The following is a 57,671-nucleotide window of genomic DNA, read 5'->3' as shown; positions in this document are numbered from 1 at the left end:
CATTTCTTTTCATCGTCCACTAATTCAGGTGAGACTGGCGATGTTCGAATATTTATTGGTTGTAGTAGGTGCTTTACCGATTGAAGTTGCCCTAATTCAGACGTTAGTAATACATCTACTTGACTATTGTCTGCATTGGCAATGAATTTATTGACCAGCGCTTTTGGTTTTCCATAAACCAGATTTACCCGCACGTTATGCTCTTGTTCAAACGCGGTTATTAAAGGAGAAATTATTTCAGCCTTTCGGAATGAGTATACGTTTACTACAGAATTGGCTAATACCTGTGCAGTTAATGCAAAAAACGAGATAAAAAGGAAAATAACACTTCTCATAGATGGTAATAGGAATTATTATCGTTACTGTATTTTTAACTAGTTCTAGCGATAAGTCTATAGATGAAACCTGATTTTTTGCTCATTAATAAATATAAACCTTATTTATTGGTATTTGTTATTTATGTGATTGCGTGCATAGCGCTGGCATATTGGTTTGCATCGCAATTACAGCAAAAACAGTCCGAGCAGTGGCAGTTTCAACTTTCAAGCTATAGTAAGGCAATTGTAAGTAAAAGTGATTATGTAGAAAATTTAATTTCGGGGATTGCTAGTCTGTATAGTGCGTCATCAAGTGTTACGCAAGAGCGCGTTAAACCGTTGATTGATGACCAAATTAGCGGTTTAGCGTTTGATTCAAGCATAGAGTTCTATTATCGCGTAACGCCAAACAATGTTGAATTTGTAGAAGATTATATGCAACAAGTTGGGGTGTTCGATTTTTCATTTAGCGATAGTATTCGTTTCTCTAATCACTATGAAAATTACGTGTTGCTGGCTAATTACCCAGAATCTGATTTTGGTCACTTAGTTGGTAGTACAATATCGATCAACAATGACAACGCTAAAGCCTATATTGTAAAAGAGTGGCCAAATTCAGAGTTTTGGAGCGTTATTCTCAATGCCGCTGATGTAAAAACGGTGTCACTGAGGTTTAACGTTAAGAGCTTTTTCGATTACATTCATGCATCGGGTGATACGCAAAATCAGCACATTACAATCAGCTTACGTAATCAACCCATTTATAATTCAGATTGGCAAAATACATTAGGTTTGTCTTCTGCTGAACCATTAGCGCGAAAACGCATCTCATTTTTTGATAAAACATTGGATATTGCCTACTTTAACCCAAGTTACGTGCGCCATAGTCATTACCTTATTAGTGCAGGATTTTGCACCTTAGCTATACTATTTGGCTTCGCGCTTATAATGTATTTAGTCACAATTCGTAACCAATATGCACATGTTAACCGCCTTGTTCGTATCAAAACGTATTCATTAAAGAAAACACAGCAAAATTTAGCAGCCACGTCACAACTCAAAGTAAAAGCACTAGAACAACAATTAGAAACCAAGAAAAAATACAAAACCTTGTTTGTAAATTGTTCCGAAGGACTATTTTGTTGTAACGACAAAGGCGAGATCTTAGAGAGGAATCCTGCGTTTATTGGTCTCTTATTACCAGATGACGCAAATAACAATATTTGTGGTTTGATGTCCGCGCAACAACAACATTCATTTTTAGCATGTAAAAGTAATGAATTTTCGCAAGAGTTATTTGTGCAAAACAAACTAGGCAATACCTATTGTTTGTTATTAAAAGGGCATTGGGTAAATGACGCAGAGCGTAGGCTATTTGAGGGGCGTTTACTTGATATAACCGCCACCAAACAACATGAAGAAAAACTAAGGTATCAGGCTGAGCACGACGCACTTACCGATTTATTAAACCGACAAGCGTTTTTAGATAGTGTTGGTAATGAACTTACAAGGCGAAAAGGCAGTTATCACCTTTTATACGTTGACCTTGATAGATTTAAATTGGTTAATGATGGTTATGGGCACAAGGTAGGTGACGCACTGTTAAAAGCGTTAGGCAGATTACTTCAAAGCGAATTTTCAAACTATGGTGAAGTAGCGCGCCTTGGCGGCGATGAGTTTGCATTGTTTATCGCACAAAATAGGTTAAACGTTTCGATTGAGAGCGTCGTTGAGCGACTGACTTACGCAATTCATCAATTGAGAAAACAGCAGGCTGCATACCAATGTATAACAGCGAGTATTGGCGTACGCACTATCGCGGCGCCTTGTAATTTATGTCCTGAACAATTATTACATGAAGCCGATCTTGCGATGTATCGTGCAAAAAAAATGGGAAGAGATCAGTACTCTTTTTATAATGATGAACTTGCCATCGCAAACCGTCGTAAACGTGAAATTGAAACTTTTTGCAGTAATGATAGTTATTTATCGGCAATTAGATTGGTGTATCAGCCAATATATTGTTTAGAATCAAATCGGCTTTTAGGCTTTGAGGCATTACTCAGAGTACATGATGAAAACCTTGGCACTATTTCGCCCCTTGAGTTTGTGCCTATTATTGAAGATATGGCCAAAATCTCAGAAGTTGGATTACATGTTGCGAAATTAGCCGCACACTTTTGTGCTAGTGTTAATTTGGATACATCAAATCAACTTTTTGTGAACGTGAATGTTTCCCCAAAACAACTTAAAAATAACGAGCTACTCAATTGGTTAGATTGCCAAAACGTCGTTTCAAGGTCGCTATTACAACTTGAGATTACCGAATCTGCAATGATGGAAAATCAAGCTGATATTATACCCATACTAGAATGTATATCAGATGCAGGGTATCACTTATTAATTGATGATTTTGGCACAGGATACAGTTCATTGGCTAGGTTAAAGGCACTGCCACTAAATGGCTTGAAGATTGACCGCTCGTTTGTTAATGATTTATCCAGTGAAGCTGGCTTACAAATTGTAAAAGCAATATGTGCTATTGCAAAAGCGTTAAACTTAACCATTGTTGCTGAAGGGGTTGAGAACACCGCTCAGCAAAATACGTTAATCGATTTACATGTAGATAAAGTACAAGGGTATTTGTTCAGTAAACCACTTGAGTGTAAAGACGCAACTGAACTGGTTAACACACAACAATACCGCCAAATAGCATAAGGAAATCGGATGTCACATTCACATCATCACCATCATCATAGCGGCGATAACAAATTATCACTTGCCGTTGTGATTAATGTATTGCTGACTGTAGCGCAGATTATTGGTGGTATTTTGTCTGGTAGTATGGCGCTTGTTGCGGATGCACTCCACAATTTAAGTGACGCAGGAGCCATTGTAATTGCAATTATTGCGCGGCGAATCGCAAGAAAACCCGCCACTAGCGTAATGTCATTTGGCTATAAACGCGCTGAGATCCTTGGCGCTTTGGTCAATAGCACAATTTTAATTTTAGTTGGCTGTTACCTAATTTTTGAAGCGTTTAGTCAATTTTTAAATCCGTCGCCAGTTGATGGCTGGATTGTTGTTTACATCGCGGCAATTGCGTTGGTGATTGATGTCGCAACTGCGTGGCTTACATACAAAGCAGGCGCAAAGGATAATTTAAATTTAAAAGCGGCGTTTATTCATAATTTATCAGATGCTTTAGCGTCACTTGTTGTAATCATTTCAGGCACATTAATTATTTTATATCAATGGTATGTAATCGATTTAATCGCCACCATATTAATTTCTGTGTATGTGCTTTACCATGGCGCTGATTATGCGAAGCAAAGCGTTATTATCTTAATGCAAGGTACGTATGCTGATGTCGATGTTGATAGTGTGTATTCAGCAATCCTAAAACAAGATAATGTGACTGCAGTCGAACATTTGCACGTGTGGCAGTTGGACGATACGACCCTTCATCTTGAGGCCAGCATTACGCTGAGTAATGATGATTTGCAGTCAATCAAAGACATGTTAGCTCAACAGTTTTCTATCACACATTCGACAATAGAAACTTTGTCTTGTACGCAATCCTTTAAAGGCTGCTATTTAACACAGTAGCGGCACGTTTTCGCTATACCTTTACATGTTAAACTTTCTTATTCTAGAAAGTTTAACAGCCTAAAATTTCATAACTGCCTAATATCGCGTTAAAAATATTGAAAACCCACCCTATATGAGTGATAATGCAAATCACTCTCATTACATGGATTTAATAATGTTTCGTTTTGGTGTTTGTTTATATTTTCTATTGTCAGCTGGGGCGTGTTTCGCCAGCACCGTTGGTAAGTCTCACGAATTTTTTCATTCAATTAAACTTAAAAAAGACCAATATATAACCGGAGAGTTTTCGTTTTCAAAGCCTTTTATTAAAGCAGAGTTAATTGACGAAAATGAACGTTTAGTGCGGGTGTTAGCTAAGCAGCAGAACACCTTTAAACTGTATTTATTAGCACAAGCGGACCAGCACTTTAAAGTACGCGTAACCAGCGCTAATAAAAATTTAGCGACGATTAATCTCTCTGAGCCAATTTCACAACCTGCTGTGTCAGATAACGAAACGTTACTTAGTCCCACTATGCAATCGTTAATAACAAGGCTAAAAAGTAATAACAAGGTCAAGATAGTAGATGAATTTTGGCAAAACGTTGCCAAAGAGGGTACACCTTTAATTGAATATGAACAAACTGATGCGCTTGTAACATTTTTGTGGCGCGGCGCGCGTCATAATGTACGACTATTTGGCGCGCCTTTTGGCAGTCATCAAGATTTAGAAAAAATAAAAGGCACTGATATTTGGTTTAAAACGTATCGTTTACCAACAGACAGTTTGATTTCATATCAATTAGCACCAGATGTGCCGCATGTACCTAATCAACCTCGCGCATCGCGAATTGCCATAATGGCCACGAAACAACAAGACCCGCTCAACCCGAAAACATGGCAATTTGATGGTACCGATAAATACACAACACATTCAATTTTAACATTAAAAGATACAAAACATTCGCCGTATTTACGCGATGTTTCAGAAAGTTTTTACAGCTTGACGCAGCACACTATCGAGAGTGTTCGTCTAAACAACACTCGCGATATCGTCGTATATAAACATAAAGATGCAACACCAATATCACCAACAATTTTGTTTTTCGACGGAAAAAATTATCAGTCAAAACTAAAAGTACCCAATACGCTAACCAACTTAGTAAACGACAAAAAAATCCCACCTGTTAATGCGGTATTTGTAAGCAATGTATCCAGAAAAACCAGAGGCCAGGAGCTGCCACCAAATAGAGATTTTGCATGGTTTATGGCGAATGAACTTATGCCTTGGCTAGCAAAAAATGGATTATCACCAAGTGCACACAACACGGTTTTATCGGGCTCTAGTTTCGGTGGACTTGCGTCAATGTATGTTGCAATGCAATTCCCAGACGTATTTGGCAATGTGTTAAGTCAATCAGGCTCATTTTGGTGGTCGCCACGAGAAGGGAGTAAAGAGCAAACAGAACCGCAGTGGCTAACGCGTAAAATCGCTCGCGATAACTACAAAAAACTGTCGATTTACATGAATGCAGGAGTATTTGAAACAGGCTATTTCACAATCGATATTCTGGAAAGTAATCGCCATTTGCGTGATGTACTCAACGCAAAAGGCTATACGGTAAAGTACCACGAGTTCTCAGGGGGGCACGATTCTTATGTTTGGCGTAATGAATTGGCTGATGGACTGACTTATTTATTAACAAACAGGAAGATAATAAACGATGAGGTTAAGTAAGCTTGCAGCATTTGTCAGTACATTACTTGTAAGTAATTACGTATATGCAGACGACGCTCAAATTAATGATGTAATTGTGGAGACAGCAACGCAAGGTGAACAAACATTACTTAATGCACCAGCCTCGGTGAGTGTTATTGATTTTGAAGAGATCATCAAGATCCCAGCAACAGATATTACAACCAGCTTACAAGACGTAGTCGTGGCTAATGTACACCGTTCTGGAAATGATGACGTAAATTTATGCTAAGCTCAGACGCATTCGATTATGGATATGCCGAGGTGGGTAGAAGCATTTTCGCAGGTATAGATTTTAGCTTTTAAACTAAAAGTGGTGCGTTAAAGCGCACCACATTCGTTATTGTTCAGGATGTTAACTTGTTGCCGAGTTTCCCAAGCACCAATAGTAATAAAACAGTAGCAAAGTAGCTCTAAACCTTCTTGAATAATGGTTTTTACAACAAAGGCGTCTTGGCTTACAACATCGCGCCAAAAGCTACCAGTACCAAAAATACGGCTAAAAATAATCAATACAATAACGCCTACGATTACCTTGTTCATGGCCGGTACTCGCAGCAAGTTAACAAACTCGGTAAAGCCGCTTTTTCCTCGCTTTGAAAACAAAACTAACGTAACAAGCGTTGTAAACATGGCAGGGTAAAACCAAAAACCATGGGTAATTTTATCAAACCAAAAGTCACATTCTCGTATTAACAGGGCGGTAAAAAAGCCAAATACAAGTAAGCTACCGGCACCAACGTTTGGCGCCTTTATCATTTTGTAAAAGCACAGATTGATACAAACAAGTGCTAAGCCCTGCAAGGTTTCGGTAAACGAAAGTTCAGGAATACCTTGTAAGAAATAATAATCTAAGCGAATGCTGACATTAACAATAAGACAGACAGCGATGATTGCGATTATGTAGTATAAATTCCATTTTATTACTGCATTATTTGTTTTTTGTGATGTCACAGAGACTAAAGTATTCACAATTAGCGTTCCTGCTATTAGTACGTAGCAGGAGTGTAGGCCTAGAATTTAACGTGGTAAATATTACTTATGTAAGTCTTCGTCTAAAAGTGTAAGGGTCTGTAAGAAAAGGTTAAAGTAAGGTTAATAATGTAGCAATGTAAACCTGATTACTACATTAATCTAACCTTGTTAATAATTACACTAATTTACGCTGAAATAGTGCAGCGGCTTGTTGATACATTTGTATTGCAAGTGCAGCGTCGTAACGTTCGCCTTCGTCGCGCATAAACGCGTGTTGCGCGTTAACTTCTTGCCACTGAAAATTAATACCAGTTTGTTGGCAGGCTTGATAAATTTTTATACGTCCATCCACTGGAACATGTGGGTCTTGCTTGCCAAAGATAAAGTGAATTTCACCTTTAATATCTGACATCCGTTCTAGCGAATTATTACCTTCTGTTGCTGGCAACGTATCACTATGAATATCTGTCGCATACAAACAAAATGCCGCTTTAATATTAGGATTTAACGCTGCGCGATAGGCAAGGTGGCCGCCAATACATACGCCCATTGCGCCAACATTACCAGTGCAATTGGGTAATGCTTTAGCAAATTCAATTAAAGCAACTGTATCACTATCATGCGATTCAAGCGGTTTATTCCATTTATCTTGATTACCTTTATCTTTACCCGCGTCATCGTAGGCAAGTACGGTACCGATTGGGTTTAACTCGTGAAATACCTCAGGCACTAAAACATGAAACCCATGGCTCGCTAAAATGGCTGCAGAACGCGCTATTGGCGCAGTTTGTTGAAAAATCTCGGAATAAAAAATGATGCAAGGGTAGCTACCAGATTCAACAGGAGAATAACGATAAGTGCGCATAACACCTGTTGCAGTTTTAATATCGTGCTGGTGGTTTGAAATGATCATAGTAAGTTTAACAATTGAATTTGAATAGAATTGTAATTTTTTCTCGCAACAATTGCATATGAATTTAATTAACGAATAGGCTTTTCAAGTTCGCTAAAACCGTCATTTAGGGTATCAATTTTACTTTGCAATAACGCTTGTGCATCGTAAATACCTTGGTTGTAAAAGGCGGCTCCTAGTTCCTTTGCAATAAAGTCCAATAGAAAATCTGCATCAAATTGACCTAGTTCAACATCAAGTTCTTTATCAAAGTAATCTTGTAGTTTACTGATGCACTGTTGTTTATCGTGTTGGTTTAGTTTTATGGTCATAGTTGGCACTGTTTGTAACTGTATGGCTTTTAATACTAAAGCGTGTTGCTCGCTACTGTCTATTGTTGCATAAGATTTTTGCCATTTAGCCAAAGGTAAGTGGTTGTAGTGTTTGTATTCTTTTCAAATACTCAATTAAAACGTATAAATTCTGAACAAACATAATACATTCACACGTAAAATTGTGTATTTAGTCGCAAACGGGTGTGTTTTTATGCGTAGATGTTTAGAATAAATAGAAATAATTATCATTAATATAAAGTGAGATAGCTATGTGTGTCGTGCGCGTAAGGTTAGCCTTAGCCTTTATTGTTTTATCTTTTAACACTTCGTTGCTAACAGCAAAGGAAATTGCCGTTGATTTAATTTACCCCCAAGTAAATCAATTCGCAGAGCAACTGTCGCTGTCGGGCACGATTAAATCAAAGCAAGATGCCAAAGTAACTGTATTGCAACAAGGTGTTGTAGCAAAGCTATTTGTAGAGGCGGGCGACCACGTAAGCGCTGGTGATACATTACTTGAATTAAACAGCAGTATTGCAAAAGCCCAGTATCAGCAAGCGTTAGCAAGCTTAGAGGCAAGCGAAATAGCCTATCAAGAAGCGGAGCGTTTGTACCAAGAAGTAATTAAACTGTCAAAGCAACAGGTGGTTGCAAAAACATTAATTGCTGAGCGTAAAGCAACACGTGCAAAAGCGTTAGCTTCTCTGTCTCAAGCTAAGGCGTTGCTTGCTGAGCGAAAAGAAATTGTAAATCGACATACGCTTCATGCGCCATTTTCAGGTGTTATTGTTAATCGCTTTGCGGAGGTGGGTGAATGGGTAACGCCACAAGCCACTGTTTTTTCGTTAGTTGCAAACGACAAATTACGACTTGAACTTGAAATTCCACAAGAATATTACGCCAATTTTAAGCAAACGAATTTAGTTGCGAACATCACACCAGATTTACAACACGCAAGCCAATTTAAAGCCAGTATCTCTAATGTCGTTGGTGCAACAAGTGAATTATCACGTACCTTTAAAGTATTTATTGATATTGATAAATCAATCGCACTGATTCCGGGTATTTCAGCAACGGCAACAATAGCACTCCAGCAATCAGCACAAGAAAAACTCTGGCTGCCAAAAACGGCATTAAAGCACCATCCAGATGGTGGATTCAGTGTGTTTTCTGTGACCAACAATGTAGCTAAACGTCATATCGTTAATGTGATCGCAGAGCAAGCAGAACGCATTGCCGTCACAAATGCACCGAGTAATCATGCGTTTGTAATGAGTGGTGTTGAAGCGCTTAGCGATGGTTTAAAAGTAACGGTAAGCTCAGTTAAGGGAAGTGCGCAATGATCACAGCGGCAGTAAAACGCGGCACGTTAGTTGCGGTTTGTGTACTGATCACCAGCATATTGGGATTAGTAACCGCGCTTAACATTCCGGTGCAAATGATCCCCGATCTTGAAGTCAGAACTATTACTGTGCAAACCGGTTGGCCTGGTGCGACACCACAGGATGTAGAAAAAGAAATCATTATTGAACAAGAACGCTATTTACGCGGCCTTGCGAACCTGTCACGTATGGTGTCTTACAGCGAAATGGGCTCTGCTAGCATTGAATTAGAGTTTCCATTTGGTGTAGATGCCAACGATGCACTTATTCGAGTTAACAACGCGCTAAGTCAAGTTCCAGCATATCCTGAAAACGTTGACCAACCGCGACTGTTTTCGAGCTCGTTTTCTGGCAATGCGTTTATGTATTTTACGCTTAAACCTCTGGCGGGTAACCCACTTGAGTTAGATGTCGATTTGCTACGCGACTTTGCTGAAGACTATGTGCGACCGCGCATGGAAAGTGTCTCGGGTGTTTCAGAAGTGCGAGTGGGCGGCGGTGCGCAAAGGCAAATTCAAATTAAAGTGAACGCACACCGATTAGCACAACGCGGGATTAGTTTACCAGAATTAAGAACCGCAATTCGTAGCCGTAACAAAGATGCCTCAGCGGGTGATATTGAATCAGGCACAAGCCGTTATTTGCTGCGTGTAGTATCGCGCTTTGAAAGCTTAAACGAGTTAGAAAACCTGATTATTGCACGTAAAAATGGTGCAAATATTCTTCTTAAAGAAGTGGCTAGCGTAACGCTTGACCATTTTGAAACACGTGGTACGTCTTTTTCCGATGGCGAACGTACATTAAGTTTATCGGTACGCCGTGAAAGTGGCTCTAACGTACTAGCAATTAAAGATGCGATGTTACCGATTGTCGCTGAGCTCAATCAACAACTGTTGAGTCAAAATGGCCTAGAGTTAAAATTGATGAGCGACGATGTGAAATACGTGCGTAGCTCATTAAAAAATGTTTGGGTAAACTTGGCGTTAGGTGGCTTACTTGCAACCTTAGTCATGTATTTTTTCTTGCGTTCAGGTCGCGCCACTTTGGTGGGTATTATTGGTATTCCACTTTGCACCATCGCTGCGTTTTTAGCGCTGAGTTTATTTGGCCGCACCATTAATGTTATTTCTCTTGCTGGTGTGGCATTCGCAATTGGTATGACGGTGGATAACACCATTGTAGTGCTAGAGGCGATTGTGCAAGCAAAGGTTAATGGCACCAGTAAACGCGACGCCGCAATTAACGGGGTAAAAGAAGTATGGCCAGCAGTACTTGCATCAACAGCAACTACTGTCATGGTCTTTGCGCCAATTTTATTTGTGCAACAAGAAGCCGGTCAGCTTTATTCTGATATCGCTATCGCGATTTCAGGTGCCATTATTGCGTCTATGTTGGTTGCGATATTTATTGTCCCTACGGCTATTGCCAATATAGGTAAAAAACAAGAACTCAGTGAAGGTAAGCAGCTGCAACTGTCAAACAAGTGGCTAAAACCAGCAGCGTGGTTGAGTAAATCAACAAAACGCGCGCGTATTGCTGTTGCCGTTTTCGCCGTAGGTATTTTGGGTAGTGCACTTTGGTTTATGCCAGCGGCAGAATATTTGCCTGAAGGAGAAGAACCAAAAGCGTTTTCTATGATGATTGCGCCGCCAAGTTACAACTTATCTGAAATGCAAAAAATCGGTAAAGAATTACGGGAATATTTTGATGGATATATTCACGCCGATAGCGCCGATTTTATTGCCGGTAAAGAGACGATGCCACCGCTTGATTATTACTCGATGTCGGTATCGGTGGGGCGTATTTGGTTTTTAAGCGCACCGGTAAATCCAGACCATATCAATCAAATGATGGAAGCGGTAACCGATAAGTTCCGCTCTTATCCAAATATGCGTGCATTTAGTTCGCGCGGTTCAATTATATCAAGTAATGATGGCGGTACGCGTGCAGTTGCTGTGGATATTGCTGGCAGTAATATTATTGATTTATACGGCGCGGCAGAAGCAGTTTATGAGCAAGCCAATGTGGTGTTTGATAAGCCACAAATAAACTCAGATCCCGGCTCGTTAACGCTTGAGCAGCCGCTAGTTGAAATTAAACCGCGTTGGCAGCGCTTAGCCGAACTAGGTATTAATAACAGTGACTTTGGCTATGCAATTGCAGCAATGAGCGATGGTGCCTATGTAGACGAGTTTATTCTAAACGATGACAAAATTGACATGTTTTTGTTTAGCGGTGCTGGCAATCGCCAAAATATGGCGGAGCTTGCCAGCTCTCCAATAGTAACGCCTTCGGGTAATATTTTACCGCTTCACGCTTTGGCTGATTTAACTAATTCAAATAACAGTAACTCAATTCGTCGTGTTGATGGTAATCGTACTGTGACTGTGTACATTATTCCGCCGCGAGATGTTGCGTTAGAAACAGCGGAACAATTTGTTCGCAATGAATTGTTACCAGCCCTTTGGCAGCAAGGTAAAATAGCACAAGGCATAAAAGTGAATATTAGTGGCGCAGCTGACCAATTAGAAGCAACGAAAGAGGCGCTTTCAAGTAACTTTATTATTGCCTTGGCACTGAGCTACTTGTTATTGGTAGCTATATTTACACATTGGCGCTATCCGTTATTTATTTTGGCAACAGTACCATTAGGCATGGCGGGCGGCTTATTAGGTCTTGTGCTTGTGAATGGATTAAATAGCGTGTTAGGCAGTATTGGTTTAAGTAGTTATCACCAACCGTTTGATATGATCACCATGTTAGGCTTTTTAATTTTGCTTGGCACCGTGGTTAACAATCCAATTCTTATTGTTGATCAAACCCGCCGTTTTGTTATTGAACAGGGGTTAAGTGTAAAGCAAGCGGTTGAACAAGCACTCGAAAAACGCTTAATGCCAATTCTTATGTCTACTGCTACTACCTTGTTTGGTCTAGCGCCGCTTGTGTTAATCCCTGGGGATGGCACAGAGCTTTACCGCGGAGTAGGTGTAATTGTAATGAGTGGTATTTTGGTTTCTACAATACTTACGTTGACATTCTTACCCGCATTACTTGTTGCTGTGGTAAAAGAAAAACAATAAAGCATTTGCGTAATAGTGCTGTGTTTATAAAAGGCCCGAGTTTTAAGGGCCTTTTTTTTGTGCTTTGGCAATTGGTTTACTGCGCGTTAACGGGTAAAGTCTAAACCATACCAATCTAGCTATCTAAAACCATGTCATTAGAGCGTTATATACCGTTTCGTAAGTCTGATGTTGTGAGCATGTGTCAAACACTGCTACCAACTGAAAAACGCACATCATTTAACGAGTTTGCAGAACTCTTTTCTAGCATTATTCATTTTGCATACCATAAACGTTTGGAATTATTGAAAGATAATTATGCGCCGTTTGACCCGAACGCAGATACGCGTTCTTTAGCGCCTTTATCTGAAAACGACAAGCACACGTGCCAAAAACGTTTCGCGCAGGCCTTTAGCGATATTCTAAACGCGGCGAATTTTGAGCGGATCACCGACCAAGATTTAAAAGACGCGTTAAGCGAAGAGTCACTGTTTAAAGTAAGGCTTGAGGTGGCGTTTGACGATTTTGCTGAAGTGGTTTTTTACCGCCGCGGCGCCTCGCAAAAAGACGAAACATTACGCACTTGGTTAGGGCTAAAAAAACAAGCTATTCGTTTTACCAATTATGAGCGAGTTGCGGTGTTTATCCGTTTTAAAGATGAAGCATACTTTCAACACGCAAAAAAAACGCCGTTAGGATTTGAGCCTGGTTCAACCATTATTAAGCTGTTTCAAAACGTACCAAAGGCTGATTTAGAAATGTTGTTTCCTAATAGCGAAGTACGCATGAGGCCCATAGATAAAGTGATCATCAGTGCATCAGCCGCTGTTGGCGGCGCCGTTGTCTTGGTAACCAAATTGGGCGCATCGATTATTTTACTGGTTGCGCTGTTATCGTATTGGTTAGGATTACGAAGTGAAGGCGTGGAGTTTAGTCAGCAACATTTAATCAGTCTTGGACTTGGTTTAGGAGTATTTGGCAGCTTTATTTTTAAAGAATGGACTAAATTTAAAAATCGAAAAATTAAGTTTATGAAAGCGTTATCAGATAACCTTTATTTTAAAAACTTAGACAACAATGCAGGTGTATTTCATACACTAGTCGACGCGGCAGAAGAAGAGGACTGCAAAGAAGCGATTATCGCATATAGCTTTTTACTAAACGCTGGCAAACCGCAGACGAATTAGACAGCGCAATTGAAAGCTGGTTTGAATATAATTACCAATGTACCTTAGATTTTGAAATTAGCGATGCATTAGCTAAATTAGAACGTTTTAAACTCGTTTCAAAACAAAAAGACGGGTATACCGCGTTGCCTCTTAAAGATGCCAAAACGCAATTAGATAATTTATGGGATAACTTTTTTCAATATTAAGTGTCAAAACACATAATGTGTTTTAGTGTTTGTAATTTCGCTTTATAAAACTGGTTTAGGAGTATGTACAGTGATAGCTCATTTAAAATCTTTACTATCTAAATTTAACGACACCTCGGTAGAGCGCGCTGCAATCGACTTTGAAACGGGCTTGGCGGCTTTACTTGTAGAGGTGATGCGTGCAGATGGCAAAGTGCTCACTGAAGAATTAGAAAATATTCAAAATACATTGATTCATTATTGTGGTTTAGAGCTGGACGCTGCAAGCCGCTTATTAACAAAAGCAAAGCAATTGGTCGAACAAGCCATTGATCTATATTCGTTTGTTAACGTAGTGAACGAACATACTAGCGATATTGAACGCATTGAGATTATAGAGCTGCTATGGCAAGTGGCATTTGCTGATGGTCAAATTGATGGGCAAGAAGATCATGTTATTCGTAAAATCGCCGGTCTAATGTATGTTACCCATGCCGACTTTATTCAGGCCAAAATTAATGTTGATGAGAGCAGAAAACTGTAAATTTACGCGAACCATAACCTTATACAAAGCGGTTTTATGCATTTTTGCCTTTAGTGCACACAGCGCAGAAACTGTCACGCTCCATAACTCAGATATAGAGGTGACGTATAAAAATTTGTCATCACTTTCAGTGTCTCACCAAACAAAGGTAAAAACGTGGTTAAAGTTTGGCATTAATGCCAATAAGCGTGTGTTGGGTTTACCGAGGCAATCGCATTACTACTTTGATTTAAATCCCCGTTACGTTTCCACCGAACCCGTCCCCTGGGCGCGTATTCATAGAAGCGTTTTTGATACGGTTGAGCTTCACTTTTATCGTTTTGCTTCGCTTACAAGCTTAAAACGTGATTGGACCTTGTATCATGAACTCTCTCATCTTTATCATCCGCTATTTGATTACAAAGATTTTTGGCTTGCCGAGGGATTGGCGACTTACTTACAAAATCGCGTTATGTTGCACAATCAACTGATCAGTCGTGATGAATTTATCCACCGCATCAGTGCGGGATTACAGCGCGGTAAACTTAATACTAAACAAAATAAAGGCCAATTAAATAACGTAAGTGAAAATATGTGGCAACGTAATGCGTATCAGCGGGTTTATTGGACCGGTGTTGCGTTTTTTATTGAAGCTGAATCTCAGTTGAAAGCGCAAGACAAACCCGATTTAGCGTCACTAATCAAGCAGTATCAAATGTGCTGTCGTGAAAACGAGCAATATGCGAGTGAACAGCAAGCTAAACAGTTTTTGCAATCGCTCGATAGATTATCTCGCTCAGGTATTTTTACGTCGCTTTACCGCCGCTATCAAACACGAGAAGATTTTCCGGTAATTTCAAAATCGCAAATAGCCTCGCTAATTTCGCCTTTTACACCTAAATCGCAATTGCAATAAGCAAGTTCATTTAAGGTTAACTTTTAACCTGCTAATTTTTCTTTTGAAAGTGTGTAAATACAAAGCGTTTTAGGAAAACTAAGATGAATATGCAATTAAGCCGTGAAGAATTAACCATGTTATTAGGTGATAACAATCATGTTGATACTATGAATGTTGAGCAAAATGACGAACTGTCATCCCTTATCACGCGTTTTGAGGGGTTACAGTTGGAGTTACACAACCTATTGTGTTGCAACGTTGAAAAAGGCGATAAAGCTGCATTGTTACAACAACTTAATCGCCTAACAACGTTAAATGATGAATTTATAAATGAACTTAATCACTAACTATTTAGCGAGCACTTCAGTCATTTGTGAACTCATTTGATAGTCACTTTGATGTACGCTTGATAGTAAATGCCATTCGCTATGCGCTTTTTCAGCGGTAAATGTTACTGTCATAAAACCACGCTGATGAATATTGGCATATTCAAGGTCGTCAACTAACAATTTAAGCGCTTCCGCAAATTGTAATGCCATTTGCTCCGGTAATTGTAGGTAGTATTCAAGTCCTGGCGAGGTTACAGAGCTTGTTGCAAACTCATAGCCACACACATTACCTTTCCCGTCTTTTAGCTGTCCACCCCACGCATTGTGAGTATCACCCGCAAGCGCAATTAAATTCTTATTAAATTCATTGGCCGTTTGTAAAATTAACTCGCGTTCAACTGGGTAGCCATCCCATGCATCTAGATTGTATGGTGCCAAAGTGGTAACGCGGGCTTTTTCCATTTCTGTTAGGGTTGGATCGCCTGCCAGCAATCGACCTTTAATTTGCGCAAGCTCTGTTAGTGTTTGTGCTGTTTGTGCACTTGGGTTAGCCAGTTCAGCAAGTAACTCAGCTGGAATATGCATACGGTTCATTAATACTTGCTGGCCAAGCACTTGCCATGTTGCGTTTGAGTTAATCATGCCATCTTGCAGCCAAATTAATTGGTCAGTACCAATTAGCTTTTGTGTTGGTTCGATTAAATCTAAGATAAAGCGGTTACTATCAATTTGACCGGTTACTGGATCAATGTAGTTTGCATAATCTAACGGTTTTGCGCGACTTTCATGGCGGGTATCTAGCATATAAAGCGATACCAGATCACCATATTCAAATTGGCGATACAAACTTTCAGTTTGCCCCTTTACGTAAGGACGAATTGGCATCCATTCAAAATAGGCTTGTAATGCGGCAAGCTTACGTGCTGTAAAATCACCTTCACCATCGTTGTGGTTTTCTGCACCGTTTTTAAATGAATCGTTGGCAACTTCATGGTCATCCCATACCGCAATAAATGGGCTATTGGCATGAAGCTGTTGTAATGATGTATCACTGCGATAAAGTGCGTAACGTTTACGATAGTCTTCTAGGGTGATAATTTCGCCCGCATTATCGTCAGCTAGTTCACGGCCAAGCGCTTGTGCATTTTCTGTGGCATAGCCGCCCATACCGTATTCGTAAATGTAGTCGCCAAGGTGTAACACGGCGTCAATATCCGTTAACTTGGCCGCTTCTGCGTAAGCGTGGAAATAACCTGCAGGGTAGTTTGCACATGACATTACAGCAAATTTAACTGAATCAACCGAACCTTGTGGTAGGGTTTTGAATTGACCTGTTGGTGATACTTCATTTTCGGTGACAAAACGATAATAGTACTTGCTACCTGCGTTAAGGCCTGCAAAGTCAATTTTTACTGTGTAGTCGTTTGATGCTAATGCAACAACGCTTTGTTGCACTCGGTTAATGTCAAAATTTTCGTCATCAGCGATTTGCAGTGTTAAATTAACCCCTTGCGGCGCGCCACTTGGGGTAACGCGTGTCCAAAGGATTATTGCATCACTAAGTGGGTCGCCGCTGGCAACACCATGATTAAAATTAATCGCAAAATCGTTTTCAGCAAGCTTGTTATCGTCGTCGCTATTACAACCAGTAAGTGACATCGCAATTGTCGCGGCGCCAAGACCATACATAGAGGCTTTTAAAAAATTTCGGCGTGAGAAGTTGTGACTCATAAGGTGACCTTTTGTTTTTTTTATTATCATAGCTACCATATATGACAAAATTAGGTCTGGTCAAACCTCCAACCACCTCATTGTTAATGGATGTAACAATTTTATTATAAAATTCCTATGCTTATTGAGATAACAATTCTTAAACATACAGTTAGAGCGATAACTTTTTGATTTGTTATCAACTATTAAGTTGTTTTAAGTCGCACGTTATTTAGCGTTGCTCTGGTAAAACAGTGTATATAACTTCGTTTACTTCATCGCTGTGAATACTAACTAAATACGCACAACCCAATACGCAGCTCACATTATACCTTTGACTTTATTTATACGGTTTGGGGTTAACAACAGGCAACGTTACCTAACCAATGAATTGACAATAGTTGAAAGAATAAAAAACTAGTGGCCAATAGCGCATACCTGTTTTAATTGCTTTGTTATAATTGGATTCAGCGCCAGACAATTCTTGTACGCCATATGGGGCATATTAAGATGAACGTCATAATAGACGCTTAAGTGTTTTTACTCTTAATTATAAATACGAATTTTGTTCAGTTTTTCGATATGATTAATTAAGTTAAGTGATTTTAATAGTCGATAAGTACGCATTTAGATACAGAAGTTCGTACTGTAATTTCAAAGTTCCCACTTATACCGTTAGCTATTTAAGAAAGTAATACTAGGGCAGACGTACCCTTAAAGCTGCTCAAAGCAAAAGGAAGTGAATATGTTTTACAAATCAAGCAAGGTTGGTATTTCCCTACAGGTTTTAAAAAGTCTTGCAGTCACAGCAATGCTCGGGTTTTTGACTGCGTGTGGAGCAAGTTCAGATGATAATGACGAACCATTACATACAGAATCTATTAATAAATTGCCTTCTGTTAATGCAGGTCCAGACCAAACTGTAAAAGAGCTATCAATTATCACACTTAGTGGGAGTGGTTCTGACCGTGATGGCTCGATCGCGAGTTACCAATGGACACAAACATCAGGCAAAGCGGTTGTTATTGAAAACCCAAGTAGTCCAGAAGTCTCATTTCGTGCACCAAAAGCAACGAATGAACATCAAATCACCTTGCAACTTACCGTAACGGATAATGAAGGAGCAACTAACTCGGATTCATTAGATATTACCGTTGTCCCCATGACACCACAAGAACTTGAAATAGCGCTTAAAAAGGTAATTAAGAATATTGGCAATTTAGCGAAAGTAGTCGAGCTACCGCCTAAACCCGACAGAGAGTTGGCGATAGCCACAGTTGAAGGAATAGACACTAATAACAATGGCACCAGGGACGATTTAGAACGTATCGCATACCAGGCCATGAATTTGCTCGATGGCGTTACGTTAGACACATATAACCAAATGATATCCATTATAAATATGATTCAGCCACGGGCTGACGCAGTGGAAAATAACATTAGTAAAGTGGCCATTTATTGTTCTTACCAAGCTTTGCCTGAAAATGTAAAAAAGGAGATGCCTTTAAGGTTTGTATATATGCTTGTACTTAATACGCCGGCACGAGAAAATGCGCATTATGACTCGGTGATTTCAGCGCCGCGGAATTTAGGCCCTGAATTATGTGAACCAGCGGAATAAAGCGCTTTTACGTTTTTATTTTTGCATCATGGCTCACGTTTAACACCGAACCAATTGAAGATCTGTTTAAGTGTGAAAACGCTAGCATAAAAGGATTTCGCACAATTGTGGTGTATTTAGATGTATCATCAATTAACTGGAGTATACGTAACGGACCATAACATGGTCTACCGCTAGAACTTTCAGTTAAAAAGCGCACTTTTATTAACGTGCGCTTTTATTGATAACGTTACGAAGATTATTCGATTACAAAATTGTAATTACTTGGTCTTTTGCTAAACGTGATTTTGGTAACGTGGCGTTGTAATCTTCGCTTTCTTCGTGGTAACCAATCGCAAGCGCAACTTCACATACGTAACCGTTTAATTCATCGGCAAATAATTCGCTGATCATGTCTTTATCAACGCCTTCCATTGGTGTTGAATCAATACCTAAACGCGCTACTGTGTGCATTGTATTACCCAGTGCAATGTAAGTTTGCGCCTTAGTCCAATGTGCGTTGTTACCATGTTCGTCCGTATTTAAATCAACAAATGCAAACGCACCGAATGCTTGTTCTTTATTTTCAGCTAATGTACGGCCATTCTTTATATCAGTATCAATCACCTTTTCATAATCGCTGCGGGCATATTTAGGGTTATAAGCGAATAGCAACGTATGAGATGCTGCCTTAATGTGCGGCTGATTAAACTGGAACTTGTTAACAAATGTTTGATGCATACGCTGTTTCGCTTCATCAGAACTAATCACAATAATTTTCCAAGGCTGTGAGTTAATTGACGATGGTGATAAGCGAATAGCTTCTAAAATGATATCTAAATCTGATTGTGAAATCTTTTTACTCGCATCGTAACGTTTACTTGTATAACGACGATTTAGGTCAGTAATAATTGGGTGTGTCATTGATTGCTCCTAACAAACAAGGTGCTGTTAAACTTGAGCCTATTGTAAAACTTGATTATTTAAATAAAAACACGGTAATATTTGAATCATTATCAAAAAATATTAGTTAATATGTTAATAGCCGATTTAAAACTCATTTTAAAAATTGCTGAACTTAACAGTATTTCTGCTGCGGCAGTATCCCTTGATATGCAGGCGGCAACAGCCAGTGCAGCGTTAAAACGTGTTGAGGCCGAGCTTGGTGTGGAACTGTTTGTTCGTACTACCCGTCACTTGAGGCTGTCAAACGCCGGTGAGCGCTTTTTACCGCAATGCCAAGAATCGATAAATTTACTCTCTATCGCCAAACAAAATATTAAAGCTGATAATAAAGACATTGAGGGCGAATTACGCGTTGCTTTATCGTCCGATTTAGGGCGAAACATTGTAATACCCTGGCTAGATGAACTACTTGATAGTTACCCAAATTTAAGTTTGCGCAGTCATATTAGTGACAGCAATATCGATTTTTATCGTGACGCAGTTGATTTGGCGCTTCGTTATGGCAAGCCAAACGATACAAACTTATATGGTTTTAAAATTTGTAATATTCCAAAGCTACTGTGCGCAACGCCCGAATATTTAAGCCAAAATGGCGAACCAACTAAACCGTCAGATTTACAAGCGCATCAAGGGCTTTTTTATCAGCTACAAGATCGCATCAACGACACTTGGGAGTTTTTAGATAACGACAAGGTAATAAAAGTAAAAATGAAAGGTCGACGTGCGGCTAACGACGGAGATTTGGTGAGACGATGGTGTATAAAAGGCAAAGGCCTTGCCGTTAAATCAGCGATAGATATTGCCGATGACCTGATTGAGGGCAGAGCAGTGACATTAATGCCTAAATTCCCCCATAAAAGTACCGAGTTGTGGCTTATTTGCCCAAGTAGACAATCAATCACCCCGGCCGTGCGATTAGTGCGAGATGAGTGCAGAAAACGCACGAAAGCGCTGCTGCAAAAACTGATAGATAAAGGAATATTGACGAAAAGCGTACTTGATTAGTTATTTGTGTAAAAAAGAAAATTACGTTTAAACCTTTTTGATGGTGTGCTGCGACAAATAAAGTCAAAAGGGAGAATTACAATGAACAAATTAGTACACGCAATTTTTTTAACCTTATCTTTGTCGGCATGTGCAGAACAAGCCGTAGACTGTTCGGTATTTGACGAACAAGCAAAATCGAAATACATCTTGCCATTTCAAAAAGGTGAATCCTATAAAGTGGAAGTTTCAACAGGCCATTACCGAGCAAGTAATGGAGGAGTAGGGTTGTATGCAGTTGATTTTAACATGCCTATCGGTACAACAATTGTTGCAGCCAGAGCGGGTGAGGTTGTAGCCGTTCGCGAGCAATTTGAAGATTGGAACGGGAAAGATTTAGCTGAGAATTTTGTCTTTATTAAGCATGCTGATGGCACTGTTGCGCGTTATTTTCACCTAACTCATTTAGGAGCTATGGTAGAACAAGGTGAGCAGGTAAAACAAGGTCAAATCATTGCTAAAAGTGGTAACACTGGGCAATCGGGTGGGCCACATTTACATTTTGATGTGCAAACATGCGGGCCAAATTTACCACCACACTATAACCAAAAACCATGTGGACAAACGTTACCCGTCGTTTTTAAAAATACCAAGCCCCATCGATGCGGTATTGAAGCTGGAAAAGTTTACAAAGCGATATAGTACGTAATAAAAATGAATAACCACAACCTTGTGGCTGTGGTTATTAATAAGTGGAATTTAGTTTAATTAGTCTTTTTGTGCCGCGATAACAGATACTTCCACTAATAACTCAGGGCGCGCCATTGCAGCTTCAACACAAGCTCTCGCAGGTGCATGACCTTCTGGTACCCATGCATCCCATACTTCGTTCATTTCTTTGAAATACTGCATGTCTTTAATGTATACAGTTGCGCTTAACATATGTTCGCGACTGCTACCTGACTCAATAAGTAATTCATCCACTTTATCGAGCATGGTTTGCGTTTGTTCTTTAATGCCTTTAGTGGCATCTGCGCATACCTGACCACATAAATAGACTGTTTTATTGTGAATTACGATGCGGCTCATGCGCTGTTTTGTTTGCATGCGTTGAATGGTCATATTTGTTCCTAAACCTTGGTGATAAAAATTGGCAAAACTGTAGCAAAACAAACGGGTAATTAGTATTGAAAACGCAATGAAAGTTATAGGGTCTGTTGACCTTTCAAGTTCGTTTTTGCAGCAGTTTGATTGGGTTTTATACAAGGCAGAGGCTGCGTGGCATAGTTATTCTATGTGAGCCAGCCGATAACACAGTAGAAAAGGCAATCAAGCGCTGCCGAACGGTTCTTTTGAGCGCACTTTTTTCATTGTTGCTCGATATTCGCTTAGATTACTAGGCCACACATCGAGCGCCGCGATAAAAGCACGCTCAAACAGAACAAAAATAGAACAGAAAAGATCAACAGACCCTAAAACATGGGTGTAGCTTATAACTGAATTGTTGTATATTAGTGGCTCAAATTAATAAGGCTAACTTAATGAAATTAAAATTTATCTTACTGTTTATTTTTACAACTTTGTGCTTTGGGGCTTTTGCAAATGAATCAAAACCAATGACAGAGCAACAGCAAGAAAAGGCAATAAAAGAACTCAACGAACCGCTGTATCGTCCGCTTTTGGAGCGTTACGTATTAGACGAGCTTAAATCGTTACGACAAGACCAGCAAAAGCTGCGTGAAGACACAACAAAACAAATTACCCATACGGAATTAAGCGCAGCAGACAGAGCGCTTGATTATACCAATGACACCATAAACAATGTGATGTTTATTATCACTGCAACCGCGACAATTTTGATTTTGGTAGGTTGGAACTCGCTGCGCGATGTGAAAAACAAAGTAGAAAGCATTGTTAACGAACGGGTTAAAAGCATTACCGAAGAGTATGAAAGCCGTTTAGGTGTACTTGAAAGTGAATTAAAAGAACGCTCAGAAGAGATCATTAATAACCATCGGAAAATTACCATTACCAATGAAGTACATTCGCTATGGATGCGTGCAACATTAGAAAGTGATGTTAATTCGAAAATTGAAATTTACGATGAAATTTTAAAGCGCAAACCTGATGATGTAGAAGCAATTACCTATAAAGCTGATGCATTGTTGGAGCAAGGTAAAACAGTTAAAGCAATTGCGCTTTGTAATCAAGCGATTGAAGAAGAAGAAGATTATGGTTATGCCTATTGGCAGCGTGCATGTGCCTATGCACAAGAAAATCGTTTAAGTGATTCAATGGATGATTTGCATATGGCGCTTAAGCTATCACCAAATTTAAAGAACGAGCTAGTAAACGAAGTTGCGTTTGAAAACTTACAAGTATTACCTGCATTCTTGAAATTATTGGACGACGCCGGTGTAAAACTGGGTGAATAATCGCAATTAGCATTCGCTTATTTACGCGATATCAGTTTGGGAAATTGTTAATCTGATATCGCGTTCGCCGATAAAACTACTCAAAAATCTGAGCTTACTTTATCTCACTTTGTTAGCTAGGTTGAATACTCACAACCATCATTGCAATTGGACAAACTAGGCCTATAAGCCATACGCTTGAGCGCAATACATGCCAATTTACGTAGTAACACACACAGTATAAAACCCGTGCAATCAAATAAATAATTGCCAGCGTTTCAGTTGTAGCCGTGATGGTGTTAGAGGCAAAAACAACTACCAATGCAATAGTAAAAATCAGTAATGACTCAAAGCTATTCTGATGTGCGGCCAATGCGCGTGCACCAAATCCGGTAAGCTTACTTTGTTGTGCGCGTGGATGGCGATTGTCATAGCCATCGAGCTTGTTCATTGCAATTGCGACAGGTGCTTTTGCTAAATAGGGAAGTAAGGCGGCAATAATGGCGCAAACGATGAGTGTATTCATAATTACTCTTTAATAAATGTGATGTTAGTGACACCCAGCTTTCGAAAGTATTCATCTCTAAAGTTACGAATTGCCGCTTTGTCTTTTGCGTACAACGTTACTTGATGCTCCATTTTGGAATACTCCGCAATATCAAATCCTTCTGCTGCGGCGATTGCCTCAAACATTGAATTATATTTGTCTTGTGAGAAGTTAATTAACTTTTGCTGCTGGTTATATGTGTATTGAATTTTCTTAGCCATGTTAAACCTAAGGAATAAATTTACCCGCATTGTACTTAACAGGTAAACGGGTTTATATACGTACGCGCTAATTTAATCGATTAATTGCATTTAAGTTTATTTGCTAACGCTTGATACGCATGTAACGCGACAAGTGCTTCTTTATTGTTTCGGCTTACGTTTTGATAGTGCTTTATTAAGCGCATGAGGTACTGCGCTTTTTGGCATTGTTCAGCGCTATGCCATAGCTTGTCGCCAATAGGAGATATTGCTACACCTTGGCGCTTATTGCGTGTTACGTGAATAATTTCGTAAAACCGTTTGTTTTCAGAAATAAGCGATTCATCTATTAATGAGTAGTTTAATGCAATTAATTGCTGGCGAAGTATAAACGTATGATGCACTGGGCAAATGATAAATTCGAGCGCTACATCACCAAAGCGCGCCGTTAATTGTTGAATAAATTCCGTTGCTAAATCACCGCCCACGCCCGCAATAATTATTAGGTGACAACCTTGGTATTGATCAAGTGGGATCTCGTTAACACTTATTGTATGGCACTGCCAATTTTTATAAGGCAACTGCTGAGAGTCAGGCTGCGTACTTAGCCCATTTTCAACGCCTTTCATAATGTGCGCAGAAATATCAACAAAGTGTATGGTGCTAGATGGGTAAGTCGAAAGTAAAGACATGCCTAAGTAACCGTGATCACAACATGTATCCCAAATATGGTGATACGGATTTTTGATTGTATTGGCGATGGATTGCAGGCGGTAAGATAATGGCATAACTAAATTAGGCGAAAATAATAAACTAAAACATCTGCATTTTAACAAGTTCTCATTTATAAATCCTAACTCTCTATGTATATTGTATCCACTTTGCGTGTTGGAGTTAGTATGAAAGTAGTGATTGTCAGTGGAAGCGGTCGACCAAATTCAAATAGTGTGCGGTTAGCAAACAAGATAAGCGAACACCTTGTACGATTAGACATTGAATGTGATTTAGTCGATTTAAGTGAAATGACGCGACTACTGCATCATTACGAAGGGCATGATGATGAAGTACTTAGCAAGCAAAAAGCGCTACTTCTTGAAAAATTATATTCAAGTGATGGCATTGTGATTGTGGCACCGGAGTGGGGCGGTATGTTACCGCCAGTGCTACATAATTTTCTATTGCTCAGTGCTTATGGCTCTGCTTCTGGCTTTCCGCTCGGCCATAAGCCTGCGTTAGCCATTGGAATATCAACGTCAGGCGGTGGGCACAATCCAGTTAGTTTATTAAAAGGCTATAGTGCTAAAAATTCACACTTAGTTTGGTTGCCATTCCATGTGATCATTAACAATGTCGATGAGTTTATAGCGAATTTTGCTGAAAAAGATAAAGCGCTTTGCAGCAGGCAAAAAAGCATATTTTCGCGTTTAGAAGTTGGCTTATATGCGCTAGTAATCTATGCAAAACAGCTCGCCCCAATTCGACATGAGCTCACTCAGCTTTCGATTAAACACCCATTTGGTCAGTGAGTTAATAAGGGTTGTACACACGCAATAAATGCTTGTTCAAATGGTCGGCTGTGACAGATCTTGAGTTGTTTTAGTCGACTATCTTGCAGTGCACAGTTATGTGGCCTGCTTGCAACTTGACTTGGCTCGTTTATTGGCGAAAGTGTCGTTTCATCAATTTCAAGTTGCTTTGCTGCAATACATGCTATCTGATACTTGGTGTATGCTTGATTATCTGAAACGTGGAATATGCCGCCAATGTTTGTGTTGGTTACTTGACATAAATCAACAAGCGTTAAGGCAATGTCGTCAACATGGGTGGGGTAACGAATCGCCCAATTGTCATGTGCATTATTTGATTGTTGTTTAACTTGGTGTGCGATAACCGTAATTGCCGACTCGCTCAAGGTTTCAACTTGCCCATAAAGCACGGGTACACGAATAACGGTATGTGTTTTACACGTGTTTAAAACTATTTGTTCCCCTTGTGCTTTAGTTTCACCATAAAAATTAAGTGGGTTTAGCGTATCACTTTCACTGTATGGCGGCGTTTTTCCGTCAAATACGTAGTCAGTACTGATAAAAAAGAATTGTGCGTTTAAACGAGCAGCTTCTCGCGATAGATGTTCGGTTACTGAAAGGTTGAGGGCTTTGGTATGGGCATGGTTATTTTCACATACATCCGGTTTTCGCTCAGCTGCTGCGTGAATAATAATATCGGGTTTAGTTTCATCAAGAAATTGCGTTACCGTTATATGCTGCGTTAAATCTAACTTAACAATTGGGCTTTGTGCGCGACTAAACCCTGTGCCGATTACGTCAAAGCCGTTTTCATTAAATATACGCACCAGTGCTCTACCAAGTAAGCCAGTTGCACCTGTTATCAATACTTTTTTCATGAATTTCCTAACACTCTTTTGGGGCAGTTAGTGTAAAACAAAGCGCAGTTTAACCCCATTTTTTAAGCAAAATTTAATGTATTATTTTGTTAAAAGGCGGCTAAAATTCGTAACCTAGGCTTACAACAAACCGATAATCGTTTTTATCTGGGGTTGATGTGTCGGTCGGTTTCGGATTTTCGATACGATCTAAATAGAATGTGAGGTCTAAATCAAAGTCGCCAATCAGATCTACTTCAAAGCCAGCTTTAAGGCGATGAATATATTCACCAGCTTCTTCACTTACAATTTTAACTTGGTAATCTGCGTCAAACTCAATGTCTTTGGTTATATCCCACTGAACGGCGGTACCTAAGTTTAATACACCGGATGTTTCTTTGTCGTCTTCGCTAGCTTCAACGGTAATGTAACGAGTAGATTGATAGCTAGGGCCTGCACTTATTTCCCAAACAAAATTACCGGTATCAAGCACCTCATAACCAACACCAAAACCCAATGTATGACGGTTATCTATGTTGCCAAGTTCATCAGCGAAATATTCATAATCGGCTACGCGAATAAAGGTTTTGGGAGAGAAAAACCAATCGAAACTAGTTGAGAGCCGTTGGTCGTTAGTGGTTTGTTCTTTTTTACCGGTATCTTGACTTACTCTTTCGCTGAAATTACTCACAAACTCGCCAGATAAACGCGTTGTAGCGGTACGCCTTTGCGCTTCTCCGCTTAATGTGTAGTCAGATTGCTCAGAATTACCTCGGCGAAAGTTAGTGCCAAAGTTAATTTCGCCGTCCCAATAATCACGTTCGTTACCATTTGCAGAAGCGATTGATAAAAGATTATTTACTGCAATTTGTTGCTTTTCCTGACCATTGGTTAGCGTTAGAAGTTTGTTTTGAATTACTAGCTTGCCAGTTAACACCGTGCCGTCGTTTAAACGAATACTTTGCTTGCCTTTAGTATAAAGCTCAGCAACATCATCGATATCGATTGTTTGTATACCGAATTCATCAGAATCAAATTCGATGTCTTCATCATATAGGGTAATTAAGTCACCTTTTATCCACTCGCCTGAGGCGGTTTTAAGCCAATCATACTTTTGATTAAAGTCGCTGTCAGCAGGTCTCCAAAGAGGGCTTGTGCTTGCGCCAGAAGCAAATGAGCACAACAGCGATGTAGTTAATAAAAAAAGCAAAATAGATTTCATAAAAAACACCCTGTTAAATTTCATCCATATCTTGAATACAGTTACATGTTGCTGTGAATAATCATAGACATGTATTTAGCTTTCTGTCGATAACGGTAATTCCATAAAAACACTGAGCGGGTTATCACGATAACGCCCAAAGCATTCGCAACGCTCAAAACCAAGGCTTTCATATAGGTTGATTGATTCTGTTTGCTTACTACCTGTTTCCAAACGTAGTAATGGGATCTGCGCTTGGCCGGCCCAGTACATTAAGTTTTGCATAATGCGTCGAGATAAGCCTTTACCACGGTGTGTTGGTTTAACATAAACACGCTTAATTTCGCCATACAGGCTTGACTCAAACTTCTTTACAATCGCACCGCAGGCGATGATACCTTCGTCTGTTAACAAGCCAATCGCGTGTACATTGGGTTGGTTTAATTCAGATAAATGTAAAGATTGGTCACTTGCAATTGGGTAGAGTGAATTCATAAGGCGGTCTATTTCAGCAAATAGACTAATTACATGTGAATCGTTGGCATCTAACGAAACTAACTGCATAGTGTCCTCTAACAACTTTATTATTGTGCTTTAGATACGTTGGGGCAAATAATTAAAAATCAAGTTAACAAATAATACAAGTTTGATTTTCATCATTATGTATTTACTAACAGGCCATATTTTTGTAGGGTCTGCATAAATTGACACAATGAGAATTAGAAATGCCTAAAGCAAGTGAAATTAAAAAGCATGCAGCCATTGATTATAACGGTCGAGTGATGATTGTACGAGATATCGAACGTTCAGTTCCTCAAGGGCGTGCAGGCGGTAGTTTATACCGTATGCGTATGTACGATGTCGTAAATGGCGGTAAAGTCGATGAAACATTTAAAGCCGATGAAATGTTAAACTTCGCTGATTTAAATCGTCGCCCAGCGGTATTTTCGTACGTTGATGGTGACGAATACGTGTTTATGGATGAAGAAGATTACACGCCATATAACTTAAACAAAGAGTCAATTGCAGAACAACTTTTGTTCATCGATGAAAATACCAAAGGTTTATTAGTTGTAGTGGTTGAAGGTAGCCCAGTATCAATTGACCTACCGTCAAGTGTAGAGCTGGTAATTGAAGACACATCACCTTCAATTAAAGGTGCATCAGCAAGTGCACGTACAAAACCTGCAACAATGACAACAGGTTTAATCATTCAAGTGCCAGAGCATATTTCAGCGGGTGATAAAGTAAAAATTAACACCTCTGAGCAAAAATTTATGGGCCGCGCTGAATAATTCGGTTTGGTTTTGTAAAAAGGCTTAGCAAGGTTGCTAAGCCTTTTTTGTTTTCAGTAACAAACTACATTTATATTCTAAACTTAGGGAATATATTTGCGTAGATACGTAACGGCATTTAAAATGTACCAATCTCTTATATAATCCGCACGCTCACCAATACAACATCTTTCAAAAGAGCTTTGACTAACAAGGATAACAATGAATATTACTATTGCAGGTACTGGCTACGTTGGACTATCAAACGCGGTTTTATTAGCGCAACATAACTCAGTAATCGCTTATGATATTATCGATACAAAAGTTGACCTGATTAATCAAAAACAATCCCCCATTGCAGATCCTGAAATAGAACATTTCCTCGCAAATGAAAAACTAGATTTAGTTGCGACAAGCGACAGCAACAAAGCGTTTGAAAATGCAGATTACGTTATTATCGCAACACCTACGGATTATGATGAGGTTACAAACAAATTTAATACATCGTCTGTAGAGGCGGTTATTCATGAAGTTAACAAAGTTAATCCTTCAGCAATAATGGTAATAAAGTCAACGGTGCCGGTTGGTTTTACTAAACGCATTAAACAAAAGTTATGTACTAGCAATATTATATTTTCGCCTGAATTTTTACGTGAAGGTAAAGCGTTATTTGATAATTTACACCCGTCGCGCATTATTGTTGGTGAGAAATCAGAACGGGCACAAAAATTCGCTGAGTTATTGGCACAGGGCGCGTTGAAAGAGGACATTGATATTCTTTTAACAGGTTCTACAGAAGCCGAAGCGGTTAAGCTGTTCTCAAACACTTACTTAGCAATGCGTGTTTCTTATTTTAATGAACTTGATACTTACGCTGAAAGTCACGGATTAGATACAAAAGAAATTATTGAAGGCGTCAGTTTAGACCCTCGAATAGGCAACCACTATAACAACCCATCGTTTGGTTATGGCGGTTATTGTTTACCAAAGGACACCAAACAGCTTCGCGCAAATTTTGAAGATGTACCAAACACACTGATTAACTCAATCGTTGAATCTAACACTGTCCGAAAGGATCATATCGCATTTTCAATTATTAATAAGCAACCAAAAGTAGTGGGTATTCACCGTCTAATAATGAAAAGCGGTTCCGATAATTTCAGAGCGTCTTCGGTACAAGGCATTATGAAACGCATTAAAGCAAAAGGAATTGAAGTTGTGGTGTATGAACCTGTGATGCAAGAAGACTCCTTTTTTAACTCACGCGTAATAAAAGACCTTGAAGAGTTTAAACAAATATCGGACGTAATCGTATCAAATCGAATGGAGCGATGCCTTAAGGATGTTGCTGACAAAGTCTATACACGGGACCTCTTCGGTAGCGATTAAGCTTTATCTCGTAACGCTTTTAAACTTGTCTTTTATGATTTTGAACTAGCGAAATAACGCTAGTTCATATAGCATTAGCGTTTTTGCTCTCTCGGATAATTCATGGCTCAGCTGTACTTTTATTACTCTGCAATGAACGCAGGTAAATCAACCACGTTATTACAATCTGCTTTTAACTACAAAGAACGTGGAATGGAGCCATTAATTTATACCGCAGCAATTGATACACGCTATGGTGAAGGCAAAGTAAGTTCGCGTATAGGCTTAGCAGCAGACGCATCTTTGTTCTCGCCTGAATCTAATTTGTCTGACGAAATTGCCACGCAGCATGCGGTTAAAAAAGTTGATTGTGTACTTATTGACGAGGCCCAGTTTTTAACTAAAAAACAAGTAGAAGAATTGTGTATCGTTGTTGATAGGCTAAATATTCCAGTATTGTGTTATGGATTACGTACCGACTTTCTCGGCGAATTATTTGTTGGTGCCCAGTATTTACTGGCGTGGGCAGATAAGTTAATTGAATTAAAAACCGTGTGTCATTGCGGGCGAAAAGCCAATATGGTGCTTCGTACCAATGAACAGGGCGTACCAATCACCCAAGGTGAGCAGGTTGAAATTGGTGGTAACGACCGATATGTGTCAGTGTGCAGAAAACACTATTTTGAAGGGCTTGAAAATCAGGTCGCAATCCCGAATTAGCATTAACTATCTTAAGTTAGTTAACCAAAAGGCTTGTGAATGTATCGCAAGCCTTTTTTGTTTTACACCAATACGCTTAGTTAGATGAGTTGTTAAAACGCCAGCACAACACGTGCATTACTTTTTGGCCGTGGGCTAATGGCATTACTTTAACCTCAGAATTAGCAAAGCGTGTTAATTGTGATTTAAGCTTTGGCAAGTTCTCTTTTTTTGATACTAACGATGTAAACCAACCTACCTGCTCTTGATAGTCAACGCTTTCGCTAATCATTGTCGTAAGAAACGCTATTTCACCGCCTTCGCACCACAATTCGGCTTTTTGACCTGAGAAATTAAACCCTTTGTTTTCGTGTGAGAGATTTTTCCATTTTCGTTGGTTAGCTTTTTCAGCGTGATCTAACGAACTATGGAATGGTGGGTTGCAGCAGGTGATATCAAAAAAGTCGTTTGCGTTAATCACACCGTGAAATATGTTGTCAGTTGATTTTTGCTGGCGCAATTTTACGGGCAGCTTATTAAACTGCGCTAAGTTCTTAGCTTGTTTAATGGAGTTTTCATCAATATCGGTCGCTACCGCTTTCCACCCATAAATCTTGTTGGCTAAAATCGGGTAGATGAGTGATGCGCCCGTACCAATATCAAGTAACTGTGTGTTTTTTCCGGTCGGTACATCACCGTTATTTTGTTCGGCGAGTAAATCTGCGAGCGTGTGAATTAAATCAGCGCGGCCTGGTACGGCAGGGCATAAATTTGTTTCTGGTATATCCCATACAAGTAACTGATAATCTACAACCAAAAGCGCTTGGTTAAGTGCCTTTACTGCTTTTGAATCGCTAAAATCAATCGTCGTGTTACCAAATTCATTTTTGATTAAGTAAGGCGTAAGTGTCGGGCTAAATTTCGCTAGCTTCGCTAAATCATAACCATTGAGGTGGATATTTCGCGGATGATGTTTTTTTTCCATCGTTATGGGGCAATTCAAAAGTGTTACATAACGCTGATTTTAACATGCTAGCTTTTGAACGCTTGTATTTATTCATATTTGTTTTTAGTATCGTTCTGGTACGACCAGATTAAAGGCAATACTTATGATTACACAAGCCTCACATTTCGTTCCTTTGAAAAATGGTGACAAAGTTCATTTGCGTCAAATCTACAAAGACCAAAACGGTCCTATTGTCTTTTTTATGCATGGTGCTGTTGAAAATGGCCGCATTTTTTATACCCAATCAAACAAAGGATTAGCGCCGTTTTTAGCAGATGCGGGTTTTAATTGTTTTGTTGCTGACTTGCGTGGCCGGGGGTTAAGTGAACCAAAAATCTCCAAACATAGCAGTACAGGGCAAAGGGATTCTATTGTTGAAGAGATCCCAGCGATGTTGGACTATATTAAATTCTATTCTAAACAGCCTATTGCTTATTTTTGTGCACATTCATGGGGTGGAGTATTACTTAACTCTGTATTGGCACGCTTCCCAACTTACCTAGATGATTTAAAAGCGTGTGTTTATTTTGCTTCTAAACGAACCATATATAACCGTCACCCATCAAAATATATTCAAGCGAATTTAGTGTGGTACTTAATTTCCCCATTGCTAATTAAAAGGTATGGCTATTTACCTGCAAAACGCTTTAAGTTTGGTTCGGATGATGAAACTCGTTTGTCACATAAAGAAGGGGTAGAGTGGGTTAAGAAAAATCCTTGGGTATGTCCATTTGATCAGTTTGATTATGGTAAAGCACTTGAAGACATAGCGCTTCCGCCTGTTTTACATATTGGCGCAGTAAATGACAAAGCGCTAGCACAACAAGTTGATATAGAAGCGTTTATCAAAGAGAGTGGAAGCGGTGAACAAGTACTTAAGATGTATGGTAAACGCTACAACCATAAAATTGATTATGACCACATAAATATTCTCACGTCGCCGTTTGCTAAAAAAGAAACTTACTTAGATACATTAAATTGGTTTAATCGATTTAAATAAGCGAAACATAGGCGTTGTAGCAGGTGATAGCGCAGAGGTAATTAAAAGCCGTGTACTCGCCGTATTCAAGGTGAGTTCCGCTTATTCATGATTTTTCAATACAAACAACTTTTTACAGATTTCGCTTATACCTTTTCTGATTGTTGTGCGAAAATGTAATTATGCGTACGATGAAATATTTCCATAAAGCCCCTGTTCGGGTGCTTAAAATCAAACAGCAACGAAGTCGCTTAAAAGTGCGCCGTCAGATGTTGCAAGTTAAGCATGCGCTTGCACAAGAAAAGCAAGAAACCATCGATATGCTGATCACCTACCGTAACTACACGCAAGGCAAAGCAAATAAAGCAGAACTAAAGAAAGCAAATCAACAGTTTCTTGATGTACTTAAAGGCGTTGGTTTAGGCATTTTTGCAATTCTACCCTTTGCGCCAATTACTATTCCATTAATTGTAAAACTCGGAAAACTTGTTGGTGTTGAAGTATTGCCCAGTGCTTTTAACAAAACTGATAATAAATAATCTTTAACATCGCCTATTATATTGCGCTGAAATAACAGGCGCTATCCTATTAAATTCTATCGCGAATGTAAGACAACCCGAACCATAGTTTGTTATGCTATAGCCAAAGTGTGTAAATTATAAAGGCCAAAATATGACGCAAGCCCTTGTTAAAAAATCTGAAGGGATCCCGCTTAGCATTAAATCAAGTGCAGAATTTGACGCGTGGCAAGAAAAACAATCTGAGGTAACTAAAAACTGGCTTAAATCACTAAGCTTTGAAGGCCGTGGTTTGTTGTTAGTACCAAATTTTGAAAGTGGCACGTTAAGCGAAGCCGTGTTCTTTTGTAACGATACTAACGAACTTTGGTCATGTGGCGACCTCGCTTCGCAGTTACCAGCGGGTACTTATTTACTCAATAATGATGCAAACACAAACAAGTTGGTAGCAACCAGCTTTGCGTTAGGTGCGTATGACTTCACACCGTACAAAGAATCTAAACCAGTAAGCGTAAAACTCGCTATTGCTGATAAAGCCTTGTTTGATGAAGTTACAACGTACGTAAAGGGTGTTTCAATTGTTCGCGACCTTGTGAACATGCCTGCAGGTGACATGATGCCACAACACCTTGCAGAAATAATGTCTGATATGGCTGATGAGTTTTCAGGCGAGTTTTCTCAAATAGTTGGCGATGAACTTTTAGAGCAAAATTACCCAACAATTCACGCAGTAGGCCGAGCAAGTGCAAACAAACCACGTTTACTTGATTTACGTTGGGGTGATAAAAATGCGCCGAAAGTAACCTTAGTGGGTAAAGGCGTGTGTTTCGATTCAGGCGGGTTAGATCTAAAACCGGCATCTGGCATGCGTTTAATGAAAAAAGACATGGGTGGCGCTGCACACGTTCTTGGTTTAGCGCATATGATTATGGCGTTTAACTTACCAATTAATTTACGTGTGATGATCCCTGCGGTTGAAAATGCAGTGTCGGATAATGCATTACGTCCGGGCGATGTTATTAAAACACGTAAAGGCATTACCGTTGAAATTGACAATACCGATGCAGAAGGGCGCTTAGTTTTATGTGATGCACTTGCTGAAGCGGTAACAGAAAAGCCAGATACGCTTATTGACTTTGCAACGCTTACCGGTGCGTGCCGTATTGCCCTTGGCACAGAGTTACCTGGCTTTTTCAGTGATGATAAATCACTTGTTGAGGGGCTAGAATTAGCTGCAAATGACGTACAAGATCCAGTATGGCATTTACCATTACATAAAGCCTACAAAGATTTGTTAAACAGCACGGTTGCAGATATGACAAACTGCGCGTCAGGCCCATTTGGTGGTGCAATCACCGCTGCACTTTACTTACAAGAATTTGTTGAACAAGACATTTCATGGGTGCATTTTGATGTAATGGCGTGGAATATCCGTAAGTTACCTGGCCGACCTGTTGGTGGTGAGGCATTTGGTGTACGTGCGGTTCTGAAATATTTACAAAATAAATATAGCTAAAGCGAGATCACTTGGCGTTGATATGATCTAACAGTAAGTCAATCGTTAGATCATCACCTTCGGCAAGCTCTGCGATTAATAAGCGCAAAATATAAGATTTAGATAACCCTGATTGCTTTGACAGCGTATCGAGCTGTTTAATGTGATCAGGAGAAAGGGTGAAAGTAGCATTTTTGTACTTTCGCCCTTTTTTTATGTGTCGTGATTTATTAAGGGTTGTATCTTTACCTTGTGCATACAGGTTTGCTTGCTCAATAAACTCATCAACCGAAATTTTTTTCTTTCGGTTGTTACCATTTCCTTTTTTTAAATCAATTAAACTCATGGCCGTGAACCACTTCCATCGTTAATAACTCATCAACAATGGCTTTAATCTCAAGCGCAGCTTTACCATCAGGTTCAATTTCAATCACAGATTTACCGTTTTCTTCGCTATCATCGTAGATGTTTCTACTGTGGGTAATTGAATTAAGTACCGGTATACCATATGACGAGCACACCTCTTTCGCTTCTAAAATACGTGAGGCTTGATTAGGCAACGAAGGGCACTGCGTAATAACAAACGCTGCGTTAAGTTTTGGGTTAACCATTTTGCACGTTGTAAGTATATCTTCCATATGGGGAACTGTTTTTAAATCCCTGCGTTTTGGCCTGAGTGGAATAAGTGTGTGATCGGCTACCGACATCGCAGCGCGAAGTGCTAAGTTATCTTGCCCACCACAATCGACGATAACATAATCATAATGGTTTTCAAGACTAAGAAGATCATTGCGGATTTTACCGTACAATTGCACACAATTAATCAGTGGCAACTGTGGGTTGGTATTACGCGCTTGGATCCAATCTGATGAAGTTCGTTGAGGGTCACAATCTACAATCAAAACGGTGTAATTTTGCAGGGTAAGGTAAACGGCAACATTTTGAGCAAGACAGCTTTTACCGCTACCGCCTTTTTCACCGCCAACAAGAATAATCATTTATCCTCTCCTTGTTCGACAAATATCATGGCAACATCATACCAATCGTGAACTTCTGTCTCTCGCAATACCCTTGCATAAAATTGGTTTGAGGCACCTAACTTGTCGCGAAATGTTACCTTAACGGGATGATTTGTAATGATAGGTCGGTCGATATTCACTTTTAATCCACCGTTCGAAACATCAATGCACATTGCTTGGCGTTTTATTATTTTGCCATCTTCGCATTGCCACTCTAATCCAATGAGTTCTTTTTCCATATCGAGCCGTAATGAGCGTCTTTTTTCAATGTTGGAAGTTTGCTCATGCATAGTAATACCCTTTAAACAATCGCTAAATTGCACTCCATTACCCTTGGTATGGCGCATATATCACTATTTAAAGCGTAGTGTTAAAAGGGAATTTTGCAAATAAGAAAGCCCGTATAAACACGGGCTTAAAGAAAGGCTATTGGCAGTGTTTTACTGCATCGGCGATTAGTTCTAGGCCGCTTTTATCGCAAGGGGTTAACGTATGACTTGCTGGAATAATCGGGGTTACGCGCTCACCCCATTGAATAAAACTTGCAGCCCATGTTAGGCCCGCACCAAACGCAGCAGAAATTACACGACTGTTTTCTTTAATCAGGCCATTTTCAACTGCCTCACAAATCGCAATAGGAATGGTCGCAGCAGAGGTATTGCCGTATTTATCAATATTCACCATTACTGCATCATCGGTTAAATTCACTTTAGATTGAATTGCTTGAATGATGCGTAGGTTTGCTTGGTGTGGAATAAGTACATCAATGTCGGTAATTTCGCTGCCGACTTGCGTTAATACATCATCAACTGCAGTCGTCATACCTTTTACCGCACGCTTAAATATCTCGCGACCTTCGAATAAAAGGTCAGACGGGCCAACTGGCTGATATTTATCGGTGTTGGTACCTGAATTTGTGATGTGTAGAATTTCCCTATCTTCGCTGTCACAACCTGTCTTAGTGCCTAGAAGGCCTGTTTTGTCATCGCTTGCCTCAAGCACTACAGCACCGGCACCATCACCAAAAAGTACACCGCTATCGCGACGTTGCCAATTTACATACCAAGTCATACGTTCAGCGCCAATGACAACTGCTTTTTTAATCATGCCTGATTGAATTTGTGCGGTAGCGTTTTGTAATGCGTACAAAAAGCCAGAACATGCCGCATTTACATCACATGCAGCTGCACCCGTTGCATTTAGGTTTTTTTGAACTTCTGATGCCGTGTTTGCAACCATGGTAGACGGAGAGCAGGTTGCTAAAAGTACTAAATCTATTTCGTCTGCGTTTTTGATGCCAGCACAATCAAGTGCATTTTTTGCTGCGATAGTTGCAAGTTCTGCGGTACTTTGATGAGAGATGCGCCTTTCTTTTATTCCTGTACGTGTGGTGATCCATTCATCGTTGGTGTCCATAATTTGGCTTAGATCATCATTTGTCAGTTTTACTGGCGGAATGCATTTTCCCCAACCAGTAATTTTGGCATACTTCATTAGCAACCCTTATTGTGATTTCTTTGTGTGTTGAACTGGTTATACCAGATACAGTGCGTTTTGTCTTTGTTTAAACGAGTTAGTTATGACTTTGCTTGCTAAATTTCTTAGAGCTGAACCGGCGTTAGCTTATCGAAAACCGATCAGCCGATTGTTATTTTTACGAACCGTGTCTATTGCTATTCAGCTTATTAGCGTCATTGTGCTGCATTTTTCTGTTAGCAAAAATGATTACGTTGGTGTACTACTGCTTGTTATTGCGTTTGAAACCTTGTTCCATTTAGCAAGTATTGTTTATTTTTCGCGTCTTAATGCGACTAATTTTGCGTTGGCATTGCAAATATTGGCTGATATTTCGTTCTTGAGTTTGCTCTTACTTTATAGTGGTGGGGCAACTAACGCGTTTGTTTCGTTGTTATTACTTCCGCTTATCATAGCTGCAGTGTGTTTACCGCTTCGCTGGCTTGCTGTGTGTTCGCTTACCGCTGTCAGCTTTTATACATTATTAGTGTTTAACATGCCAAAACACGCGATGCATCATATGGATATGCAGGAGCATTTTTTAGGAATGTGGATTAATTTTGTATTGTCCGCGTTGGTTGTTACCACCACAATCAGTGCCTTGGTTAAAGCCAATGCCAATAAAGAGCGCCAGATGGCAATTCAACGGGAAGAAACGTTACGCAGTGAACAATTAATGGCTCTGGGTACGGCTGCTGCACAAGTCACACACCATTTGGCAACACCGATTGCCAACCTTCAAATGATCTATGAAGATTTACTCGATGAAATTGGTGAAAACAATTCACTTATAAACGAAATGGCGCAGCCACTGACTCAATGCACTGAACAATTGGCATATTTTCGTGATTACGCAAGCCAAATTAAAGAAAACAAAATTAACGAAAAATGTGTTAATACGGTGATTAACGAGTTTTATGATGCGTGTTTATTGCACTTTCCTGAGCAGCGAATTGTGTTAACGAATTTAGCCTCAGCATCAAGTAAAATCAGTTCAGACAGTTTGTTACTTTCAGCACTGATCAACTTAGTGCAAAACGCTGTCGATGCGAATAGACAAAATCAAAGTAATCAAATCGAAATCAATGTCGGTGAAAGTGACGGTCAATTGAATATAGACATTGAAGACACTGGCGCTGGCTTTGATATAGAACTACTTGATTCATTAGGACACGAAACAGTTCAAAGTCAAAAAGGCATGGGCATAGCACTCTTTTTATCCAATACCACAGTAAATAAATTGGGCGGAAAATTGATTATTGCAAATAATCAGGATGTTGGCGCAAAAGTAAGTGTAAGGTTACCATTACTATGAAATTATTAATTGTTGAAGATGATAATGCATACGGTCAAACACTAGCCAGGCGTATGACTAAACACGGATTTAGTGTTGAGCATGTTACTCATGCTGACGAAGTGTTGATAAAGGCAAGACAGTACTTGCCAGAATACATCCTGCTTGATATGAAACTAGGCGCTCAAATTAGTCTGCCATTAATTAAACCGTTAAGGGCGTTGTTGCCGAATTGCAAAATCGTATTGCTAACTGGCTTTGCCAGCATTGCAACTGCGGTAGAAGCGATACGATTAGGCGCAAATGATTATTTAGCAAAACCTGCTGATACTAAATCCGTTGTTGCTGCCTTAACGGGCGAAAAAACCGATATAGCCTTTGATGAAACACCCATTTCGAGCGAGCAATTAGAATGGGAACACATTAATCAGGTATTAAAAATAAATAATGGAAACGTCTCAGAAACCGCACGACAACTCGGTATGCACCGCAGAACATTACAACGTAAACTGCAAAAAAAACCGCAACTGACTAAAACCGAACATTATGGCTAAACCGAACAAAAAGTTACCTGAACGCGTGGTTAAAATAGTGTGTGTAGGTTGTGGCGCTAAGCTATTTAAATATCACAAAAATGGTAAAGGCGCGTTAGTTAAGTGTTTTAAAGAACGGATAGCCGTAAATTACTGTGAAAATGCATGCCACTGCCCAAGTTGTAATCAAATGTTTGCCCGTGAGCAGATTATCCGTGGCGCTGCCGCGTATAAAATCATTGGTGGTAAGGCCAAAATAGATTAAAGCAAATAAACGTTAATAGGGGACATATGTCATGGTAAGGTCCTACCGGTAAGATAGAATTATCCGGTTTGAGGATTAACCTCAACTACAAGCTGTTTCATGGATGGAAATCGCCCTCCCCACGGAAAGGGCCAGCAAATTTGGGCGCTAAAGCTTGGAGTTTTCAATTGATCTCAATAATTTTTGATATTATCGGTATGACCGGTACGTTTCTTGTCGTCGGTGCGTTCTTTTTATTACAATTAGAAAAAGTAAAACCAACGGGTATTGGTTACAACGTGATGAACTTATCTGGGGCAATTTTATTACTTATAAGCCTCTGTTATAATTTTAATTTAGCAAGTTTTGTAATTGAATTGTTTTGGATAGCTGCGTCACTAATTGGCCTTTATAAGTACTTTAAGGCACCAAAAGAGGCGATAAGCTAACGTCCCAATAAGGAGAGGGAGTGTTATTAAATTCTTGTCGTCGATTATCTATTCTGACGTTATTAGTAGTCCCTTTCCTGTCTCAAGCGAGTAACTCAGCCTCCAGAGAAAAGTCCGCAAAACCACCATTGACACTGGAAGTAAAAAAAACGGTTACGGATAGCGCATCTTTTTTACAAAGCCAGCTTAATACCCATATGCAAAATTCGGCGCAGTGGCTTGATCAATTATTGGTAAGTGAAGGTAGCGAAAAAACACGTGCCACAGCTAAGGGCTATGTTTCACTCGGTTTTGCGCCAAGAGCAAGAGATTTATCGGATTTTGATAATCAATTTAAAGTATCACTCGATTTACCTAATTTAGAAAACAAGCTAAGCGTTATTATCGATAATGACGAAGCAGAAGAAGATCGACTTCCTTTTCAAAGTATATCGGGTCAAGATCAAGATAATCATGTTAACGCTGCATTAAACTGGTATATGTTACAAAAACAGCGGTTAAACATTGAGCATAGAATCGGTGTTAGCCGCTCAAATCTGTATGCACAAAGCCGCCTCAAATATCAGCAAAAACTTGATAAATGGCGCTTTACCGTTTCGCCAAGCATTGAATACTACCTTGAAGATGGGTGGGGAGCGCGAGTTAATACACGACTTGATAGAAAAATAGAAAGCGACCAGACTCTAAACTTCGCATTTAACACCCGCTATGTTGAAAGTGAACCGACTAACCGTGTGTCGCTTGGTATTTTCCACAGTCATACTTATAACAATGATCAAGCTGGTGTAACGGGTGTGTGGCTAAAAGATAGTTTCAGCGGAGAGCGAAGCTATTATGCATCTTATCGCTGGCGAACGCGCTTTTTTGAGCATTGGTTATTTTTTGAAGCTGAACCATTTGTTGAATTTAGAGAGCGCTACGATTTTGACGATGAACCTGGGATTGCTCTTCGATTAATCGCTTATTACGGCGTGTAGCGCTTAAACCCTAAGTTTAAACGCGCCTATTAGTCTATCGCGATAAGTTCAATTTCAAATACTAATAATGACGCTGGCGGAATTTTTCCAACAGCGCGTTTACCATACGCTAAGTTATAAGGAATAAAGGCCTTTACTTTTTCGCCACATTTCATTTGTTGTAACACTTCAGTCCAGCCAGGAATAACTTGGTTTAGTTTAAATGAGAGAGGCGTGTTACGTTCAACCGATGAGTCGAATACCGTACCATCAAGTAATGTACCGTGATAATGGCAAGTAACCTTTGATTGCAGTGTGGGCTGTTCACCTGAATCACACGGTGTGATCACTTCATATTGCAGGCCTGACGCGGTTTCAATGATTTCTTCACGTTTTTTGTTTTCGGATAAAAACGCTTGCTGTGACTCAATGTTTATCTTAGCGCGTTTAGCATTTTGAACAGAAGATTTAATAATAAGTGCAATTAACGCACAAATAATGAGAAAAAGTATTAAGTTAAGCACAGGCGGTCCTTAAATTAAGAACCATGCCTGTAATTGTGATAAATTGCAATTAGATACGACGGTCGTCGCCGTAGTACTTACCTGCAAGGATTTTTTGATAGAGCTCATTCGCTTTTTCAGATGCTTCTTTTACTTGCGATGGCGACATTTTTCGCTCATCAAGCTTACGACTATGGCTGGCATCTTTATGGCCATTAAATTCAGCGACTGTGTTCCAAATAAACGACATTTCAACGCTTTTATCCACACCTTGACCTTCAAAATAAAGTAGCGCGAGATTAAATTGAGCCGCCGCGTAGTTTTGCGCGGCTGCTTTTGTGTACCAGTCTTTTGCTGCATAAAAGTCTTGGATAACACCGGTGCCGTTGGCATACATGACACCTAAATTAAATTGCGCTGCAGCCAGCCCTTTTTTTGCTGAACTTTCGTAAAGCGAAACGGCTTTCTGCAGGTCTTTTTTAACGCCTTTGCCGTCTTGGTATAAGGTTGCAAGTGCAAACATCGCATCGGCTTCACCTAGTTTAACGCCCTTAGCATACAATTCTGCTGCTCTTTTTGGATTACGTGGTAAACCATAACCAAATTCGTGCATTTGCCCTAAGTGGTACATAGCAGGACCATAATTATTTTCGACTAAGTAATTAAAATGAAATAGCGCCGTTTCAAAATCTCCCTCATTCGCAGCATCAATGGCCTGTTGTAAATCGGCTTTAACTAAACAGCTTGTAAATGCGAGGCAGATCGTGATTATTTTTAATATGTGTTTCATTTTTTTGATTTCCCTACTTTACGGAATGAAGTTTATGTCGCGGCATTGGTTCGTTTTCAGGTAGCCATATATTGGTACCTGTCGCAGCGATATGATTTAAATTAGTACGCAATACTTTGGTGCCAACGTTATTTGAAGTCTCTGGTTTTGATACTAAATAGCCTTGCACACATTGGATACCCATTTTTCTTACGAGTTCAAATTGTTCGGCACATTCAACGCCCTCTGCAACCACTTTAAGGTTGAGATCTTTACCCAGCTCACTAATGGAATTAAGTATTTTATTATATTTCGGATTATCATTCGCCTGATCAATGAATAATTTATCAATTTTAATAACATCGACGGGTAATTCAGCGAGCGTACACAGTGAACTGAAGCCTGTACCAAAGTCATCTATTGCGATAGTAATGCCTTTTTGCCTTAGTTTTTGTAGGCTTTCAGTTGTTTCGCGCGATGCTTCAATAAAGCACGACTCAGTGATTTCCAACATTAGCGCTTTTGGCGGTAACCCCGCTTTTTCGATGGTTTCTATTACCCAATCGTAGAGCTTACGGTGTTTTAACTGCACGCCTGATATATTGACGGAAATGCGTACCTTGGTCATACCCGCGTTATACCATGCTGACATTTGGCGGCACGCTTCAAATAAAATCCAGTCGCCAAGCTCTAGAATTAAATTAGACTCTTCAGCAATCGGGATGAATTCAGTCGGCGTTATGGTCCCTTCAACGGGGTGGTGCCATCTGACTAAACATTCAAAATAATCAATGCTGCAATCATCAACATGTACAATTGGTTGAAATGATAACGAAAAGTTATTACTGCCTAACGCGAGACGCATTTCTTCAAGCAAGTAATGATAGCGTCGCATTTTACTGCCCATTTCAGGTGAGTAGACGCGGAATATACCGCGTCCGTCAGTTTTGGCGCGATACATAGCGACGTCGGCCATTTGCAAAAGGGCAAAAGGACTTGAAGCGCTATCTGGGTAGATTGCGATACCAATGCTCGCGCCAATTTTTACCACTTTATTGCCCAATACAAAATCACGTTCAATTTCATGCAATACATTCTGGGCAACGTTAACAGCCAGTGATGGTTCAAGTAAATCACTAATAAATATTGAAAACTCATCACCGCCTAAGCGCGATAAATTTTGTTCTATGCCATTGATTGGGTGTTGAGATGATAAGTTGTGATTTCTCACTATTGTGCGCAAACGCTCTGCAACTTGGATGAGCACTTCATCGCCGAAACTATGGCCAAATGAGTCGTTAACTTGTTTAAACCCGTCGAGGTCAATAAACAGTAATGCTTGTTTTTTTGCTGTTTGTTCAGCATGGTTTAACTGTTCTTTTAAATGCGCTAAATATGCGTGACGATCAGCAAGTCCTGTTAGTTTGTCTTGAAATATACTGGTTTCGGTGTCTTTTTTGTAACGTTCAACAGCGTCTGTGAGTGAGCTAATAGAATGGTTTAGCCGTGCGAGATTATTCTCTGTTTCGTATTGTGGTAAATCCAGATTAAATGCGCTAAGCAGATTATCGGTTTTGTTATTAAGAATTGATATCGATTTATTCAATGACTTTTGCTTTTTGGAGGTGATGGCGAACGGCATTAAGATTGCGAAGCCTAATAAAATGAGAAGAGGTAAATTGGAAAATAACAACATGTCACTGAACATTTTATTAAGCGGCACGGCAACTACATGCTGTTCATTGCTTTCGAGTTGCACATATAACTCACCGTCACTGCTAATAATATCAATATAACTAAATAGCGAGGAGAAAATATTGGGTTGATTTGCATCTAGGTCGTTGGGGTTAAGTTCGACCGTATTTACCGGAGAATCCTCATGGTGTGATAATGCAACACCTTGCGTGAGAGACAAAGCTAATACTAAATATATAGCGACAATAAACCCAGTTGTGAATAACACAACGCGGGAGACAGTTTTCATCATTTGCACTTTTTAATCCTGCACGGCTTTCGCAAATTCCATACGTTTACATTAAGCAAGTATAGTTTATGAACGCGCCGTTACCAGTTTTTATTTTACCCGCGAACTCTAGCATATCTTGCAAAATAAATCTTTATAATCATTGAGTTCGGTCAAAGTATGGCAACTTATTTACTACCTATGTACATCCCCTTTAAGGCGAAGACGTGATTTAAATTTTTATTGATTCATAACGTAAATATATCGATTTATTTTAAAAAGCGGACAATTGACCTTAGTATTCCGTTTACAATACCAGTAGTGTGAACTGCCATTTTTTGAGTTTTCATTAAATATGCAATCGAATAATAATTTTGAAACGGTGTTATCGGATTACACCAACAATAAGTCTTACTTAACTCATCAAGAACTCATTTCACTTAAGTCTCAGTTCGATAGCGAGCAATCATTTTTTGACGCGTTATTAAAATGGGTGTCTGAATATGCAATTGCACCGGTTTCACAGTTTAAAGTGGCAGCCCTAGCGATTGAGAGCGGTGGTGAAGGGCGCTTATTTTTCGGCGCTAATTTAGAATTTTCCCATCAAGCCTTGAGTCTGGTTGTTCATGCTGAACAAAGTGCTATTCATAACGCATTGTTACACGGGGTTGAAGCAATTAAAAAGCTCGTGATTAATGCTTCACCTTGTGGCTATTGTCGTCAGTTTATTAATGAAATTCAGTTAGACAAACAACCATTAATAAATGTGCACGGTGTCGAGAAAACCATACAGCAATACCTGCCAGACGCATTTGGTCCAAGTGATTTAGATAACCATACACCATTGTTTAGCCAATCTTTAACACAATGTTGTGACTTAGATGCGTATGTTGAACAAAGCTATGCGCCATACTCTGGTAATTTTTCAGCGTGTGAAATTAAGCATGTTGATGGGCACAAATACTTTGGGGTCTACCTTGAAAACGCGGCGTACAGCCCAAGCTTGTCGCCTTTGCAAGCAGCGCTCAATCAAGTGCAGCTACATAATAGAGAAACTGGATTACAGGGAATAAGCGAAATAGTGATTAAGCAAACAGCAGGGAAAGCAAACCAACAAGGGGTTGCCAATGCGGTTGCGATGAGTCTTGGTGGAAATATTAAGGTAACAATTGAGGAAGCGTAACCACTTCCTCAATTTTATGGTGTAGCAACTCTAAACTATACCAATAATTCAGCGGCTTTAATTACAGCGCTAACCGCTTTCTTTTCAACGATCTGATGGTCAACATCAGGGATCTCACTGCGCGTTCTATTTACTAACACACCGGCAACACAGGCTGCTTTAAGACCAAGAGCAGAGCACATAGTAAATAACGTAGCTGACTCCATTTCGTAGTTCATCACACCAAGTTTTTGCCATTCGTCAAAACTACCTTGGAAGGTTTTTGTCACATAGCCTGAATAGGTGTCGTAACGTTCTTGTCCTGGGTAGAATGTATCTGATGAAGCCGTTATACCCAAGTGATAGGTTGCACCTAATTCGTCACACGCACTTACCATTGCATTGGTTGCAAAGAAATCGGCAACTGCGGGGTATTGAATTGGTGCAAAATGTTGGCTTGCACCATCTAAACGAACAGATGCATGACTAATTAATAGGTCACCTTCGTTAATGTTTGGCTGAATTGCGCCCGTTGTGCCAACGCGCAAAAACGTTTTAATTCCGAGCTGCGCGAGTTCTTCAACTGCGATAGACGTACTTGGCCCGCCGATACCGGTAGAACATACGATTACCGGCTGTTGTTTGATATAGGCCAAAAAGACATGATATTCACGTGTTTTTGCAAGTGCGATAGGGTTTTCAAGCTCGTTTGCAATGCGCTCTGCACGTGCTGGATCACCGGGTACGATAGCGAGTTTAGCACCTTCAACTTGTGCTTTATCTAATCCTAAGTGGAATACTTTTTTCATCCTGTATGCTCTAACTTGGCAAATATTAATAACAGTTTGAATTAGCATGCAAAATTGTAAAGGACAATGGTCCGTTAATTTGTTAGTGTGCAGCAAAAAAATGTATAGAGAATTGTATGAAAGCCAAGCATACATTGATGGTTCAAGGCACAACCTCAGACGCTGGGAAAAGTGTGCTGGTTGCGGCGCTTTGTCGTATTTTAGCCAACCATAATATCAAAGTTGCGCCGTTTAAGCCGCAAAACATGGCGCTTAATAGCGCGGTTACCGCAGAGGGGGGCGAAATTGGTCGTGCGCAGGCGGTTCAAGCTGATGCGGCTAGAATAGAACCAGATGTGGACATGAACCCGGTGTTGTTAAAACCAAATTCTGATATTGGCGCGCAAGTTATTGTGCATGGTAAAGCAATTGGTAATTCAGATGCGGTCGATTATCATCAAATGAAACCGCAATTACTGGGCGCTGTGCTTGAATCACATCAACGATTATCGCAACAATTTGATGCAGTGATTGTCGAAGGCGCAGGATCGCCTGCTGAGATTAATTTACGCGACCGTGATATTGCTAATATGGGCTTTGCAGAAGCGGCAGATTGTCCGGTAATTATCGTTGCCGATATAGATAAAGGCGGTGTATTCGCACACCTCGTTGGCACATATGAACTGCTATCTGATACAGAAAAAGCCAGAGTGGTTGGATTTGTAATTAATAAATTCAGAGGGGATATAGATTTACTGCTGCCGGGCAACCAATGGCTCGAAAACAAATTAGGTATACCGGTACTTGCAACAATTCCCTATATACCAGACTTATATATAGAGCCAGAAGATGCACTCGATTTTAATCAAATATTAAGCACAAATAACGCAATTAATATTACGGTAGTGGTTTACCCTCGCATATCCAATCATACTGATTTTGATGTGTTAAGATTGCACCCTAACGTTAATCTCAGATATGCCCGTAAGCCAAACGCAGTAGATAAGTGTGACTTACTTATCTTACCCGGATCAAAAAGTGTCATGGCTGATCTGTCGTTTCTTATTGATAACCAATGGCAGCAATTTATCGCGCGTCATTTGCGCTATGGCGGCAAAGTATTTGCGATTTGTGGTGGTATGCAGATGTTAGGGCAACGACTTTATGATCCTCAACATATTGAGTCTAATATCGATGAAATGGTTGGCCTAAATTACTTGCCAATTGAAACCACGTTACAACGCGCTAAAACCTTAAGTCAAACAAAGGCACATTGCTTAACGAGTGGAAGTGCTATTTCAGGCTATGAAATTCATGCAGGTAAAACAAGTGAAACAGCTACGGTAAAACGATTGTTTAAACTCGCAAACGGTGAATTCGATGGCTATGAATCACAAGATGGACAAATAAAAGCGACTTATTTACACGGTGTACTAGACAACCCACGCTTTTTATCACAACTCCTCGAGTGGGCGGGGTTAACCGGTGCAACTGGATTTGACTATGAAAGTGAAAAAGATAATCAGATAGAGAAACTAGCGACAGAAGTTGAAAAAGTACTGCCTATTAACGTGATAAAACAGTTATTAAGTTTAAATCAAAACGGAAACGTCAACACACTCAAGTAATTCACTTACCAAGGAATTCGTCGCAACAGTATGTCGCGAAACATAAACCAGTCGCATACAAAACTATAAAGTGGGTATTGAAATGTGGCTGGCCTGTTTTTTTCAAATACAAAGTGTCCAATCCAAGCGAACAGATAGCCAATGCCAATACCGCCTAAGATCAACCAGTAGTTTTGGTTTAGCACAGCAAAAAGCAAACAAAATAGGCCAATTAACGAACCGCAAAAATGCAGTCTTCTACACAGAACGTTAGTGTGTTGCGATAAATAAAATGGGTAAAATGCTGCAAGTGAATGGTATACTTTCGCCATCGCAAAACCTTTGACTTAACGTTTAAGTTGTTTATCGTATAATTTTTAACAGTAAATCAATTTGGGAATGTAATCAATTGCGAAACTGGTACGTAATCGTTTTGTTATTATTTTCTACGCAATTTTGTTATGCGTCAGCTGAGCCACTTTTTGAAAAAGACATGCGCGCCAAAGTAACACAGTTTATTACGCTCAATGATTCAATTGATAAGCAAAGTGCAATCGTTAGCTTATCTCAGTTAACCGCAACGCAATTCGAATATTATCAACCAAGTTTTCAAATTCATTTAGACAAAGAGCAGTGGGTGAATGCACTTAACGAACGCATGAAGCAAACGCGCACGCGTAATGTAAAAACTGAGATAATACATATCGAGTTCGCGTTAAATGCAGCATTTGTTAAGCAAAAAAGTACTTGGCAACAACGTGTTAATGGCAAATGGTATGCGCGTTCAAGTGATAATATTGTGAGTTTATTTGAATTCTCTAACGGTAAAATAACTGCCGTTAGAGAATATTGGTAATTAGAACGTGTTGGCCTTTGTAGTCGATTTCTACAGCTGTTTGTTTGGCATTTAGACGAAATAGAGCGATTGTAGTGTAATTATTTACATAAATGAGCGATAAAGGCGTTGTGCTATTACCCAGCACCCACAGTATAAACGCCAAGCAAGTGCTGCTTACAGTTTCACCCAAAGCGTTTTGTTCTTTGTTGTTGCTTCTTAACGTAGCCCGCAAGGCTACAAAGCAACGCCGCGATCAAAAAGCTTTGGATTTGAACAGAATTTAGACCATAGAGACCAATACGCTCTAGGTATACCTCTGCACTTTTATGCAGTTGGTATTATTTAAAGCGTTTGGCCTTTTCAATTCGCTCTTTTATAGCAGGGTGCGAGCTTAGGTACTTAAGAAAATCACCTGAGCCGTTTGCATCAAAGCTATCCATGGCATCGGCAAAGGCACTGGGTGAGTAACCTAATTCAGCTAAATGTTGAAGTGCAAAATCATCCGCCTCACTTTCCATATCGCGTGAAAAGCTAGCTTGCACTAAGGTTGAGCTGGCACCAACAAATAGCTCGCCCACGGTTTCGAGATCGCCAAATAACAGCGCAAACACAATGGCATTTGATAAAGACTGCGCGACTAAACGCATACCGTGTTTACCTTCAACATGACCAATTTCATGCAAAATAATAGCCATTAACATGCTATCTAACTTGTTTTCATCATATTCGCGTAATTGCGTAATAAGATCGTCGGTTACGATTACGGTGCCGTCAGGTAGCGCAAGTGCGTTAGCACCAAAGTACGCGCTTTGGTATGTAAATATTTGATAGTGCTCTTTGTCTAAATTCAAAGCCGTTGTGGCATTTGAAAACAGCTGTTCGATATGTTGTTGTGTAGGTTCATCAAGTTCAGATGGCTCAAGAAAAGCCTTCTCTAAAATCGTAAAACTTTGCTCACCCATGTAGTTAGACACACTTGGTGGCAACCAATCAACACTTTTACTGGCAAGCGCAGGCATAGCAATCATAATAAGCCAATAAATGAGTAGTGGCGCTAAAATGATACTGGCAAACACACTGGTTTTATGGCTTTCTAACGTACTAAGCAGTGAACCGGTTTGGCGTTGAACACGCCAAGATTTGTCATCGGGAATAAACATGTCGCCATTTTCAAAGCGTACTTCGGTTGCGACTCCGGGAATTGCATCACTCAGCGAAATAGAGCTTAAATTATGGGCTCCATATTCAACACCGTCTTGAATGATACTGATATGAGATTCTGTTACTACCAGCTTAACAGCACACGAGCGTGTGCTGCTAGCTTGATAGAGTTTACCATCGACTATTTGACTCATCAGGTGATGGCGATATCTAAGTCGAATACTTCTGCGATTTCTTCGCCAATAGCGGATTGATCACTGGTCATATCATCAATCACGTTATCTGCGTTTTCATGGATTTCTACAAACGTACCGTTTGCTAAATAACGTGCTGCGCGAATTTTTGCCCACGGGTAAGCTAAGCCAAGTGACAAACCAATCGCGATTAAGTTAAAGAATACTAAACGTGCAAATTGCATCTCAGTAATCGTTGACTCAAATTTAGCAACGTCTTTGATTTCGCTGTTAGCAAAGTTGTGTGCGCGAATACGTGCTTGATAAATACCGGTAATAAGCGCAAACATACCGATATACAACAGCGCAGTAATTGGCGCTATTACAAATGCGGCAGCACTCATGCCTGCTGAATCTAAATTAGCCATATCAACAGTCGCACCAAAAATAGCGGCGCCGATACCGATAACAATTGCAAAACCAAACATGGCACCAATTGACACTGCAACAACTAACAATGCGGCAACATAGTAATCGGTTGTAGACAGTGTTGCCTCAACCTTGCGATCACCATAAGTAATGTTGTTTAAAATATAGGAATTAATTTTCTTCATTACCCAAGGCACTAATAGGTATAAGGTAAATACCGATAAAATTGGAAAAATAATGAAAACAAGAAACGCTTCGCCATAGCTGCCGTTAAAACCAAAACGTACATTTCGATAGCTTGTCATGCGGTGTTGAAATCGCATGCTGCGGTTAATAACCCAAGGCATTAAAAATAGTGCGATTAGCATAATAAATAAGCCAAGAATTGGAACAAATTGAACACTACCCACGTATATAGCAAATAATACGACGGCAATAATACGGCCAATTAAAATTTGGATTGGATTAGCAAGATAGGTAAATTGGTGTCCATCGATACTGGTGTTACTGTAAAAGTAGCGATGTGTTCTGACTTTAGCCCAAGCAGAATAAATGCCAAGGGTGAGTACAGTAAGCACTATATTGACTATCCAGATTGAAAAAAATTGGCCAGTTTGACCTGTGAATTGAACTTGCGAACGGCGAGTTTGCGGCGCTGTGTTTAGGTCCATTAAACGTTTCCTGATTGTATGTAATTGTTAAGCGAACGCATTATAAATCATTTAGTTACAAATTAGAACTTGATAATTATATGAAAAGCTATGCAGTTAGCTTGAATAAATCTTCAGGTGATTAGGGGTTGTTTCTGGTAGTTGATTTGACATTCAAAGGCAAAGCCTCTAAGAAAGGGGCATGTAGATTATTGTTGGGTTTATCGAATAAACCAATTTTTAACAAATACAACGAGTTAAAAATTAAAGACCATTAAATGATACGTCGCTTAGTTTTGTAACGAGCGGATTTTGTAATAAATGGTATTTCCAGCAATAAATTTTTAATCTATGCATAATTATATGACTGATTATGCTTTGTTCGGAGCTGAATATGAGCGACTCTAAAAACGCATTTATTAAAAAAGTAACAAATTGCTTATGCCCACCGGGTAACGGTGTTTTCACCGTTAACACTGCAAAAGAGCGAAAAGAAGCGCTGCACCAGTCAATCTATGGACAGACCGAAAACATCGATGCGCTGTGGCGTGATAGCCTGCAAAATATTGAACAAAGTGAATATAATGCAGTAACGTTAGGCATCAGCTCAGATTGCGGCGGCGGTATTTTACGCGGTGCAAACTGGGGACCACTATTTTTACGCAGCACCTTAATGGAACAACAGCCAAGTGCGAAAACATTCGATTTAGGTGACGTGCGTGTTATTCCACACCTGCTACATGATAAATACTTAAACGACGGTACGATTTCAAATTGCCAAAAAGCGCTTTATCAAGATGAAAGCAGTGATTATCACGTAAGCCCATTATCAATTACCGAAGATGTCTGTGATGACTTTTATGCCAATTTTCCAGATAAAGGGATTTTTGGTATTGGTGGCGACCACTCAATTAGTTACCCATTAACTAAGTCGTATTTAAAGGCAAAACGTGCGCAGGGTAAACGCACTGCAATTATTCACTTCGATGCACACACCGACCTACTTGTTGAGCGTTTAGGTATTGATTTATGTTTTGGCTCTTGGTGTACACATATTCTGGAGTTTTTACCGGCGCCACATCATTTAATTCAGTTTGGTATTCGCTCAAGTGGTAAAGATAAAACTCATTGGGAATCAACATTTGGTGTTAAACAGCATTGGGCACATGAGATTCGAGAAAAGGGCGCACAAGCGATTGTTGAGCAAGTAATTGCACAGTTAAAAGCAGACAATGTCGACGAGCTTTACGTTAGTTTTGATATTGATGCCCTTGATGCAACATTTGCAGCGGCAACGGGAACACCTGAATACGATGGTATGACGCCAGATGAAGCAATGCTAATTTTAAATGCGCTTGCCAAAGAGTTCCCAATTACGGGCGCAGATATGATGGAAATTGCGCCGTTTACCGATGCATCACACAGTGGTAAACAAGCCTCTGAAAGTACATTGCGAGAGGGAGCAAAAATTTCAGCCTTGTTAATTGATGCGATGAACAGTAAGTAAATTAAAAAAGGTGCCAAATGGCACCTTTTTTGCTCTTATAGTTTCTAAAGTCAATAACAGGGTTTACACTTAACAGTATGAAACCCCGTGATTTATCAAAAAGGTAAAGATGGTAAACCGATTAGCCGCACTGTATGTCTTATTATGCTTAATGCCTATTAGTGCGTTCGGTAAACTGACGGTATTTACTGAAAATTTAAGTGGCTTTCAATATTACAATGAGCACGGGAAATTTGTCGGGCCCAACTTTGATAAAGTACATCGTGCGTTAAGTGCTGCAAATATTGATTATGAGCTAAATGTACTTGGCTGGTCACTTGCTTATAACGGGGTGCTACGCGACCCAAATGCATGTATCTTTTCGCTTGCCCGTCTACCCATGCGTGAGCCCAATTTTAAGTGGGTTGCTAAATTAAGTCACTTTACAGCTTATTTCTATGCCTTACCTGAAAAACAAATTCAATTAGAGTCAATTCTCGCCGCAAAAGAATACAAAACCGCGGTAATAGAAAACAATTTTAGCCATCATTATTTAACACAACATGGGTTTAAATTAGGCACGCAATTGTTGGTGATTGAAAATGTAGATAGATTGTTTCATATTATGAAGCAGCGTAAACACGTACTTGATTTAATCGTATTGAACGAGACACAATATACAACGCAACGTGAAATTGACAAAACCACCCCTGAGTTAAGCAAGGTGTTCAAATTTAAACAGGAAGCAACGAGTCTATACTTTGCATGCAATACTAAAATTAGTGACGATATGATGGCTAAATTAAAAGCTGGATTTGAAACGATAAATTAGTGTTAAATGTGTTATGTGTTTATTTGCAGTAATGCAAATAATGTAAATTGCGTTACATTAGGCGAGCATTGATGACATTTAAGCGCTCATTGAGTGAGCGCTTAAATAGTAGTTGTCAGCTTAATCGAACAGTGCAACGGTTTGACGACTCATTGCTAATAATTCACCCGCCTGATTATAAATATTTGCTTCTTCACAGGCATATCCATCGCGACTATGATGGGTAAACGCATCAAAACCAAGCCAAGCGTCAGCTGCTAATGGCTGGTGAGGTAAAAATTCAATATACCAAGACATTGAACTGGCAGGAGCAACGTTTGCATACATTTGCAATTGTGCAGGTGGCCACGCATCTGTTAGCGCTAATATATGCGCTACAGTTAAGTCTCTGGGTGTTTCTTTTAAACGCATCCATCCTGCAAGTTCGCCATTCGATGCATTTGAAAACGGCATAGCACCTTTTTGAATATTAAAACTCATGTGTTGGAAAAATTGGGGGGTTACTCCTTCTATATAAGGAATAAGGTTTTCTTCATTAACTGGTGCCAACGGGCATGTCGCTTTATTTTCAACAATCACATTTGAATCACGTTTTATTGCAAAGCATGCAAGGGCAATCACCGCGACTTTTTGGTCTTGAATAATTCTTGCTTCAATCTGTGATGCACTTTTACCTTCACGCAAAAGTGAAAGCTCAATATTAAATGGCGTATCGGCGGTCAGCGGGCCAACAAAATTAGTACTGAGTGACAGTAACGTACGTTCGTTATTAATTACAGTGCGCATTGCGGTGTACAGCATAGCGGCAGAAATACCGCCGAAGGCTGTGCGTCCTTGGCACCAGTTTGCAGGAAAGGTTAGTTGGGTAAGACGTGAATTGACTTGGTCTAATAATTGATCAAAATGCATAAGAATTTCATTTGTTATCGTAACTAGCTTGTTTATAACAAAAATAAAGTGGTATGACCACTTTCAGTATCAAAATTCATCATTGCAAAAAAAATTTCAAAATTTTAAAAAAAATTTACGTTTTACAGTTGAATTGTCATTACCCCACCCCTATTAAGTAACCATCTAAACGAATTAATCATTTTTTGATACAGAATTAAAGAAGTAGGAGACGTTCCATGGGTAAGATTATTGGTATCGACTTAGGCACAACAAACTCATGTGTTGCAGTATTAGACGGCGATAAGCCACGCGTAATTGAAAATGCAGAGGGTGATCGTACAACCCCATCAATTATCGCATACACAGACGAAGGTGAAACGCTTGTAGGTCAACCTGCAAAGCGTCAAGCGGTAACAAACCCAACAAATACATTATTCGCAATCAAGCGTTTAATCGGTCGTCGTTTTGAAGACGAAGAAGTACAACGTGATATCGACATCATGCCATTCAAAATTGTTAAAGCAGACAATGGCGATGCATGGGTAGAAGCGAAAGGCGAAAAACGCGCTGCACCACAAATCTCAGCTGAAGTTCTTAAGAAAATGAAGAAAACAGCAGAAGATTTCTTAGGTGAAGCGGTAACTGGCGCAGTAATTACTGTACCGGCATACTTTAACGATGCTCAACGTCAAGCGACAAAAGACGCGGGTCGTATCGCGGGCCTTGATGTTAAACGTATTATCAACGAACCAACTGCTGCTGCACTTGCATACGGCATGGATAAGAAGCAAGGCGACAACGTAGTTGCTGTTTACGACTTGGGTGGTGGTACATTCGATATCTCTATCATCGAAATTGATGAAGTAGAAGGCGAGCACACGTTTGAAGTACTAGCAACAAATGGTGACACGCACTTAGGTGGTGAAGATTTTGATAACCGCGTTATCAACTATCTAGTTGAAGAATTTAAGAAAGATCAAGGCATCAACTTGAAGACTGATCCACTTGCGATGCAGCGTGTTAAAGAAGCTGCAGAAAAAGCGAAGATCGAACTTTCAAGCGCACAACAAACAGAAGTTAACCTTCCGTATGTAACTGCTGATGCGTCAGGTCCTAAGCACATGAACGTTAAACTAACGCGTGCTAAGTTAGAATCACTTGTTGAAGATCTCGTAACGCAATCACTAGAGCCACTTAAAAAGGCATTAGCTGACGCAGATCTTTCTGTTAGCGATGTTAACGATGTAATCCTAGTGGGTGGTCAAACACGTATGCCACTAGTACAAAAAGCAGTTACTGATTTCTTCGGTAAAGAGCCTCGTAAAGACGTAAACCCTGATGAAGCAGTAGCTATGGGTGCTGCGGTTCAAGGTGGTGTTTTAGCGGGTGACGTTAAAGATGTACTACTGCTAGACGTTATTCCTCTTTCGCTAGGTATCGAGACAATGGGTCAGGTTATGACTGCATTAATCGAGAAGAATACAACGATTCCAACGAAGAAGTCACAAGTATTCTCAACTGCGGAAGACAACCAAAGTGCGGTAACAATTCACGTACTGCAAGGTGAGCGTAAGCAATCAAGCGCGAACAAATCACTAGGTCAATTCAACCTAGAAGGTATTCGCCCTGCACAACGTGGCGCACCACAAATTGAAGTAACGTTTGACGTTGACGCTGATGGTATCTTACACGTATCTGCGAAAGATAAAGACACGGGTAAAGAGCAGAAGATCACAATCCAAGCATCTTCAGGTCTAAGCGATGATGAAATCGATGCAATGGTACGTGATGCGGAAGCAAACGCAGAAGAAGATAAGAAGTTTGAAGAACTAGTACAAGCGCGTAACCAAGGTGACGCAATGGTTCACGGTACACGCAAGCAAATCGAAGAAGCAGGTGACGCACTACCAGCTGACGATAAAGCAGCGATTGAAGCAGCACTTTCAGAGCTAGAAACAGCAGTGAAAGGCGATGACAAAGCTGAAATTGAAGCGAAAACGCAAGCGCTTATCGAAAAATCGCAAAAACTAATGGAAATTGCGCAAGCAAATGCACAAGCGCAACAAGCTGGCGGCGATGCAGGCCAACAGCAACAAGCACAGCAAGATGACGACGTTGTTGACGCTGAGTTTGAAGAAGTAAAAGACGATAAAAAGTAATTTACTTTGAAGAGGGCGCGCGGGTTTCGACTCAGACGCGCCCTTAGTGTATCTAAAGGTTTTATGAATTTTGAGGCTAAAGACCCCGCTGGGGCAATGCAAATGCAGTTAGCCAACTAACGGGGAAAGCAGTAATTATGTCAAAACGCGATTATTATGAAGTACTAGGCGTTGCAAAAGACGCTAGCGATCGTGATATTAAAAAGGCATACAAACGCCTTGCTATGAAGTATCACCCAGATCGTACCGCAGGCGACAAAGACTTAGAAGCTAAGTTTAAAGAAGTAAAAGAAGCATACGAAGTACTTGGCGACAGTCAAAAACGTCAAACATACGACCAATTTGGTCACGCAGCCTTTGAACAAGGCGGTGGCGGCGGTCACGGTGGTTTTGGCGGCGGTGCAGATTTTGGCGATATCTTTGGTGATGTATTCGGCGATATTTTTGGTGGCGGCGGCGGTGGCCGACGTCAATCTCGCCAACAACGTGGTGCTGATTTACGCTACAACCTAGATTTAAGCCTAGAAGAAGCAGTTCGCGGTAAAGACGTTGAAATTAAAGTTCCAACTTGGGTGTCATGTGAACCGTGTGATGGTTCTGGTGCGAAGAAAGGCTCTAAGCCACAAACATGTGGTACCTGTCATGGTCATGGCCAAGTACAAATGCGCCAAGGCTTCTTTGCTGTTCAGCAAACATGTCCTACGTGTAATGGTAGCGGTCAAATTATCTCAGATCCATGTAATAAGTGTCATGGTCAGGGCCGCGTAGAAAAAACCAAGACCTTGTCTGTGAAAATTCCGGCAGGTGTTGATACTGGCGACCGTATTCGTCTAGCTGGCGAAGGTGAAGCAGGGCAACACGGTGCACCAGCAGGTGATTTATACGTGCAGGTTTCTGTTCGTGAACACCCAATTTTTGTGCGTGACGGCAGCAATTTATATTGTGAAGTACCACTTAGCTTTACCACAGCAGCACTTGGTGGCGAAATTGAAGTACCAACGCTAGACGGTCGTGCAAAACTAAAAATTCCTTCAGAATGTCAGACGGATAAAATGTTCCGTATGCGCGGTAAAGGCGTTAAGTCTGTTCGCGGCGGTGCAGTGGGTGATTTAATCTGTAAAGTGATTATTGAAACACCGGTTAACTTAAACGAACGTCAAAAAGAATTATTACGTGAATTAGATGAGAGCATGGGCGGTGATAGCTCGCGCCATCGTCCAAAAGAGCAAGGATTCTTTGATGGTGTTAAGAAGTTTTTTGATGACTTAACTAAGTAATCTAGCTTAGTAACTTAGCCTATTAATTTAGCTAAGAAAAATAATAAAAAGGGCTCACAACTGTGGGCCCTTTTTATTGGCTTTATAATAAAAATATGGATTTATTTCTTAATTAAACCACCAACTTCAAAAGATGTTTGCCACGTTTTATTGTACTTGGCGTTAGTTTGTCCGCTTTGAATGCTAATTACGGCATCGTGCGCAGCGTTTTTAAATGT

General features: G+C 40.0%; 59 protein-coding genes and 1 pseudogene (2 of these 60 cut by a window edge). 33 read left to right on the top strand and 27 right to left on the bottom strand.

Features of this window, described 5'->3' with window-relative positions; all coding sequences use genetic code 11:
* A protein-coding gene (locus PSPO_RS18405; protein ID WP_010559069.1) for a substrate-binding domain-containing protein crosses the window boundary here: on the bottom strand, positions 1-335 show its 5' portion. The gene continues 604 nt to the left of window position 1, outside the view; the window shows 335 of its 939 coding nt (coding positions 1-335); the start codon lies at positions 333-335; its stop codon lies beyond the left edge, outside the window.
* 63 nt (positions 336-398) lie between these two features.
* Between PSPO_RS18405 and PSPO_RS18400 the strand changes: the two genes are divergently transcribed.
* The 4 genes from PSPO_RS18400 to PSPO_RS18385 all read left to right on the top strand — a co-directional run bounded on the left by PSPO_RS18400 (position 399) and on the right by PSPO_RS18385 (position 5,896).
* A complete protein-coding gene (locus PSPO_RS18400) occupies positions 399-3,035 on the top strand; it encodes a sensor domain-containing protein (RefSeq protein WP_010559070.1) in 2,637 nt (878 codons plus the stop codon).
* Positions 3,036-3,044: 9 nt separating this feature from the next.
* Positions 3,045-3,926 carry a cation diffusion facilitator family transporter gene (locus PSPO_RS18395; RefSeq protein WP_010559071.1) on the top strand — a complete coding sequence of 294 codons (882 nt, stop codon included), beginning with the start codon at positions 3,045-3,047 and terminating at the stop codon, positions 3,924-3,926.
* 157 nt (positions 3,927-4,083) lie between these two features.
* Positions 4,084-5,646: an alpha/beta hydrolase-fold protein gene (locus PSPO_RS18390; protein WP_010559072.1), complete on the top strand. Its 1,563-nt coding sequence runs from the start codon at positions 4,084-4,086 to the stop codon at positions 5,644-5,646.
* Positions 5,633-5,896, top strand: coding sequence for an outer membrane receptor (locus PSPO_RS18385; RefSeq protein ID WP_010559073.1), 264 nt, complete (start codon positions 5,633-5,635; stop codon positions 5,894-5,896). Before PSPO_RS18390 ends, PSPO_RS18385 begins: the two co-directional genes overlap by 14 nt.
* 89 nt (positions 5,897-5,985) lie before the next feature.
* On the opposite strand, the gene PSPO_RS18380 is transcribed toward PSPO_RS18385, so the two are convergent.
* From PSPO_RS18380 to PSPO_RS18370, 3 genes are all read right to left on the bottom strand, one after another.
* Entirely contained in the window at positions 5,986-6,636 is a 651-nt protein-coding gene (locus PSPO_RS18380) for a hypothetical protein (protein WP_010559074.1), read from the bottom strand.
* A 178-nt stretch (positions 6,637-6,814) separates the two neighbouring features.
* Positions 6,815-7,552, bottom strand: a complete 738-nt coding sequence (locus PSPO_RS18375; protein ID WP_010559075.1) for a dienelactone hydrolase family protein — start codon at positions 7,550-7,552, stop codon at positions 6,815-6,817.
* A gap of 68 nt (positions 7,553-7,620) precedes the next feature.
* Complete coding sequence (locus PSPO_RS18370) at positions 7,621-7,863, bottom strand: DUF2164 domain-containing protein (RefSeq protein WP_040642641.1); 243 nt, start codon at positions 7,861-7,863, stop codon at positions 7,621-7,623.
* 272 nt (positions 7,864-8,135) lie between these two features.
* On the opposite strand from PSPO_RS18370, the gene PSPO_RS18365 reads away from it, so the two are divergent.
* From PSPO_RS18365 to PSPO_RS18340, 6 genes and pseudogenes are all read left to right on the top strand, one after another.
* Positions 8,136-9,209 carry an efflux RND transporter periplasmic adaptor subunit gene (locus tag PSPO_RS18365; RefSeq protein ID WP_010559077.1) on the top strand — a complete coding sequence of 358 codons (1,074 nt, stop codon included), beginning with the start codon at positions 8,136-8,138 and terminating at the stop codon, positions 9,207-9,209.
* Positions 9,206-12,328, top strand: a complete 3,123-nt coding sequence (locus tag PSPO_RS18360) for an efflux RND transporter permease subunit (RefSeq protein WP_010559078.1) — start codon at positions 9,206-9,208, stop codon at positions 12,326-12,328. The genes PSPO_RS18365 and PSPO_RS18360 overlap by 4 nt, the downstream gene beginning before the upstream one ends.
* A 131-nt stretch (positions 12,329-12,459) precedes the next feature.
* Positions 12,460-13,682, top strand: a pseudogene (locus PSPO_RS18355) (TMEM143 family protein).
* A gap of 70 nt (positions 13,683-13,752) precedes the next feature.
* Positions 13,753-14,205, top strand: a complete 453-nt coding sequence (locus PSPO_RS18350; RefSeq protein WP_010559080.1) for a tellurite resistance TerB family protein — start codon at positions 13,753-13,755, stop codon at positions 14,203-14,205.
* Positions 14,206-14,305: 100 nt separating this feature from the next.
* Positions 14,306-15,100, top strand: a complete 795-nt coding sequence (locus PSPO_RS18345) for a M61 family metallopeptidase (RefSeq protein ID WP_158523465.1) — start codon at positions 14,306-14,308, stop codon at positions 15,098-15,100.
* Positions 15,101-15,183: 83 nt separating this feature from the next.
* Positions 15,184-15,429, top strand: coding sequence for a hypothetical protein (locus PSPO_RS18340; protein WP_010559082.1), 246 nt, complete (start codon positions 15,184-15,186; stop codon positions 15,427-15,429).
* Here PSPO_RS18340 and PSPO_RS18335 read toward each other — a convergent pair whose 3' ends face one another.
* The gene (locus PSPO_RS18335) at positions 15,430-17,142 is read right to left on the bottom strand and encodes an alkaline phosphatase D family protein (RefSeq protein ID WP_021033079.1); all 1,713 of its coding nucleotides are present in this window, start codon (positions 17,140-17,142) and stop codon (positions 15,430-15,432) included.
* Between the two features lie 724 nt (positions 17,143-17,866).
* On the opposite strand from PSPO_RS18335, the gene PSPO_RS18330 reads away from it, so the two are divergent.
* Positions 17,867-18,742 carry a PKD domain-containing protein gene (locus PSPO_RS18330; RefSeq protein WP_010559084.1) on the top strand — a complete coding sequence of 292 codons (876 nt, stop codon included), beginning with the start codon at positions 17,867-17,869 and terminating at the stop codon, positions 18,740-18,742.
* Between the two features lie 246 nt (positions 18,743-18,988).
* Here the strand turns inward: PSPO_RS18330 and PSPO_RS18325 are convergent, their stop codons facing one another.
* Entirely contained in the window at positions 18,989-19,645 is a 657-nt protein-coding gene (locus tag PSPO_RS18325; protein WP_010559085.1) for a nitroreductase family protein, read from the bottom strand.
* A 111-nt stretch (positions 19,646-19,756) separates the two neighbouring features.
* Here PSPO_RS18325 and PSPO_RS18320 point away from each other — a divergent pair, with 111 nt between their 5' ends.
* Positions 19,757-20,692, top strand: a complete 936-nt coding sequence (locus tag PSPO_RS18320) for a LysR family transcriptional regulator (RefSeq protein ID WP_010559086.1) — start codon at positions 19,757-19,759, stop codon at positions 20,690-20,692.
* Between the two features lie 81 nt (positions 20,693-20,773).
* Positions 20,774-21,373 (top strand): M23 family metallopeptidase, encoded by a 600-nt coding sequence (locus tag PSPO_RS18315; protein ID WP_010559087.1) that lies wholly within the window; start codon positions 20,774-20,776, stop codon positions 21,371-21,373.
* Between the two features lie 66 nt (positions 21,374-21,439).
* Here the strand turns inward: PSPO_RS18315 and PSPO_RS18310 are convergent, their stop codons facing one another.
* Entirely contained in the window at positions 21,440-21,793 is a 354-nt protein-coding gene (locus tag PSPO_RS18310; RefSeq protein WP_010559088.1) for a RidA family protein, read from the bottom strand.
* A 419-nt stretch (positions 21,794-22,212) separates the two neighbouring features.
* Between PSPO_RS18310 and PSPO_RS18305 the strand changes: the two genes are divergently transcribed.
* Positions 22,213-23,106, top strand: a complete 894-nt coding sequence (locus PSPO_RS18305; RefSeq protein WP_010559089.1) for a tetratricopeptide repeat protein — start codon at positions 22,213-22,215, stop codon at positions 23,104-23,106.
* A 112-nt stretch (positions 23,107-23,218) separates the two neighbouring features.
* Here the strand turns inward: PSPO_RS18305 and PSPO_RS18300 are convergent, their stop codons facing one another.
* The 3 genes from PSPO_RS18300 to PSPO_RS18290 all read right to left on the bottom strand — a co-directional run bounded on the left by PSPO_RS18300 (position 23,219) and on the right by PSPO_RS18290 (position 24,620).
* Complete coding sequence (locus PSPO_RS18300) at positions 23,219-23,611, bottom strand: MAPEG family protein (protein WP_010559090.1); 393 nt, start codon at positions 23,609-23,611, stop codon at positions 23,219-23,221.
* 2 nt (positions 23,612-23,613) lie between these two features.
* Positions 23,614-23,853 carry a DUF2960 family protein gene (locus tag PSPO_RS18295; RefSeq protein ID WP_010559091.1) on the bottom strand — a complete coding sequence of 80 codons (240 nt, stop codon included), beginning with the start codon at positions 23,851-23,853 and terminating at the stop codon, positions 23,614-23,616.
* Between the two features lie 80 nt (positions 23,854-23,933).
* Positions 23,934-24,620, bottom strand: a complete 687-nt coding sequence (locus tag PSPO_RS18290; RefSeq protein ID WP_040642573.1) for a tRNA (adenine(22)-N(1))-methyltransferase — start codon at positions 24,618-24,620, stop codon at positions 23,934-23,936.
* 111 nt (positions 24,621-24,731) lie between these two features.
* Here PSPO_RS18290 and PSPO_RS18285 point away from each other — a divergent pair, with 111 nt between their 5' ends.
* The gene (locus PSPO_RS18285) at positions 24,732-25,358 is read left to right on the top strand and encodes an NAD(P)H-dependent oxidoreductase (RefSeq protein ID WP_010559093.1); all 627 of its coding nucleotides are present in this window, start codon (positions 24,732-24,734) and stop codon (positions 25,356-25,358) included.
* Here PSPO_RS18285 and PSPO_RS18280 read toward each other — a convergent pair.
* From PSPO_RS18280 to PSPO_RS18270, 3 genes are all read right to left on the bottom strand, one after another.
* Positions 25,352-26,236 carry a dTDP-4-dehydrorhamnose reductase family protein gene (locus tag PSPO_RS18280; protein ID WP_010559094.1) on the bottom strand — a complete coding sequence of 295 codons (885 nt, stop codon included), beginning with the start codon at positions 26,234-26,236 and terminating at the stop codon, positions 25,352-25,354. The two genes, PSPO_RS18285 and PSPO_RS18280, sit on opposite strands and share 7 nt — an antisense overlap.
* 100 nt (positions 26,237-26,336) lie before the next feature.
* Positions 26,337-27,437, bottom strand: a complete 1,101-nt coding sequence (locus tag PSPO_RS18275) for a DUF481 domain-containing protein (RefSeq protein ID WP_010559095.1) — start codon at positions 27,435-27,437, stop codon at positions 26,337-26,339.
* A gap of 75 nt (positions 27,438-27,512) precedes the next feature.
* On the bottom strand, positions 27,513-27,980 hold the full coding sequence (locus PSPO_RS18270; protein ID WP_010559096.1) for a GNAT family N-acetyltransferase: 468 nt from the start codon (positions 27,978-27,980) through the stop codon (positions 27,513-27,515).
* A 161-nt stretch (positions 27,981-28,141) separates the two neighbouring features.
* Between PSPO_RS18270 and efpL the strand changes: the two genes are divergently transcribed.
* The 3 genes from efpL to PSPO_RS18255 all read left to right on the top strand — a co-directional run bounded on the left by efpL (position 28,142) and on the right by PSPO_RS18255 (position 30,778).
* A complete protein-coding gene (efpL, locus tag PSPO_RS18265; protein WP_010559097.1) occupies positions 28,142-28,711 on the top strand; it encodes an elongation factor P-like protein EfpL in 570 nt (189 codons plus the stop codon).
* 201 nt (positions 28,712-28,912) lie between these two features.
* Positions 28,913-30,079 (top strand): nucleotide sugar dehydrogenase, encoded by a 1,167-nt coding sequence (locus PSPO_RS18260; RefSeq protein ID WP_010559098.1) that lies wholly within the window; start codon positions 28,913-28,915, stop codon positions 30,077-30,079.
* A 102-nt stretch (positions 30,080-30,181) separates the two neighbouring features.
* A complete protein-coding gene (locus PSPO_RS18255; protein ID WP_010559099.1) occupies positions 30,182-30,778 on the top strand; it encodes a thymidine kinase in 597 nt (198 codons plus the stop codon).
* Positions 30,779-30,854: 76 nt separating this feature from the next.
* Here the strand turns inward: PSPO_RS18255 and rlmF are convergent, their stop codons facing one another.
* Complete coding sequence (gene rlmF / locus PSPO_RS18250) at positions 30,855-31,742, bottom strand: 23S rRNA (adenine(1618)-N(6))-methyltransferase RlmF (RefSeq protein ID WP_010559100.1); 888 nt, start codon at positions 31,740-31,742, stop codon at positions 30,855-30,857.
* A 124-nt stretch (positions 31,743-31,866) separates the two neighbouring features.
* Here rlmF and PSPO_RS18245 point away from each other — a divergent pair, with 124 nt between their 5' ends.
* From PSPO_RS18245 to PSPO_RS18235, 3 genes are all read left to right on the top strand, one after another.
* Positions 31,867-32,763 carry an alpha/beta fold hydrolase gene (locus tag PSPO_RS18245; RefSeq protein WP_010559101.1) on the top strand — a complete coding sequence of 299 codons (897 nt, stop codon included), beginning with the start codon at positions 31,867-31,869 and terminating at the stop codon, positions 32,761-32,763.
* A gap of 161 nt (positions 32,764-32,924) precedes the next feature.
* Entirely contained in the window at positions 32,925-33,281 is a 357-nt protein-coding gene (locus tag PSPO_RS18240; RefSeq protein WP_148665292.1) for a hypothetical protein, read from the top strand.
* A gap of 133 nt (positions 33,282-33,414) precedes the next feature.
* Positions 33,415-34,776: a leucyl aminopeptidase family protein gene (locus PSPO_RS18235; protein WP_010559103.1), complete on the top strand. Its 1,362-nt coding sequence runs from the start codon at positions 33,415-33,417 to the stop codon at positions 34,774-34,776.
* 7 nt (positions 34,777-34,783) lie between these two features.
* Here the strand turns inward: PSPO_RS18235 and PSPO_RS18230 are convergent, their stop codons facing one another.
* From PSPO_RS18230 to PSPO_RS18215, 4 genes are all read right to left on the bottom strand, one after another.
* Positions 34,784-35,101, bottom strand: coding sequence for a ribbon-helix-helix domain-containing protein (locus tag PSPO_RS18230; RefSeq protein WP_010559104.1), 318 nt, complete (start codon positions 35,099-35,101; stop codon positions 34,784-34,786).
* On the bottom strand, positions 35,088-35,753 hold the full coding sequence (locus tag PSPO_RS18225; protein ID WP_010559105.1) for an AAA family ATPase: 666 nt from the start codon (positions 35,751-35,753) through the stop codon (positions 35,088-35,090). The genes PSPO_RS18230 and PSPO_RS18225 overlap by 14 nt, the downstream gene beginning before the upstream one ends.
* Complete coding sequence (locus tag PSPO_RS18220; protein WP_010559106.1) at positions 35,750-36,121, bottom strand: PilZ domain-containing protein; 372 nt, start codon at positions 36,119-36,121, stop codon at positions 35,750-35,752. Before PSPO_RS18220 ends, PSPO_RS18225 begins: the two co-directional genes overlap by 4 nt.
* Positions 36,122-36,200: 79 nt before the next feature.
* A complete protein-coding gene (locus PSPO_RS18215) occupies positions 36,201-37,268 on the bottom strand; it encodes a ketoacyl-ACP synthase III (RefSeq protein WP_010559107.1) in 1,068 nt (355 codons plus the stop codon).
* An 85-nt stretch (positions 37,269-37,353) separates the two neighbouring features.
* On the opposite strand from PSPO_RS18215, the gene PSPO_RS18210 reads away from it, so the two are divergent.
* From PSPO_RS18210 to PSPO_RS18190, 5 genes are all read left to right on the top strand, one after another.
* On the top strand, positions 37,354-38,604 hold the full coding sequence (locus PSPO_RS18210; RefSeq protein ID WP_010559108.1) for a sensor histidine kinase: 1,251 nt from the start codon (positions 37,354-37,356) through the stop codon (positions 38,602-38,604).
* Entirely contained in the window at positions 38,601-39,137 is a 537-nt protein-coding gene (locus PSPO_RS18205) for a response regulator transcription factor (protein WP_010559109.1), read from the top strand. Before PSPO_RS18210 ends, PSPO_RS18205 begins: the two co-directional genes overlap by 4 nt.
* Positions 39,130-39,381 carry a hypothetical protein gene (locus tag PSPO_RS18200; protein WP_010559110.1) on the top strand — a complete coding sequence of 84 codons (252 nt, stop codon included), beginning with the start codon at positions 39,130-39,132 and terminating at the stop codon, positions 39,379-39,381. Before PSPO_RS18205 ends, PSPO_RS18200 begins: the two co-directional genes overlap by 8 nt.
* A gap of 167 nt (positions 39,382-39,548) precedes the next feature.
* A complete protein-coding gene (locus PSPO_RS18195; RefSeq protein ID WP_040642632.1) occupies positions 39,549-39,809 on the top strand; it encodes a CBU_0592 family membrane protein in 261 nt (86 codons plus the stop codon).
* Positions 39,810-39,829: 20 nt separating this feature from the next.
* Complete coding sequence (locus PSPO_RS18190; protein WP_148665291.1) at positions 39,830-40,786, top strand: hypothetical protein; 957 nt, start codon at positions 39,830-39,832, stop codon at positions 40,784-40,786.
* A gap of 29 nt (positions 40,787-40,815) precedes the next feature.
* Here PSPO_RS18190 and PSPO_RS18185 read toward each other — a convergent pair whose 3' ends face one another.
* From PSPO_RS18185 to PSPO_RS18175, 3 genes are read right to left on the bottom strand one after another with little or no spacing between them, the layout of a single operon-like run.
* Positions 40,816-41,289 carry a BamJ family beta-barrel-assembly machinery protein gene (locus PSPO_RS18185; RefSeq protein WP_010559113.1) on the bottom strand — a complete coding sequence of 158 codons (474 nt, stop codon included), beginning with the start codon at positions 41,287-41,289 and terminating at the stop codon, positions 40,816-40,818.
* Between the two features lie 49 nt (positions 41,290-41,338).
* Positions 41,339-42,058, bottom strand: a complete 720-nt coding sequence (locus tag PSPO_RS18180) for a tetratricopeptide repeat protein (RefSeq protein ID WP_010559114.1) — start codon at positions 42,056-42,058, stop codon at positions 41,339-41,341.
* 13 nt (positions 42,059-42,071) lie between these two features.
* Positions 42,072-44,021, bottom strand: a complete 1,950-nt coding sequence (locus PSPO_RS18175; protein WP_010559115.1) for a putative bifunctional diguanylate cyclase/phosphodiesterase — start codon at positions 44,019-44,021, stop codon at positions 42,072-42,074.
* A 334-nt stretch (positions 44,022-44,355) separates the two neighbouring features.
* Between PSPO_RS18175 and cdd the strand changes: the two genes are divergently transcribed.
* Entirely contained in the window at positions 44,356-45,183 is an 828-nt protein-coding gene (gene cdd, locus PSPO_RS18170; protein ID WP_010559116.1) for a cytidine deaminase, read from the top strand.
* Between the two features lie 35 nt (positions 45,184-45,218).
* On the opposite strand, the gene udp is transcribed toward cdd, so the two are convergent.
* Positions 45,219-45,971 carry a uridine phosphorylase gene (udp, locus tag PSPO_RS18165; RefSeq protein WP_010559117.1) on the bottom strand — a complete coding sequence of 251 codons (753 nt, stop codon included), beginning with the start codon at positions 45,969-45,971 and terminating at the stop codon, positions 45,219-45,221.
* Between the two features lie 116 nt (positions 45,972-46,087).
* Here udp and PSPO_RS18160 point away from each other — a divergent pair, with 116 nt between their 5' ends.
* Positions 46,088-47,578, top strand: a complete 1,491-nt coding sequence (locus PSPO_RS18160; RefSeq protein ID WP_010559118.1) for a cobyric acid synthase — start codon at positions 46,088-46,090, stop codon at positions 47,576-47,578.
* Positions 47,579-47,583: 5 nt separating this feature from the next.
* On the opposite strand, the gene PSPO_RS18155 is transcribed toward PSPO_RS18160, so the two are convergent.
* Positions 47,584-47,889: an Mpo1-like protein gene (locus PSPO_RS18155; RefSeq protein WP_010559119.1), complete on the bottom strand. Its 306-nt coding sequence runs from the start codon at positions 47,887-47,889 to the stop codon at positions 47,584-47,586.
* A gap of 101 nt (positions 47,890-47,990) precedes the next feature.
* Between PSPO_RS18155 and PSPO_RS18150 the strand changes: the two genes are divergently transcribed.
* Positions 47,991-48,413, top strand: a complete 423-nt coding sequence (locus PSPO_RS18150; protein WP_040642568.1) for a nuclear transport factor 2-like protein — start codon at positions 47,991-47,993, stop codon at positions 48,411-48,413.
* Positions 48,414-48,733: 320 nt separating this feature from the next.
* Here the strand turns inward: PSPO_RS18150 and PSPO_RS18145 are convergent, their stop codons facing one another.
* Both PSPO_RS18145 and PSPO_RS18140 read right to left on the bottom strand, forming a co-directional pair.
* Positions 48,734-49,750, bottom strand: coding sequence for a M48 family metallopeptidase (locus PSPO_RS18145; protein WP_010559122.1), 1,017 nt, complete (start codon positions 49,748-49,750; stop codon positions 48,734-48,736).
* The gene (locus PSPO_RS18140) at positions 49,750-50,829 is read right to left on the bottom strand and encodes a YjgN family protein (RefSeq protein WP_010559123.1); all 1,080 of its coding nucleotides are present in this window, start codon (positions 50,827-50,829) and stop codon (positions 49,750-49,752) included. Before PSPO_RS18140 ends, PSPO_RS18145 begins: the two co-directional genes overlap by 1 nt.
* A gap of 373 nt (positions 50,830-51,202) precedes the next feature.
* Here PSPO_RS18140 and PSPO_RS18135 point away from each other — a divergent pair, with 373 nt between their 5' ends.
* Both PSPO_RS18135 and PSPO_RS18130 read left to right on the top strand, forming a co-directional pair.
* Complete coding sequence (locus tag PSPO_RS18135) at positions 51,203-52,315, top strand: arginase family protein (RefSeq protein ID WP_010559124.1); 1,113 nt, start codon at positions 51,203-51,205, stop codon at positions 52,313-52,315.
* A gap of 109 nt (positions 52,316-52,424) precedes the next feature.
* On the top strand, positions 52,425-53,126 hold the full coding sequence (locus PSPO_RS18130) for a hypothetical protein (protein ID WP_010559125.1): 702 nt from the start codon (positions 52,425-52,427) through the stop codon (positions 53,124-53,126).
* A gap of 120 nt (positions 53,127-53,246) precedes the next feature.
* On the opposite strand, the gene PSPO_RS18125 is transcribed toward PSPO_RS18130, so the two are convergent.
* Positions 53,247-54,035: a thioesterase family protein gene (locus PSPO_RS18125; protein ID WP_010559126.1), complete on the bottom strand. Its 789-nt coding sequence runs from the start codon at positions 54,033-54,035 to the stop codon at positions 53,247-53,249.
* Positions 54,036-54,253: 218 nt separating this feature from the next.
* Between PSPO_RS18125 and dnaK the strand changes: the two genes are divergently transcribed.
* Both dnaK and dnaJ read left to right on the top strand, forming a co-directional pair.
* A complete protein-coding gene (dnaK, locus tag PSPO_RS18120) occupies positions 54,254-56,176 on the top strand; it encodes a molecular chaperone DnaK (protein ID WP_010559127.1) in 1,923 nt (640 codons plus the stop codon).
* 137 nt (positions 56,177-56,313) lie between these two features.
* Positions 56,314-57,453 carry a molecular chaperone DnaJ gene (gene dnaJ, locus PSPO_RS18115; protein WP_010559128.1) on the top strand — a complete coding sequence of 380 codons (1,140 nt, stop codon included), beginning with the start codon at positions 56,314-56,316 and terminating at the stop codon, positions 57,451-57,453.
* Positions 57,454-57,554: 101 nt separating this feature from the next.
* Here the strand turns inward: dnaJ and PSPO_RS18110 are convergent, their stop codons facing one another.
* Positions 57,555-57,671 carry the final stretch of a hypothetical protein gene (locus PSPO_RS18110; RefSeq protein WP_010559129.1) on the bottom strand. 396 nt of this gene lie beyond the right edge of the window, so only the last 117 of its 513 coding nucleotides appear in the window; the start codon falls outside the window, past its right edge; its stop codon occupies positions 57,555-57,557.

This window comes from Pseudoalteromonas spongiae UST010723-006, from assembly GCF_000238255.3.
Lineage (GTDB): Bacteria > Pseudomonadota > Gammaproteobacteria > Enterobacterales > Alteromonadaceae > Pseudoalteromonas > Pseudoalteromonas spongiae.
The sequence above is the reverse complement of the archived record's forward strand: the minus strand, read 5'-3'. Positions and strand labels throughout refer to the sequence as shown.

Coding starts and splice junctions, on each gene's coding strand:
- PSPO_RS18225 (WP_010559105.1), bottom strand. CDS start 35,753: ATGATTATTCTTGTTGGCGGTGAAAAAGGCGGTAGCGGTAAAAGCTGT.
- PSPO_RS18385 (WP_010559073.1), top strand. CDS start 5,633: ATGAGGTTAAGTAAGCTTGCAGCATTTGTCAGTACATTACTTGTAAGT.
- PSPO_RS18200 (WP_010559110.1), top strand. CDS start 39,130: ATGGCTAAACCGAACAAAAAGTTACCTGAACGCGTGGTTAAAATAGTG.
- PSPO_RS18125 (WP_010559126.1), bottom strand. CDS start 54,035: ATGCATTTTGATCAATTATTAGACCAAGTCAATTCACGTCTTACCCAA.
- PSPO_RS18310 (WP_010559088.1), bottom strand. CDS start 21,793: ATGACCATTCAACGCATGCAAACAAAACAGCGCATGAGCCGCATCGTA.
- PSPO_RS18230 (WP_010559104.1), bottom strand. CDS start 35,101: ATGAGTTTAATTGATTTAAAAAAAGGAAATGGTAACAACCGAAAGAAA.
- PSPO_RS18335 (WP_021033079.1), bottom strand. CDS start 17,142: ATGAGTCACAACTTCTCACGCCGAAATTTTTTAAAAGCCTCTATGTAT.
- efpL (WP_010559097.1), top strand. CDS start 28,142: ATGCCTAAAGCAAGTGAAATTAAAAAGCATGCAGCCATTGATTATAAC.
- PSPO_RS18255 (WP_010559099.1), top strand. CDS start 30,182: ATGGCTCAGCTGTACTTTTATTACTCTGCAATGAACGCAGGTAAATCA.
- PSPO_RS18180 (WP_010559114.1), bottom strand. CDS start 42,058: ATGAAACACATATTAAAAATAATCACGATCTGCCTCGCATTTACAAGC.
- PSPO_RS18305 (WP_010559089.1), top strand. CDS start 22,213: ATGAAATTAAAATTTATCTTACTGTTTATTTTTACAACTTTGTGCTTT.
- PSPO_RS18210 (WP_010559108.1), top strand. CDS start 37,354: ATGACTTTGCTTGCTAAATTTCTTAGAGCTGAACCGGCGTTAGCTTAT.
- PSPO_RS18325 (WP_010559085.1), bottom strand. CDS start 19,645: ATGACACACCCAATTATTACTGACCTAAATCGTCGTTATACAAGTAAA.
- PSPO_RS18220 (WP_010559106.1), bottom strand. CDS start 36,121: ATGCGCCATACCAAGGGTAATGGAGTGCAATTTAGCGATTGTTTAAAG.
- PSPO_RS18235 (WP_010559103.1), top strand. CDS start 33,415: ATGACGCAAGCCCTTGTTAAAAAATCTGAAGGGATCCCGCTTAGCATT.
- PSPO_RS18400 (WP_010559070.1), top strand. CDS start 399: ATGAAACCTGATTTTTTGCTCATTAATAAATATAAACCTTATTTATTG.
- cdd (WP_010559116.1), top strand. CDS start 44,356: ATGCAATCGAATAATAATTTTGAAACGGTGTTATCGGATTACACCAAC.
- PSPO_RS18360 (WP_010559078.1), top strand. CDS start 9,206: ATGATCACAGCGGCAGTAAAACGCGGCACGTTAGTTGCGGTTTGTGTA.
- PSPO_RS18365 (WP_010559077.1), top strand. CDS start 8,136: ATGTGTGTCGTGCGCGTAAGGTTAGCCTTAGCCTTTATTGTTTTATCT.
- PSPO_RS18395 (WP_010559071.1), top strand. CDS start 3,045: ATGTCACATTCACATCATCACCATCATCATAGCGGCGATAACAAATTA.
- PSPO_RS18290 (WP_040642573.1), bottom strand. CDS start 24,620: ATGCCATTATCTTACCGCCTGCAATCCATCGCCAATACAATCAAAAAT.
- PSPO_RS18295 (WP_010559091.1), bottom strand. CDS start 23,853: ATGGCTAAGAAAATTCAATACACATATAACCAGCAGCAAAAGTTAATT.
- PSPO_RS18270 (WP_010559096.1), bottom strand. CDS start 27,980: ATGCAGTTAGTTTCGTTAGATGCCAACGATTCACATGTAATTAGTCTA.
- PSPO_RS18175 (WP_010559115.1), bottom strand. CDS start 44,021: ATGAAAACTGTCTCCCGCGTTGTGTTATTCACAACTGGGTTTATTGTC.
- PSPO_RS18330 (WP_010559084.1), top strand. CDS start 17,867: ATGTTTTACAAATCAAGCAAGGTTGGTATTTCCCTACAGGTTTTAAAA.
- dnaK (WP_010559127.1), top strand. CDS start 54,254: ATGGGTAAGATTATTGGTATCGACTTAGGCACAACAAACTCATGTGTT.
- PSPO_RS18245 (WP_010559101.1), top strand. CDS start 31,867: ATGATTACACAAGCCTCACATTTCGTTCCTTTGAAAAATGGTGACAAA.
- rlmF (WP_010559100.1), bottom strand. CDS start 31,742: ATGGAAAAAAAACATCATCCGCGAAATATCCACCTCAATGGTTATGAT.
- PSPO_RS18155 (WP_010559119.1), bottom strand. CDS start 47,889: ATGGCGAAAGTATACCATTCACTTGCAGCATTTTACCCATTTTATTTA.
- PSPO_RS18275 (WP_010559095.1), bottom strand. CDS start 27,437: ATGAAATCTATTTTGCTTTTTTTATTAACTACATCGCTGTTGTGCTCA.
- PSPO_RS18315 (WP_010559087.1), top strand. CDS start 20,774: ATGAACAAATTAGTACACGCAATTTTTTTAACCTTATCTTTGTCGGCA.
- PSPO_RS18370 (WP_040642641.1), bottom strand. CDS start 7,863: ATGACCATAAAACTAAACCAACACGATAAACAACAGTGCATCAGTAAA.
- PSPO_RS18280 (WP_010559094.1), bottom strand. CDS start 26,236: ATGAAAAAAGTATTGATAACAGGTGCAACTGGCTTACTTGGTAGAGCA.
- PSPO_RS18145 (WP_010559122.1), bottom strand. CDS start 49,750: ATGAGTCAAATAGTCGATGGTAAACTCTATCAAGCTAGCAGCACACGC.
- PSPO_RS18390 (WP_010559072.1), top strand. CDS start 4,084: ATGTTTCGTTTTGGTGTTTGTTTATATTTTCTATTGTCAGCTGGGGCG.
- dnaJ (WP_010559128.1), top strand. CDS start 56,314: ATGTCAAAACGCGATTATTATGAAGTACTAGGCGTTGCAAAAGACGCT.
- PSPO_RS18300 (WP_010559090.1), bottom strand. CDS start 23,611: ATGAATACACTCATCGTTTGCGCCATTATTGCCGCCTTACTTCCCTAT.
- PSPO_RS18140 (WP_010559123.1), bottom strand. CDS start 50,829: ATGGACCTAAACACAGCGCCGCAAACTCGCCGTTCGCAAGTTCAATTC.
- udp (WP_010559117.1), bottom strand. CDS start 45,971: ATGAAAAAAGTATTCCACTTAGGATTAGATAAAGCACAAGTTGAAGGT.
- PSPO_RS18375 (WP_010559075.1), bottom strand. CDS start 7,552: ATGATCATTTCAAACCACCAGCACGATATTAAAACTGCAACAGGTGTT.
- PSPO_RS18320 (WP_010559086.1), top strand. CDS start 19,757: ATGTTAATAGCCGATTTAAAACTCATTTTAAAAATTGCTGAACTTAAC.
- PSPO_RS18285 (WP_010559093.1), top strand. CDS start 24,732: ATGAAAGTAGTGATTGTCAGTGGAAGCGGTCGACCAAATTCAAATAGT.
- PSPO_RS18205 (WP_010559109.1), top strand. CDS start 38,601: ATGAAATTATTAATTGTTGAAGATGATAATGCATACGGTCAAACACTA.
- PSPO_RS18260 (WP_010559098.1), top strand. CDS start 28,913: ATGAATATTACTATTGCAGGTACTGGCTACGTTGGACTATCAAACGCG.
- PSPO_RS18340 (WP_010559082.1), top strand. CDS start 15,184: ATGAATATGCAATTAAGCCGTGAAGAATTAACCATGTTATTAGGTGAT.
- PSPO_RS18160 (WP_010559118.1), top strand. CDS start 46,088: ATGAAAGCCAAGCATACATTGATGGTTCAAGGCACAACCTCAGACGCT.
- PSPO_RS18130 (WP_010559125.1), top strand. CDS start 52,425: ATGGTAAACCGATTAGCCGCACTGTATGTCTTATTATGCTTAATGCCT.
- PSPO_RS18240 (WP_148665292.1), top strand. CDS start 32,925: ATGCGTACGATGAAATATTTCCATAAAGCCCCTGTTCGGGTGCTTAAA.
- PSPO_RS18215 (WP_010559107.1), bottom strand. CDS start 37,268: ATGAAGTATGCCAAAATTACTGGTTGGGGAAAATGCATTCCGCCAGTA.
- PSPO_RS18135 (WP_010559124.1), top strand. CDS start 51,203: ATGAGCGACTCTAAAAACGCATTTATTAAAAAAGTAACAAATTGCTTA.